The sequence below is a fragment of the Sunxiuqinia indica genome (assembly GCF_009847015.1).
GTDB lineage: Bacteria > Bacteroidota > Bacteroidia > Bacteroidales > Prolixibacteraceae > Sunxiuqinia > Sunxiuqinia indica.
In genome coordinates this window covers 57,672-115,342 of the sequence record NZ_WVEM01000005.1, presented here as the reverse complement: position 1 = coordinate 115,342, position 57,671 = coordinate 57,672, and the positions used below count along the sequence as shown (strand labels likewise).

General features: G+C 41.8%; 47 protein-coding genes, 3 tRNA genes and 1 other RNA gene (1 of these 51 only partly in view). 21 read left to right on the top strand and 30 right to left on the bottom strand.

All coding sequences use genetic code 11. From position 1 onward, the window contains the following. Nucleotides 1-169 precede the first annotated feature (169 nt). Entirely contained in the window at nt 170-2,341 is a 2,172-nt protein-coding gene (locus GR929_RS09180; RefSeq protein ID WP_159519009.1) for a response regulator, read from the bottom strand. A 41-nt stretch (nt 2,342-2,382) separates the two neighbouring features. Continuing rightward, nucleotides 2,383-2,778 (bottom strand): PAS domain S-box protein, encoded by a 396-nt coding sequence (locus tag GR929_RS09175; protein ID WP_201300952.1) that lies wholly within the window; start codon nt 2,776-2,778, stop codon nt 2,383-2,385. A 325-nt stretch (nt 2,779-3,103) separates the two neighbouring features. Here GR929_RS09175 and GR929_RS09170 point away from each other — a divergent pair, with 325 nt between their 5' ends. Continuing rightward, nucleotides 3,104-3,775: an OmpA family protein gene (locus GR929_RS09170; protein ID WP_159519005.1), complete on the top strand. Its 672-nt coding sequence runs from the start codon at nt 3,104-3,106 to the stop codon at nt 3,773-3,775. A gap of 83 nt (nt 3,776-3,858) precedes the next feature. After that, the gene (locus tag GR929_RS09165) at nt 3,859-4,491 is read left to right on the top strand and encodes a porin family protein (protein ID WP_159519003.1); all 633 of its coding nucleotides are present in this window, start codon (nt 3,859-3,861) and stop codon (nt 4,489-4,491) included. Nucleotides 4,492-4,931: 440 nt separating this feature from the next. Here the strand turns inward: GR929_RS09165 and tnpA are convergent, their stop codons facing one another. After that, nucleotides 4,932-5,366 carry an IS200/IS605 family transposase gene (gene tnpA, locus GR929_RS09160; RefSeq protein ID WP_159519001.1) on the bottom strand — a complete coding sequence of 145 codons (435 nt, stop codon included), beginning with the start codon at nt 5,364-5,366 and terminating at the stop codon, nt 4,932-4,934. Between the two features lie 451 nt (nt 5,367-5,817). On the opposite strand from tnpA, the gene GR929_RS09155 reads away from it, so the two are divergent. The 4 genes from GR929_RS09155 (at nt 5,818) to GR929_RS09140 (ending at nt 10,454) form a co-directional block, all read left to right on the top strand. After that, on the top strand, nt 5,818-6,684 hold the full coding sequence (locus GR929_RS09155; protein ID WP_235934227.1) for an MlaE family ABC transporter permease: 867 nt from the start codon (nt 5,818-5,820) through the stop codon (nt 6,682-6,684). Then, on the top strand, nt 6,681-7,466 hold the full coding sequence (locus tag GR929_RS09150) for an ABC transporter ATP-binding protein (protein WP_159518999.1): 786 nt from the start codon (nt 6,681-6,683) through the stop codon (nt 7,464-7,466). The genes GR929_RS09155 and GR929_RS09150 overlap by 4 nt, the downstream gene beginning before the upstream one ends. Before the next feature lie 18 nt (nt 7,467-7,484). After that, the gene (locus tag GR929_RS09145; RefSeq protein ID WP_159518997.1) at nt 7,485-8,420 is read left to right on the top strand and encodes an MlaD family protein; all 936 of its coding nucleotides are present in this window, start codon (nt 7,485-7,487) and stop codon (nt 8,418-8,420) included. 192 nt (nt 8,421-8,612) lie between these two features. Continuing rightward, on the top strand, nt 8,613-10,454 hold the full coding sequence (locus tag GR929_RS09140; RefSeq protein ID WP_159518995.1) for a BamA/TamA family outer membrane protein: 1,842 nt from the start codon (nt 8,613-8,615) through the stop codon (nt 10,452-10,454). Nucleotides 10,455-10,744: 290 nt separating this feature from the next. On the opposite strand, the gene GR929_RS09135 is transcribed toward GR929_RS09140, so the two are convergent. The 17 genes from GR929_RS09135 to GR929_RS09055 form a co-directional block, all read right to left on the bottom strand. Then, nucleotides 10,745-11,545, bottom strand: coding sequence for a M48 family metallopeptidase (locus GR929_RS09135; RefSeq protein ID WP_159518993.1), 801 nt, complete (start codon nt 11,543-11,545; stop codon nt 10,745-10,747). Between the two features lie 101 nt (nt 11,546-11,646). Beyond that, nucleotides 11,647-12,204 (bottom strand): helix-turn-helix domain-containing protein, encoded by a 558-nt coding sequence (locus GR929_RS09130; protein ID WP_159518991.1) that lies wholly within the window; start codon nt 12,202-12,204, stop codon nt 11,647-11,649. Between the two features lie 113 nt (nt 12,205-12,317). Next, the gene (locus GR929_RS09125) at nt 12,318-12,863 is read right to left on the bottom strand and encodes a hypothetical protein (protein ID WP_159518989.1); all 546 of its coding nucleotides are present in this window, start codon (nt 12,861-12,863) and stop codon (nt 12,318-12,320) included. Nucleotides 12,864-12,867: 4 nt separating this feature from the next. Further along, nucleotides 12,868-15,771 (bottom strand): chemotaxis protein CheB, encoded by a 2,904-nt coding sequence (locus GR929_RS09120; protein WP_159518987.1) that lies wholly within the window; start codon nt 15,769-15,771, stop codon nt 12,868-12,870. Between the two features lie 192 nt (nt 15,772-15,963). Then, entirely contained in the window at nt 15,964-17,064 is a 1,101-nt protein-coding gene (locus GR929_RS09115) for an AI-2E family transporter (protein WP_201300951.1), read from the bottom strand. Beyond that, on the bottom strand, nt 17,061-17,459 hold the full coding sequence (locus GR929_RS09110; protein ID WP_159518985.1) for a hypothetical protein: 399 nt from the start codon (nt 17,457-17,459) through the stop codon (nt 17,061-17,063). Before GR929_RS09110 ends, GR929_RS09115 begins: the two co-directional genes overlap by 4 nt. Before the next feature lie 5 nt (nt 17,460-17,464). After that, nucleotides 17,465-17,809, bottom strand: a complete 345-nt coding sequence (locus GR929_RS09105; protein WP_201300950.1) for a phage holin family protein — start codon at nt 17,807-17,809, stop codon at nt 17,465-17,467. Nucleotides 17,810-17,938: 129 nt separating this feature from the next. Beyond that, nucleotides 17,939-18,211 carry a YtxH domain-containing protein gene (locus GR929_RS09100; protein WP_201300949.1) on the bottom strand — a complete coding sequence of 91 codons (273 nt, stop codon included), beginning with the start codon at nt 18,209-18,211 and terminating at the stop codon, nt 17,939-17,941. Nucleotides 18,212-18,298: 87 nt separating this feature from the next. Further along, nucleotides 18,299-18,727 carry a hypothetical protein gene (locus tag GR929_RS09095; RefSeq protein WP_159518983.1) on the bottom strand — a complete coding sequence of 143 codons (429 nt, stop codon included), beginning with the start codon at nt 18,725-18,727 and terminating at the stop codon, nt 18,299-18,301. 261 nt (nt 18,728-18,988) lie between these two features. Continuing rightward, nucleotides 18,989-19,177 carry a CsbD family protein gene (locus tag GR929_RS09090; protein WP_201300948.1) on the bottom strand — a complete coding sequence of 63 codons (189 nt, stop codon included), beginning with the start codon at nt 19,175-19,177 and terminating at the stop codon, nt 18,989-18,991. A gap of 299 nt (nt 19,178-19,476) precedes the next feature. Continuing rightward, nucleotides 19,477-19,662 carry a Thivi_2564 family membrane protein gene (locus GR929_RS22145; RefSeq protein ID WP_394366233.1) on the bottom strand — a complete coding sequence of 62 codons (186 nt, stop codon included), beginning with the start codon at nt 19,660-19,662 and terminating at the stop codon, nt 19,477-19,479. 61 nt (nt 19,663-19,723) lie between these two features. Further along, nucleotides 19,724-19,933: a hypothetical protein gene (locus GR929_RS09080; protein ID WP_159518977.1), complete on the bottom strand. Its 210-nt coding sequence runs from the start codon at nt 19,931-19,933 to the stop codon at nt 19,724-19,726. A 1-nt stretch (nt 19,934) separates the two neighbouring features. Further along, the gene (locus tag GR929_RS09075) at nt 19,935-20,090 is read right to left on the bottom strand and encodes a lmo0937 family membrane protein (protein ID WP_159518975.1); all 156 of its coding nucleotides are present in this window, start codon (nt 20,088-20,090) and stop codon (nt 19,935-19,937) included. A gap of 48 nt (nt 20,091-20,138) precedes the next feature. Further along, nucleotides 20,139-20,492, bottom strand: coding sequence for a hypothetical protein (locus GR929_RS09070; protein ID WP_159518973.1), 354 nt, complete (start codon nt 20,490-20,492; stop codon nt 20,139-20,141). A gap of 283 nt (nt 20,493-20,775) precedes the next feature. Further along, the gene (locus GR929_RS09065; protein ID WP_159518971.1) at nt 20,776-21,207 is read right to left on the bottom strand and encodes a response regulator; all 432 of its coding nucleotides are present in this window, start codon (nt 21,205-21,207) and stop codon (nt 20,776-20,778) included. Then, a complete protein-coding gene (locus tag GR929_RS09060) occupies nt 21,204-23,213 on the bottom strand; it encodes a PAS domain-containing hybrid sensor histidine kinase/response regulator (protein WP_159518969.1) in 2,010 nt (669 codons plus the stop codon). The genes GR929_RS09065 and GR929_RS09060 overlap by 4 nt, the downstream gene beginning before the upstream one ends. 5 nt (nt 23,214-23,218) lie before the next feature. Further along, a complete protein-coding gene (locus GR929_RS09055) occupies nt 23,219-23,812 on the bottom strand; it encodes a helix-turn-helix domain-containing protein (RefSeq protein WP_235934223.1) in 594 nt (197 codons plus the stop codon). Nucleotides 23,813-24,087: 275 nt separating this feature from the next. On the opposite strand from GR929_RS09055, the gene GR929_RS09050 reads away from it, so the two are divergent. The 8 genes from GR929_RS09050 (at nt 24,088) to GR929_RS09015 (ending at nt 38,745) form a co-directional block, all read left to right on the top strand. Beyond that, nucleotides 24,088-26,676 (top strand): alpha-L-arabinofuranosidase C-terminal domain-containing protein, encoded by a 2,589-nt coding sequence (locus GR929_RS09050; protein WP_159518967.1) that lies wholly within the window; start codon nt 24,088-24,090, stop codon nt 26,674-26,676. 11 nt (nt 26,677-26,687) lie between these two features. Continuing rightward, a complete protein-coding gene (locus tag GR929_RS09045; RefSeq protein ID WP_159518965.1) occupies nt 26,688-28,856 on the top strand; it encodes a family 43 glycosylhydrolase in 2,169 nt (722 codons plus the stop codon). 155 nt (nt 28,857-29,011) lie between these two features. Next, on the top strand, nt 29,012-29,596 hold the full coding sequence (locus GR929_RS09040) for an RNA polymerase sigma-70 factor (protein ID WP_159518963.1): 585 nt from the start codon (nt 29,012-29,014) through the stop codon (nt 29,594-29,596). 75 nt (nt 29,597-29,671) lie between these two features. After that, nucleotides 29,672-30,706 (top strand): FecR family protein, encoded by a 1,035-nt coding sequence (locus tag GR929_RS09035; protein ID WP_159518961.1) that lies wholly within the window; start codon nt 29,672-29,674, stop codon nt 30,704-30,706. Between the two features lie 148 nt (nt 30,707-30,854). Further along, complete coding sequence (locus GR929_RS09030; RefSeq protein WP_159518959.1) at nt 30,855-34,094, top strand: SusC/RagA family TonB-linked outer membrane protein; 3,240 nt, start codon at nt 30,855-30,857, stop codon at nt 34,092-34,094. A gap of 13 nt (nt 34,095-34,107) precedes the next feature. Then, on the top strand, nt 34,108-35,745 hold the full coding sequence (locus GR929_RS09025; RefSeq protein ID WP_159518957.1) for a RagB/SusD family nutrient uptake outer membrane protein: 1,638 nt from the start codon (nt 34,108-34,110) through the stop codon (nt 35,743-35,745). Nucleotides 35,746-35,814: 69 nt separating this feature from the next. Next, complete coding sequence (locus GR929_RS09020; RefSeq protein WP_159518956.1) at nt 35,815-36,372, top strand: DUF6144 family protein; 558 nt, start codon at nt 35,815-35,817, stop codon at nt 36,370-36,372. A 15-nt stretch (nt 36,373-36,387) separates the two neighbouring features. Next, nucleotides 36,388-38,745 (top strand): glycoside hydrolase family 127 protein, encoded by a 2,358-nt coding sequence (locus tag GR929_RS09015; RefSeq protein ID WP_201300947.1) that lies wholly within the window; start codon nt 36,388-36,390, stop codon nt 38,743-38,745. Nucleotides 38,746-38,948: 203 nt separating this feature from the next. Here GR929_RS09015 and GR929_RS09010 read toward each other — a convergent pair whose 3' ends face one another. Together GR929_RS09010 and GR929_RS09005 are read right to left on the bottom strand one after the other, a co-directional pair. Then, the gene (locus GR929_RS09010) at nt 38,949-39,359 is read right to left on the bottom strand and encodes a response regulator (protein ID WP_159518954.1); all 411 of its coding nucleotides are present in this window, start codon (nt 39,357-39,359) and stop codon (nt 38,949-38,951) included. Between the two features lie 88 nt (nt 39,360-39,447). Next, nucleotides 39,448-40,461, bottom strand: a complete 1,014-nt coding sequence (locus tag GR929_RS09005; protein ID WP_159518952.1) for a GntR family transcriptional regulator — start codon at nt 40,459-40,461, stop codon at nt 39,448-39,450. Nucleotides 40,462-40,629: 168 nt separating this feature from the next. Here GR929_RS09005 and omp85 point away from each other — a divergent pair, with 168 nt between their 5' ends. Next, nucleotides 40,630-41,964: an Omp85 family outer membrane protein gene (omp85, locus tag GR929_RS09000; RefSeq protein WP_159518950.1), complete on the top strand. Its 1,335-nt coding sequence runs from the start codon at nt 40,630-40,632 to the stop codon at nt 41,962-41,964. 182 nt (nt 41,965-42,146) lie between these two features. On the opposite strand, the gene GR929_RS08995 is transcribed toward omp85, so the two are convergent. Next, a complete protein-coding gene (locus GR929_RS08995; protein WP_159518948.1) occupies nt 42,147-43,415 on the bottom strand; it encodes a DUF819 family protein in 1,269 nt (422 codons plus the stop codon). Between the two features lie 48 nt (nt 43,416-43,463). Further along, the gene (gene nhaC / locus GR929_RS08990; RefSeq protein WP_159518946.1) at nt 43,464-44,927 is read right to left on the bottom strand and encodes a Na+/H+ antiporter NhaC; all 1,464 of its coding nucleotides are present in this window, start codon (nt 44,925-44,927) and stop codon (nt 43,464-43,466) included. A gap of 181 nt (nt 44,928-45,108) precedes the next feature. Here nhaC and GR929_RS08985 point away from each other — a divergent pair, with 181 nt between their 5' ends. After that, nucleotides 45,109-50,463, top strand: a complete 5,355-nt coding sequence (locus GR929_RS08985) for a hypothetical protein (protein ID WP_159518945.1) — start codon at nt 45,109-45,111, stop codon at nt 50,461-50,463. A 32-nt stretch (nt 50,464-50,495) separates the two neighbouring features. On the opposite strand, the gene trxA is transcribed toward GR929_RS08985, so the two are convergent. From trxA to ffs, 5 genes are all read right to left on the bottom strand, one after another. Then, nucleotides 50,496-50,816 (bottom strand): thioredoxin, encoded by a 321-nt coding sequence (gene trxA / locus GR929_RS08980; protein ID WP_159518943.1) that lies wholly within the window; start codon nt 50,814-50,816, stop codon nt 50,496-50,498. A gap of 298 nt (nt 50,817-51,114) precedes the next feature. Then, a tRNA-Gly gene (locus GR929_RS08975) sits at nt 51,115-51,187 on the bottom strand. A gap of 65 nt (nt 51,188-51,252) precedes the next feature. Continuing rightward, nucleotides 51,253-51,335: transfer RNA gene (locus tag GR929_RS08970), tRNA-Tyr, on the bottom strand. 27 nt (nt 51,336-51,362) lie between these two features. Next, a tRNA-Thr gene (locus GR929_RS08965) sits at nt 51,363-51,436 on the bottom strand. Nucleotides 51,437-51,438: 2 nt separating this feature from the next. Further along, nucleotides 51,439-51,538: signal recognition particle sRNA small type (ffs, locus tag GR929_RS08960), an RNA gene on the bottom strand. Between the two features lie 200 nt (nt 51,539-51,738). Here ffs and GR929_RS08955 point away from each other — a divergent pair. The 4 genes from GR929_RS08955 (at nt 51,739) to GR929_RS08940 (ending at nt 56,225) form a co-directional block, all read left to right on the top strand. Beyond that, nucleotides 51,739-52,290, top strand: a complete 552-nt coding sequence (locus GR929_RS08955) for a DUF4199 domain-containing protein (protein WP_159518941.1) — start codon at nt 51,739-51,741, stop codon at nt 52,288-52,290. Nucleotides 52,291-52,304: 14 nt separating this feature from the next. Further along, the gene (locus GR929_RS08950) at nt 52,305-53,258 is read left to right on the top strand and encodes a glycosyltransferase family 2 protein (RefSeq protein WP_159518939.1); all 954 of its coding nucleotides are present in this window, start codon (nt 52,305-52,307) and stop codon (nt 53,256-53,258) included. Nucleotides 53,259-53,345: 87 nt separating this feature from the next. Next, nucleotides 53,346-54,683: an MFS transporter gene (locus tag GR929_RS08945; RefSeq protein ID WP_159518937.1), complete on the top strand. Its 1,338-nt coding sequence runs from the start codon at nt 53,346-53,348 to the stop codon at nt 54,681-54,683. A gap of 60 nt (nt 54,684-54,743) precedes the next feature. Next, entirely contained in the window at nt 54,744-56,225 is a 1,482-nt protein-coding gene (locus tag GR929_RS08940; protein WP_159518935.1) for a DUF1080 domain-containing protein, read from the top strand. Nucleotides 56,226-56,238: 13 nt separating this feature from the next. On the opposite strand, the gene GR929_RS08935 is transcribed toward GR929_RS08940, so the two are convergent. Next, complete coding sequence (locus tag GR929_RS08935; RefSeq protein ID WP_159518933.1) at nt 56,239-56,949, bottom strand: cytidylate kinase-like family protein; 711 nt, start codon at nt 56,947-56,949, stop codon at nt 56,239-56,241. A 179-nt stretch (nt 56,950-57,128) separates the two neighbouring features. Between GR929_RS08935 and GR929_RS08930 the strand changes: the two genes are divergently transcribed. Beyond that, nucleotides 57,129-57,671 carry the beginning of an aminopeptidase P family protein gene (locus GR929_RS08930; protein ID WP_159518931.1) on the top strand. 855 nt of this gene lie beyond the right edge of the window, so only the first 543 of its 1,398 coding nucleotides appear in the window; its start codon is at nt 57,129-57,131; its stop codon lies beyond the right edge, outside the window.

Here is a 57,671-nt window from a genome sequence, read left to right as displayed (position 1 = left end):
TACTCAGATTAATTATTTTCCGGCTCGACCGCTTTGTTTGTTTTCCGCCAGAACCTACTGGAATAACCTTTCAGTCGTTTTTTGTCTTTCCAAAACACATACTTTCCGCATGCCCTGATTTCGTCAACCCCGGCTGTAGCCAACTGAATTGGGAAGATATTTAGTAGGCTTATTTCAGCCCTGAATTACTCGATTTGTTGTTTTTTTTCTGAAACTGGCGGTCGATCATCTTACTCAAAGCCGTCTGATTTAATGGTTTTGAAACATAGTCGTTGCATCCGGCCGTAATCGCTTTTTCTTTGTCGCCATACAGGGCATGGGCTGTTTGCGCAATAATGATCACGTTTTGATTGAATTGACGGATTTGTCGGGTGGCTTCGTAACCGTCCATTTCAGGCATGCTGATGTCCATCAGAATAAGATCAATATCCGAATTTTGGCGGCAGGTTTCAACCGCTTCGTAACCTGTGGCAGCTTTGAGGAATTCGCCCGTAAAATTTTTAACCATCTTGCTTAGCAGCAGGCCCGAAATTTCGTCATCTTCGACGATCAGGATTTTGAGGGTTCTTTCCGGTATTTTTAACGCGTAGCCATTCAGGATTGGAGCCGCTTTCTCTTCCAGTTTCTTGACCGGGTGAAAAGGGACACTGAAACAGATTGTCGTTCCGTTTTCTTTTGTCGTATTTTTAGTGTTGCTTTCGATCCAAATTTTCCCTCCTAGCATTTCAATATAGGCTTTTGAAATGGCCAGACCCAAGCCAGCTCCTTCGTGCAAGCGAGTCAACGCTTCGCTTCCTTGTCGGAACCGATCAAACACGACTTTTCTCTCCTTTTCAGGAATTCCGGAACCGGTATCGGTAACAAAAAATTCCAGCTCATTTTCGATCCTTTGGTAACCAAACTCAATGGAACCTTTTGCTGTAAACTTGATGGCATTTTTCACCAGGTTGGTCAATACAGCATACACTTTTTCCCGGTCGGTTTTCACATTGGCATCATCATCGCTCAGTCCGGTTGTGAATGAAAGATGCAGTTTCTTTTTTTCAGCTTCCAGCTTGAAAAACCGGTAAATATATTCGAGCTGCGTGTTGACATTCGTTTCCGAAATTGAAAGCTCAATTTGTTCCGATTCTATTTTTGAAATGCTGATAATGTCGTTGATAATATTAAGCATGCGGACGCCGCTTTCTTCAACGATCCCAATGTATCGCTCGTGTTTTTCTTTGGATAGCTTGCTCGCTTTAAGCAATTCGGTAAAACCCAGAATGCCATTCATGGGTGTCCTGATTTCGTGGCTCATGTTGGCCAAAAAAGCCGTTTTTAGCCGGTCGCCTTCCTCCGCCTTTTCTTTGGCTTTTATCAATTCGTTTTCGACTCGCTTGCGCAAGGTAATCTCAATCATGGATATTAAGCATTTTCCCGTTGCCTCACTGACAATACCATCGACCCGCACATATTTAGGTGCACTGTCAGCAATTGTCAGCATCAATTCGCAGGTTTCTTTTGTTCTGCTTTGAAAGACTTTCTCAATGAAATCATTAAAGACCGCTCTGGTCTCGGGCGAAACAAAAAAGCCAAGCTGACTTTTTATCAATTGTGATCGCTCTTTACCTAGTAAAAGCGCGGCCGTATAATTCAGTTCCGCAATTTCACCTTTGGTTGTGAGTGTAAGAAAGCCAGAGGGGGCAAAATCATACATTTCGGTGAACTTTTTTTCAGCTTTTTCTGCTGTTTCTTTTGAATGACAAAGTTCCTGGTTTTGCATTTCCAGTTCAATCTGATGCACTTCAAGCTCGTGAATGAGCTTTAGATTATCGACTCCGGCATGTTGCACCTCCGATTTATGCTGCTTTTTTTGCAGCAACTTTTCGGCCTTCTGACGATACGTGTCAGAACTGCTTGTTGTTGCGGCAACATCCTGTCCTATTGCTTTCTCTTTCCCTATTTTTTGAAGATGGTTAATGATCAATCTGATCAAGTCATCCTTTTTTGCTGGTTTCAGAATATAGTCATCACATCCGGCTTCAAGCGCCTTTTTGCGCTCACTGGCCTTTGTTTGGGTGGTTTGTGCAATAATAATCACGTTTTGATTGAACGCTCTTATTTGTTGGCAAATGTCGAAACAGTTTTTTCCGGGTAGGTTAATGTCCATCAGAATCAAACTCAATGCAGGGTTTCGGCGGCAAATTTCAATGGCCTCAAACCCGTTTCCTGTCTTGAAAACCTCGCCTACTGGTTCTTTCACTGCAAGAGCGATTAGTATTCCCGATAACTCGTCGTTGCTGGCGATGAGAATTTTGTGGTTCCTGAGCTGATCCTTCGCTATGCTTTTTCTGCTCATATTCGTTTTTTTTTGATTTTGGTGATGGTTTTTGCTCCGCCTTATTGATTGGCTTTCTCTTGGGGGTAGCTTTCGGCTTTCCTGCGCCTGGAAATATCTCTGACAATGCATTGAATTACCTTATAATCATCTACTAAATAGACATTGCTAATGAACTCGACATTGATTTGGCGTCCATGGTTTGTTTCAAGAGGCAAATCTTCGTAGCGTAAGTATTCCTTTTCCTGTAATTCTCTGAATCGTTCTTTATTTTCATAGATATCGCGAAAGGCTCCAATTTCCCACAAGAATTTCTCCTCCAGATCCTCCTTCGAGTAACCCAGCAAATCAATTAAAAACAGATTGACATCGACAATTCTTCCGGTTTCAGCATCAAGGATCAAAATTCCATCCTGTGCTGATTCAAAGAGTCGGCGATAATGAACTTCAGATGCCATTAATGCTTCTTTTGAAACGTGTTTGACTTTCTTTCCCGCTTGATCAGGGAGACCGTAATTTGATGATGCGTGCCACATATTTTTTTCAGAGTAAAAAATTTGATAACTGGGTAGGGAAATAAGTAACAAAGGTCGACCTTCTGTCGGTATTTGTTGTTACATCATTCCGGTAAAAGATTACATGATTTACAGATATTCAGACGTTTATTGTTCGAAATGTGTGAATCATGTAAATCAAATCTAAAGTTATGTAACTTTCCCAGACTCGGTCAACCCTATCTTTGTCCATATAAAACTGAAACATTAAGAATTAAATTCATTTACTATGAAAAAGTTACGAATAAGTGTGGTACTCGTGTTAAGTGCAGCTTTCTTGTTTTCTGGTTGCGCATCGCTAAACAAGACTCAAAAAGGTGGAGCTGTTGGAGCTGTTGCTGGTGGCGCAATGGGTGCAATTATAGGTAGAGCATCTGGAAATACGGGTCTTGGAGCAATTATAGGAGCCACTGTTGGGGGTGCGACCGGAGCTGTAATTGGCAATAAAATGGACAAGCAGGCTGAGGAAATTGAACAAACTGTACCCGATGCAAAAGTAGAACGCGTAGGAGAGGGGATCATTGTTGAATTTAGCAGCAATGTTCTGTTTGGATTTGACAGTTCAACCCTTTCGGCTGATGCCAAAACAAACCTGGATAAGTTGGTAAAAGTGCTGAATGTTTATCCGGATACGAACATCGAAGTTCAGGGACATACTGACAGCAAAGGTAGCGAAGCATACAACCGCAATCTTTCGGAAGAACGTGCCGGCAAAGTGTCTGCTTATCTGACCAGCGAGGGAATCGCTTACGACCGCTTAAGTATTAAAGGATTGGGCGAAACGGCTCCGAAATATGACAACAACACCGACGATGGTCGTTCACAAAACCGTAGGGTTGAGTTTTTGATTACAGCCAACGAAAAGATGAAGGCGGAAGCGGAAGAAGAAGCAGGGAGCTAGTGGAAGTTGACAGTTGACAGTCGCAGTTGACAGTAAAAAAAGGAACAATTCATTTACGAAAATCACAATTTTAAACAATAAAGATGAAAAACAGACTACTATTAATTGTATTACTTCTTGCGGTTTCAGCACCATTTGCTATTGCTCAGGAAAGATCCAATGTATCCTTTGGAATATTGGGCGGCATAAATTTTCAGAATTTGAACGGAGAACTACCCAATGGTGACAAACTTGAAAACGACATGTTATTGGGTTACCACGTTGGCGTTAATGTTCAAATCCCGATTGCCCCGGAGTTTTATTTTCAGCCCGGATTGATGTATTCGATAAAAGGTGCCAAAAACACGTATACAGCTTTAGGCAGCGAATTCACCGACGAAATTAAGATCAACTATCTTGAAGTGCCACTGAACCTGGTTTACAAAGCTCCCCTGGGTAGCGGATTCTTTATGCTTGGATTTGGGCCATACGTGGCTTATGGGATCAGCGGTAAACAAGTTTTTGAAGGTAATTCCTTAACGCTGGAGCGAGGTGTCGATTATAAAGATTTTGATGCAGGGGCGAACATTTTTGCCGGATATGAAACGGCCGGTGGATTATTTCTGCAGTTAGACACCCAGTTCGGGATGCTGAATATTATTCCCGACGATTCTTCAGATGATCAATCAACAGCAAAAAATACAGGCTTTGGTCTGTCATTAGGATATAGGTTTTAGGTTTGGGTTTTTTAGTGAAGGTTAGTGCTAGGAAGGCCGTTCCCCAAAGAGGGGACGGTCTTTCTTTTTTTGTTTATGCTGTTGATGGATCAGAGATCAAGATAAGTTCCGGAATTGCTTTCATTGTTTTGGGCTAAAGCCCGGTTGTTTCAAGTTGTCTTGTGTCCCCCGGATAAATCCGGGGGTTAGGGATGCTGTTCCTGACTTACGGCCGGATACGCTCCGGAGTTGCTGTTATTGTTTTGGGCTAAAGCCCGGTTGTTCTATGTTATCTAGTGTTCCCCGGATAAATCCGGGGGTTAGTGATTCGGCTTACTATCCCGGATCATTCCGGGTTTAGTGGTGCTGTTTACTGTCTTAGGTCGTCTAACTGCAAGTGCAGCACCATTCAGTAACCCTGCCCTTCAGGGCAGGGCCGTTACGACGACGCAAGATGGGCTTTAGCCCAAACTCTTTGTGAATCCATACTTCTCCATAAACTCATTACATTCCTCCTCCCATGACCGCTTGTGATGGTGTTCTTCCTGGTTTTTGATGTACAATCTTACCTTCTCAATTTGCGATTCGCTCACACTGACTGCATAAAAATCATCAGCCCAATGAAACTTTCCTTGAACTACGTTATTCTTATTGATCCAAAAAGAAGATTCCCCTTTGACTAACTGCATGACAGCAGAGATGCTTTGGTCACCATTCAAAGATATTAAACAATGCATGTGCTCGGCGCCTCCATTGATATGGTCGATGAAGATATTCTTTTCAATAGCGTTTGTTTTGATGTGGTTAATTATTTCCCACTTGTTGTTTTTAGTGAAGTAGGGAAATCTTTGCTTGGTGGCAAATACGGCATGGATCCAGATCTTTACAAATGACATAACGGTGATGTTTTTAGGCTAAAGCCCGGTTATTGTTTCTATGTTATCCAGTGTCCCCCTGATAAATCCGGGGGTTAGTGATGCTGTTCTTGACTTACGGCCGGATACGCTCTGGAGTTGCTGTTATTGTTGTGGGCTAAAGCCCGGTTGTTCTATGTTATCCTGCGACCCCCGGATAAATCCGAGGGTTAGAGATCGTTGTCCTTCTAACTGCGAGGACAGCACCATTCAGTAACCCTGCCCTTCAGGGCAGGGCCATTACTTCAATGAAACGAATGATCAATTTCGGGTTCCCTGTCTCCGATGTCGAATTATATCAATCACTTAACAGTCAGCTGTTTCTTTTCTGCTGATGTGTGAATCATGTAACTCTTTTATAAAATTATGTAACACAATCTTGGGCTGATAAGCGTAGGTTTGTGCCAACTGATAAGCAAATTTAAATATTGATATGGGAAAGTTTACTCCTATTATTCAAGTCATTCCGAGAGTCCTTCCGAAGGTCCGCGATGTGACGAAGCATTCTATGACCAGGCTCAGCGAAAAGACGCTGGAACAAACGGGGATATTCAGCCGCTTTTTAATGGATGTTGCTGACGTGTCCCTATTTATAGGCCGTCTGGTCCGCGAAATGTTCTCGGGCCATTTCGAATGGCGTGAATTTTTTCAGCAATGCTTTCAAATCGGGTCAAAATCCTTGGCACTTATTTCGATCACGGGAGCCATCATGGGTTTGGTACTGACCATCCAGTCGCGACCGGTATTGGTCGATTTTGGGGCGGTGTCCATGCTTCCGGGAATGGTTGCCGTTTCGCTGATTAGGGAAATGGGCCCGGTGATTACCGCACTGATTTGTGCCGGTAAGGTGGGCTCGGGAATGGGCGCCGAGCTGGGATCGATGAAAGTGACCGAGCAGATTGAAGCCATGGAAGTTTCGTCGACCAACCCGATGCGGTTTTTAGTCGTTACGCGGTTTCTGGCAGCCACCTTAATGATCCCTTTGCTGGTTTTGTATGCCGATTTGATGGGCATCCTCGGAAGCTGGGCCGGTGCGAATATTAAAGGTGATGTGACGTTTTCCTTGTTTTTTTCCCAGGCGTTTAGCTCCATAGCCTTTATCGATTTTTTACCTGCCGTCGTAAAAACATTTTTCTTTGGTGCGGTGATCGGATTAGTCGGGACCTACAAAGGATACAATGCAGGGCGTGGAACCGAAAGTGTGGGCAAAGCCGCCAATTCGGCTGTCGTACTGGCTTCGCTTCTGGTGATCGTTACCGATATGATTGCAGTACAAATTACCGATATGTTAATGTCATGAGTACCATTCAAGCAGAAAAAATTGCAGATCCCTGGCCAATAATCAACAGAAGCAATGAGCCGGTTATTGAGATCATGAACCTGAAAAAATCATTCGACATGGAGCCGGTATTGGTTGACGTTTCGATCAATCTTTACAATGGCGAAAACCTGGTCATCCTGGGCAAATCAGGTTCAGGAAAATCGGTGTTGATCAAATGTATTGTTCGCTTGCTAAATCCCGATGGGGGTACAATCCATGTGTTTGGCGAAGAAGTCGGTCAACTGGGCAACGCAGGATTGAGTGAGTTACGGAAGAAAATTGGCTTTCTTTTTCAGAGTGGCGCTTTGTATGATTCAATGACCGTCAGGCAAAACCTGGAGTTCCCCTTAAGGAGAATAAAAAAGGGACTGACAGAAAAGGAAATCTCCGAGAAAGTAATAGAGGTGCTGGAGAATGTGGGTTTGGCCGATGCGTTGAATAAAATGCCATCGCAGCTTTCAGGCGGCATGCGAAAAAGGATTAGCCTGGCACGCACGGTGGTTGTTGATCCTATGATCATGCTGTATGATGAACCCACAACAGGGCTTGATCCGGTCACATCTGATGAAATAAGCGAGCTGATTAACGATGTTCAGCAAAAATATAAAACGTCGTCCATCATTATTACCCACGATATTGAATGTGCGCGTGCCACGGCCGACCGGATCATCATGCTGAAAGATGGAGAAGTATATACCGAAGGGACGATTGAAGATTTCGAAAAATCAACCGACCCGCTAATCAAATCATTTTTTAAGTAATTCTAAAATCACAGCATCATGGATAATCATTCATCAAATTTTAAAGTTCGTTTAGGCCTTTTTGTCGCCGGCGGACTGGCGTTATTTGTTCTTGCCATTTTTATCATCGGCAAACAAAAGAACCTGTTCAATCCGGTTTTTAAACTGACGACCACTTTTTACAATGTCAGCGGGCTGCAGGTTGGGAACAACATCCGCTTTTCGGGGATCAATGTGGGCACGGTTGACAACATCAGCATCATAAACGATTCAACGGTACAGGTTGGCATGTTGGTGAGGCAGGGAATAAAACAGTTTATTAAGTCGGACTGTATTGTGGCCATCGGTTCCGAAGGTTTGATTGGCGACCGTTTGTTGATTATCACCCAAGGGAGCACGGGTTCTCCCTTGGTGGAAAACGACCAGCAACTTGCATCGGTTGAACCGGTTGAAACAGATGCCATCATTTCCAGTTTGCAGATAACATCCGGACATGTGGAAATTGTTACCAAACAACTTGCCGAGATTGCGATTAAAATAAACAGTGGCCGCGGCACGCTTGGCCGGCTAATACACGACACAATTATTGCAAATAATATTAACCATACCATCGTGAATTTTCAGAATAGCTCGAAAGAAATGGATGGAATGATCACGGACGCAAGAAGCGATGTATCTGCCATTATGGAGAGTTTCCAGGAAACAGCGGACAATGCCGAAGCTTCGACGCAGCAACTCGAAGATATTATGGTGAAAGTAAATACCGGGCAGGGAACCTTGGGCCGGTTGATCAATGATACGGTCACTTCAAATAATATCGATCAGACTATTCTAAACCTTAAAAACAGTTCCAAAGGCTTGGATGAAAACATGGAGGCACTCAAACACAATATCCTGTTCAGGGGATATTTTAAAAGGAAAGCAAAAAGAGAGGAACAGAAGCGCATTGAAGAGTTGAGCCCGGAAACTCCATAAAATGGGATATGAATCCGAACGTTTCCTTTACAATGATTGAAAAGTCATTGAATGGTCATTTGGTAGTCATTAAGTTTCATCGAAACAAAACATGAGAACAGAATGACCAGGAATGACAAAAACTGAACGCTGGGAAAGACCAGATTGATAAGTTGTCGGACAACCATAACTAAAAAAAATGGCGGTATTCCTATGTGGCTCAGAACTATCTTCATACTTCTCCTTGTTCTGGTTGCGACCAGCAGCGCTGCATTTGCCTGGCAAACTCCTGAAAAACAAGATTCGACCCGTCTTTACGAAAATATTGAAGCCTACTCGGAAGGCGGCAACTTTACTCGCTTTATGTACCGGCTATTTTTCAAACCAGTTGTGCCCGATCCTGTAAACAACAAGGGCGAAAAACCAATTTATGCGAGGCAGGTTCAGAAGCCGTACCGAGTTTTTGAAGGAAAAATTATCCGGAACATCACAGTCCGGGCACTCGATCCGTTTGGTACTTCCATTGGCGACACCATCGATGCTTCGCTCAATTGGTTCTCGAAAACCGGGAACAAACTACATGTAAAATCTCATTCCATCACGATCAAAAATCTGCTATTGATCCATCGCAATCAGGTTTTTGATTCTCTGCTGGTGAAAGAATCAGAACGATTGGTGCGCAGCAGAAATTACATTCGTGATGTTGCCTTTTTTGTTGAATCTGCTTCGCCGGGCTCTGATTCAGTCGACATTTATATTCGCACTTTGGATATTTGGAGCATTACTCCAAGCTTCTCAACGTCAGGTTCGCGCACGACCATTGGTTTTACTGATGAAAATGTTATCGGGCTGGGGCACGAATTTCAAAATGAGATTGCCCGAAACTACGCTGAAGCCGATTATTCGTACCACACCCGTTACTCTATTCCGAACATCAAAAACACCTATGTTAGCGCAACCCTGGACTACGACGTTGACGGCGATCGTTATTTTAACAAGAGCCTGACGATTGAACGCCCGTTTTTTTCGCCTTTTGCCAGGTGGGCCGGTGGCGTTCATTTTATGCAAAAATTCACCAATGATTCAATCCCCACAGGCGATGCCCTTTACAGGGAAAACCGGTTTAAGTTTAACGCCCAGGATTATTGGGTGGGAGCTGCCATTCAATTAAATAGAGGCAATCCAGCCTATCGCCGGGGAACAAATTTTATTTCGACCATCCGCTTTTTGCGCGTTCGTTATCTCGACAAACCTGGAAAAACAGTTGATCCGCAGGGATTTCATTCAGATGAAAATTTCTTTTTAGGAAGTATTGGCGTGTCTGCTCGAAGGTATGTTCAGGACAAATACATTTTCAAACATGGGATTACGGAAGATGTTCCGGTTGGAAAGGTGTACAACCTGACCGGAGGTTACCAGGAAAAAAATGCGATTGGCCGGTTTTATTTGGGCGGACGGGTTTCCTTAGGCGATTATTTTCGGTGGGGGTTTTTGAGTTCCAATATCGAATTAGGCACGTTTATTCGCGGGTCGCATGCCAACCAGGGCGTAGTTAAGATGGATGTTAATTATTTTACAGGACTGATCGAAATTGGGGGATGGAAATTCCGGCATTTTATAAAACCCCATCTTACCGTTGGAATAAACCGGTTGTTGTCGGACAGTTTGACGCTCAATGAGGAATTTGGATTGAGCGGGTTTCGCAGTCGTGATCTGACAGGTGCCAGCCGGCTTTTATTGACGATCCAGACACAGTCGTATGCCCCGTGGGATTTTATTGGATTCACGTTTGGCCCTTTTCTCAACTACTCCATAGGAATGCTTGGCGACGAACGGATGAATTTTAAAAACAGCCCGGTTTATTCGCAGTTGGGTGTGGGTGTCTTAATCAAGAATGAGCATCTGGTTATGAATTCTTTTCAAATCTCCATTTCATTTTATCCGAAAATTCCCGGGGTCGGGCAAAATGTGTTGAAGACCAACTCATTTTCGACAGGTGATTTTGGCTTTCAGGATTTTGAAATTGGGAAACCGGCACCCGTCCTGTTTCGATAAGGCGGCATAGAAAAAAAGCCGGCTCAAATTGAATTGAGCGTGCAAAGACATATTCAATGTTCTTAACAAGACTTTTTTCAATTAATTGCAGACTTGTATCGCAAACCATGATTGCTTTGAATACCGTTGGTGTTGATTTCTGATTAGTTCTACTTTGACACTTTCGAAAAATCCGGCTGTTTTTACCCTGCACCCTAAAGGGAACAGCCAGATTTTTCTCCTGACACCCTTTAGGGTTGGGGTAAATCAGGAGAAAAATCGAACGCAAACCTTAATCTGTTAAAGTAGAATTATTTGCTTGCAGCATAGTATTTCAACGCCTCCGGCATAAACTGATTTAGCTTTCTCATTCGAGTATTGTCCGACGGGTGCGTACTTAAAAATTCAGGCTGCTTTGCTCCGCCTGCTGCCGACATGCGTTGCCAAAAGGGAATCGCTTCGCGGGGATCGTACCCGGCCATGGCGGCAAATATCAATCCATATTGATCGGCTTCGGTTTCCTGCTGACGTGACCAGGGCAACATGGCTCCAAGCTGGGTGCCAATGCCGTACGACATCATAAACAGATCACTGGTCTGCTGTGGCTTTTGCGACAGAGCGACTTCCAAAGCGGCTCCTCCCAATTGCTGGACCATTGCCCGGCTCATCCGTTCGCTGCCATGCTTGGCAATGGCGTGTGCAATTTCGTGCCCCATAACGATGGCAAGCGCTGTTTCGTTTTGGGTAACCGGCAGCAGACCGGTGTAAACAACCACTTTCCCTCCGGGCATACACCAGGCGTTCACGTCGTCACTGGCCACGGTGTTGAATTCCCATTGGTATCCTTCCAGTACTGATCCTTGTCCCTTACCGTTATAATACTGCGTAACAGCGTTGGCAATACGTGCACCAACACGGTCAACCATTGCGGCACTGCTGTTTTTAGGATTTAAGGTATTATTCTCTGCCAAAAAAGTCGTGTACTGGTTTGTGGCCATCAGTTGTAGTTCCGATTCCGGAACCAGGCTTAACTGGTTGCGCCCTGTTACCAGGTTCATTGCGCATCCTCCTAAAAGGGAGGCGATTAGTAGGGCAAATAAAATGTTTTTCATGATTCGAACTATTAGGTGGTCGCTTATCCACTTATTTTATCCGAAGGTAGAACCATTGATATGATTAACTCTTACACAACTTTTGAAAAGAGTTACAACATTCACATATTTTCGAGGGGATTGCGTTTAATTTTGAGTTGCTTGTATTGCGATGGGGTTAGGCCGGTCAATTTTTTAAATTGATTGGACAGGTGGGCTACACTGCTGTAGTGCATGATGTAGGCGATTTCGGAGACATTAAGCTCGTCGTAAACCAACAATTCTTTTACGCGCTCCACTTTGTGGGTGAGCAAAAAATGTTCGATCGTGATCCCTTGGTGTTCTTTGAAAAGGTTGGAGAGGTAGGTATAATCGTAATTTAGTTTTTCGCTTAAGTGATCCGACAAATTGACTTTGATTTGTTCTTCGGAATAATGCACCAACTCAATAATGATATTTTTTATGCGCTCAATCAGGATTCCCTTCTTGTCGCCGATTATTGCAAGTCCCGATTCTTGCAGGCTATTGTTTAGCTGGGCCAGCTCTTCGGTCGTGAGTTTTTCCATAATCTCAACTTCACCCAGGTCTACCAGAATGAAATGGAGTCCAAGCTTATTAAGCTCCGACTTCACAATCATCTTACAGCGATTACTGACCATGTTTCTGATGTGAAGTTTCATGCTGCTTGTCCTTTAGGTAAGCTAATTTTAGTTGATTCGAAAATCGAGTGTTGTCTAAATATACTTATTTAAAGGCATTAAATAAGTACGAAAGACCATCTTTCGTTAAATGATCAGGTTTTGAAAGCTGAGATATCGATTGCCGACAACAGACATTGCCGGTCATCGTCGGTAACAATCCCTTCCATGTAAACCTGGCATAATGGTTTACTGTCGTACCCGAGTGTCACTTTGCACGATTCTTTGGCATGGCTGCTAAAGACTTTCTTGAAAAAATCGTTGAACACGCTCCGCGAACCTTCAGAAACATACAATTTGAAGTTGCTGTTTATTAGCTTAAAACGTTTGTCTCCGAGCAGGGCGGCCCCTGTGAAATTTAGTTCGCAAATGCTGCCACTGCTATCGAGTGTAAAATAGCCCATCGGGGCCAGGTCGTACAACATGGTGTATTTTTTCAGGGCCGTTTCAGCGGTGTGGGAAGCCTGGCGCAATTCTTCATTTTGCATTTCCAGTTCAATCTGGTGCACCTGTAGCTCGTGCACAAGCCTGGAAGCGTCAATGTCTTCAAACCTGGCTTTTTTTTGTTTCGCCTTCAATTGTTCTTCGGCTTTTTGGCGCAGTGCCCGTGGATCGGTTAAATCTGGCTCTTCGTTCTGCATGGCTCTATTCTTTAGTCGTTATGATCATTCCTGTTGGTTCTTTTTGTTTATTGAGTATTCGGTTGACGGACCATTCAATCGTTGGTTTATTGTCTCCGGCGGCTAAAACTTGCATTTTCAATTTGCCATCTTTTGAGCTGCCGAGTATGTTGGTCAGCTCTTTCTCAATGTGTTCCTGTTCCGGCAGCGGAATGAACAGCCGGATGAAATTTTGATCGGTCACTTCGGTTTTTACCTTTCCAAAAAACAGTTCCGCTTTAGGGTTGAACTCGACAATTTTAAACTCAGTTGTAAGTTTAATGATAACATCTGATACGGAATCGAGCAGTAAACGGTTCAGTTTTTCAGCTTCAAGCAAACGAACTTCCATTTGGTTAAGGTCGGAGATATTGATGAAGGTGATGACCAGTCCGTCAATCCGGTCGTCGTATGTGCGGTAGGGCATAATGCGAATGGAAAACCACCGTCCGTCTTTTGTCGAAATTTGTTTCTGTATAAAAACGAGTGTGCGTAGAACTTCGCGCGCGTCATCAGCCAGATCAGGGTAATTAAGAACCGAGACCTGGTCGGTAAATGGTCGGCCAATGTCGCTTTTTATAAGCTTGAAAATTTTGGTCGTCTGATTGGTGAAGCGGCGTATATTCAGCTCTTTATCCAGAAACAGGGTTGCAATATCGGTACTGTTGAGCAGGTTTTTCATGTCGTTGTTCACCCTTGAATAATCATCAACTTTCGACTGCAATTCAGCGTTGACCGTTTGCAGTTCTTCGTTCAGGCTTTGCATTTCTTCCTTCGAAGTCGTCAGTTCCTCGTTGGTTGATTGCAGCTCTTCGTTTGTCGATTGCAATTCTTCATTGGTTGATTTCAGTTCTTCCTGCGACGTCTGCATTTCTTCGAGCGTGCCCTGTGCCGACTCGCGCGCGTGTTGCAACTCTTTTTCCAATTCCGATTGTTTGCGACTGGCAATAGTCTTTCGGCCAGCTTTTGGCTCACTGCTGTATATTTCGTGTACGTCAGTAAATACCACCATCACCATTCCCCGCAACGACTCAGGTTTTTCAATCCACTGAATGGTCACATCCAAGGTTTGTGAACTGCCATTGGTTTCAACCTTGATGTGGTGCATAATTTCTTTCCCTTTGGATGCGAGTACTTTACGGAAGGCAAGCGGGAATTCGTTGCGTAAACCCTCACGCAGCATCGCAAAAATGTTCAGGTTGGCTTTACCGACTGCGGGTTCGAGGTATTTTCCGGTGTGTCCGCTGATGTAGACAATGTCGCCATTTTCGTTCACCAAAACAGCAGGAGGCGAAAACTGTTGCAACAACAGCTGTTCGGCCGGAGTTTGAATATTTGAAGGTAGTTTGCTTGGCATTTGGGGTTCAGTTTTGCTCATATTCGCTCGTGAAAATGAGGAAGGAAAATCAACTAGTTCGGGCGTTAAGGTGATATTGGAGCGTTTGTATATTTTCAGTTTTGAATCAACGGTCGTAAAAAGCGGACTTTGTGTTCCAAGCGATTCGGAGCTGCCAAGCAGCATCAGGCCATCCGGACTCAGGCTGTAATAGAATAAACCAAGTAGTTTTTTTTGCAACTCATTATCGAGGTAGATCAGCAGATTGCGACACGTTAAAAAGTCTATTTTGGTAAAAGGCGGGTGCATGATAATGTTATGTTGCGCAAATACAATCATCTCCCGAATTTCAGTCTTGACCAGGTAGCTGTCTTCTGTTTTGACAAAAAACCGGTTCAAGCGTGTTTGAGAAACATCGGTCGCAATATTAGCGGGGAACAGGCCTTTTCGAGCTGTTTCGATGGCGCTTTCATCCAGGTCGGTCGCAAATATTTGCAAGGTAATACCACTATGTTTCTTGGCTTTTTCCAGCACTTCCCTGAAGACGATGGCCAGCGAATAGGCCTCCTCGCCGGTTGAGCATCCGGGAACCCAAGCCCTTAAAATTGATCCGTCTTTGGTGTTGGCAATAATCTCCGGAATGATGGATTCCTTCAACTTTTTCCATACATGGCTGTCACGAAAGAAGTTGGTAACGCCGATCAGCAATTCCTTGAAAAGAATATCTATTTCAACGGGATTTTCCTGCAAAAAGTGAACATAGGAATTGATGCGGTCGATTTTATGAATGCCCATGCGCCTTTCAATGCGGCGATACAGGGTGTTTTTTTTGTAAAGCGAAAAATCGTTTCCGGTCTGGCTGCGCAGCAGGATAATCACTCGATCGAGTGCGCTTTTGTCTTTATTCTCATTGTCTGAGTCAGGACTCAGGATTGGGATGTGCTTGATAAGATCCATGAGCTTTGCGGGCAACTCTTCGGCAGGGGCAACGATATCGACCATCACCGAATCGATCGCATTACGGGGCATACTGTCAAATTTGGCCGTAGCAGGATCTTGAGCCATGACGATTCCGTTGTGCTCCTTGATGGCATGGAGCCCGACACTTCCATCAGATCCCATTCCCGACAGAATGATACCGACACTTCGGTCTTTTTGGTCGAGCGCAAGCGAACGAAAAAAGAAATCAACGGGTAGCCGAAGTCCTCGTGCTTCCATAGGTTCAAACAGGTAAAGCACACCTTTTAAAATCGACATGCTCGTGTTTGGAGGGATAACATAGGCGCAGTTTTGCTTAACAGTGGTTTGGTCTTTTACCTGATGAACCGGTATTTTGGAAACCCGTTGCAGCAATTCGGGCAACATGCCTTTTTGGGTAGGATCCAGATGCTGAATAAAGATATAGGCCATTCCGCTGTTCTCGGGAACCTTGGCCAGAAATTGTTCAAAGGCCTCCAGCCCTCCGGCCGAGGCGCCAATACCAACGATTGGAAATAAGTTGGATTCCAAATCTGTGGTTTTCTTCTTGCTTGTTTTGGTTGACTTTTCTTTCACCTGTGTTGCGGTTGTTTACTTTGAAAATTTACATAAATGTACGATAAATTCCCATGATCTTTAATTTTCGCTGGCCACCATGTAAATCGGCTTGCCAGGATTGTTCGTCGCAAGCTCTCCCTGCTCCTCGATTCAAAACCCGTAGCAGACTGGGACAATTCAGTTTACGCTATTTCTCCCAATCTGGCGACTTTATTTTTTCTTGAAAATTGGTTTTATCTTCAAGAAGGAAGGCATGGTGTCGCCCAGTAAGAATCCCCAGGGTTTTAAGGGTTCAATATGGTCGAAAATAAGCTTGACAATAGCAAGTAGCGGGATGGACAAAAACATGCCCGGTATTCCCCACAAGGCGTTTCCGGCAAAGACCACAATGATTGAAAACAGCGCATTGATCTTTACTTTCGAGGAAACGATGATCGGGACAATGTAGTTGTTGTCGATCAGCTGGATAATGTAATACAACACCAACACATAAATCGCGTACATGTCAGAAGTCTCAGTGGCCAGTGCGACAATCATTGGCAAAGCGACAGCAACCAGCCCTCCAACGTATGGGATGACGTTCAGCAATGCACCAATAATGCCCAGCAAAATGGGATATTCAATGCCCAGTGCCAGTAACGCAACCGAATTCATGACCGCAATAATTACCGCTTCAATAATGAGCCCGACAAGATAGCGCTGAACAACCGATTTGGTTTTGGAAATAATGGTACTTACCTGCGCCTGATCGCTTTTGCCAAATACCTGGTGAAGAAAATCGACCAACAACGAATGGTAAAATAAGATGATGAAGACATAAACAGGCACCAAAAGCAATACCATAATCGTGCTACCAATGGTTACAATTGTATCGCCAATGGCCGCTTTTCCGAGATTGAGCATTTCATCCTTACCCTGTTCAATGTAGGCATTAATTTCTCCCGGGCTTATGTCGGCATAAACCGATAAGGCCGAGATTGCCTCGTTGATGATGTCGCTAAACCGGTCGACCATGATTGGCCAGGACTGACTAAACTTGTTGGCCTGCAAGATGATGAGTCCCCCGATAGCGGCAATAACCAGAAAGGTCAGAAATATTGTAATGATGATAGCAATTACGCGTTTGATGCCCATCCGTGTAAAAAAGTTGATGACCGGATGGAGTACAATCGCAATAATGACAGCAAAAACCAAAGGCACAATAATACTGCGCCCAATGTACAGCATGCTAATCAGCACATACAGCCCAATTAAAATGAGCGATGCTTTGGCGTAAAACGGAAGCTTTAGTATTTTGTCATTATCGGTCACGGTTTTTCAGGATTTGCTTCTTTTTTTCGGAGAAAGTGTTGGTAAATAAACTGCCCGATTGATTTTATCGTGCCCGAGTGTTGTGCTACGACGTTGGTTACACCAAGCTGAAGAATCACGCCCAAAAGCCTCCTCATCTTATTACCTGATCCGGCAACAATAATCATTTTCGAAAGGTATCCGGAAACCAGCCCGATGGTCGTTCCCAAAATACTATTGCCCAGCGAGGGCGATGAAGTAACTTCGGACAATGCTCCTTTAATCAGGTTAACCGGTTTAAAACTTTCGTAGGTAATCAGCAGTTGCGCCCTAAGTTGCCGGCCTTTGGCTGCATGCTCCGCCTCCAGGCTGTGAATGGCATTCTTAAGCGCTTCTGTTGTAGTGATCGGGTTCATAGGATTTATTTTAGCACTTGTTTAATCAGCGAATTGCCAACTGTTCGTTTTATCCATTTCCGCATAAAGAAATAGACCACAATTGCCATCATCCCAAAAAAGCCGGCTACTACAAAAAAGCCGTAATAGATTTCGCCCAACATGTGGCCAATCCAAAGGGCTAAGCCAAAATTCAGAAAAATCGCAAAGAGTGAAACAATGACCAGGACAACCCCATTGGACAGCAATGATGATGTCACATGTGACATTTGATCCAGGGCTTTTAGCTTGGCCAATTCAATGCTTGTTTTTCCGTAGTCAGTCACTCTTTCGATGAGCGATTCTATGGAGTTTATATTTTCTTCCATCATTTTTTGGACAGTATTTATTCAAATTAAAAAATGGGCCCGCATCCTGAAATCGATAAAATAGAAGGAATCCAGTTTTATTGTTCTCAGTTACGGGCTCAAGTTTTGTTGTCGGCGTAATTTTGTCTCTGTTTAAACAGATGCCGCTTCTTTCTTCGCAGGATTCGAATTGTGCATTTTTTGCTCTGCATATTCCGAAACACTTTCCTTGGTCTTTTCAAATCGTTCCGAAAGATCGTCCAGCAATTCGTTGATTTTTTCTTTTACCTCGTCGGTTAAAGCTCCGCTTTGTCTTCCTATTTTTTTGCGGGTAACTTTGCCTTTATGCGGTGCGAATAAAACTCCGGCCAACGCTCCGGCGGCTGCGCCAGCCAAAACGCTAAATAATACATTTCCTGATTTCATAATTCTAATTGTTTAATGATGTAATAATTCTAATTTTCCTATTTGTGATATCTTTTGATTCGAATTAATGCTGGAATTGGCTCGTTGTCAAAACAAAATATGGGAACCTGGATACTGAACGTCCACTTCATCTTCTGTTGTAATAAATATTTGGATTGGAGTAAATGACGTTATCGTTTTGAAAGATGCCAGTAGATTCCTGGGCATGAACTTTGAAGAACTATCAAGCTGCCCAATGTTTTTTGTTTCTTCACGGTCAGTAACCATCCAAATGACATAAGAAAGTTTCGAAGAGTCCAGCCGTTTGACTTCTGCCAAATTTGTTACCTTCATCTTAATGACGTAGTTATGATTGTTATCTTTGGTAATCTTGGCAAAACCACGTGCCGCCGGAACAACTGATGAAGCTAAAAATTTGTATTTCTTGGCCTGCGATTCAATCGAAAACAGTAACATGATCACGAAAACTCCCAGACATATTTTTCGTGTCGCGGAATTAATTTTTAATGTTTTCATTTTGCTTTTTATTAATATAAAGAATCATTAGTGTCCGGTTAAAATTTCAAGTGATGGGCTAAAGCCCGCGTCATATCTGGCATTCACTAAGCCCGGGATTAATCCCGGGCTTAGTCATCACACCAGAGCGTCCGGGCTTTAGTCTATGACTCTATTTTGTTGAATATCAGTTGTTTCATTTTTATTCGTTTCTCGCATCACCCAAGTTTTTATTTTCCCAGACAACAGTGATAAAGAATATTCAGATTGGTTATTTGCTATTCAGAGAAGTTTGGAAATAATTTTCTCCAATTCTTCTTTTGTTTTGCCAAGCTTCAGTTGAAGCCGGGCAATCACTTTTTCTTTTTTACCCTCCAAAGGTACCTGGTCGCTGTTTGTTAACGATTCAAATTTTAGCCTGAGCATGTCTTTGCTCTTTTCCCAGCTACCTTCAGTTTTTATGTCTGTCATATTTTTACATTCAAATGGTACACGATCCATATTGTAAAGGTGGGGTTCTTGCAGCTGACAAGCGTTACACATTTATGTAAAAAAGTTACACAATTCACAGACTCAGTACTGGGGCATTGTTTCGGCTGCACATTACGTAAATCAGCATGCAAAAGCCAGCTCCCGTTTTTCGAAGCTGGCTTTTATATGTTGCTCAGAGCGTTTGTTTCATTCTCACCTGTTTCAAGAACAGGAAATCCGGCACCAATGATTCTTTTAAGATTATTGAATCTTAGTTTTTGCCTTGGAAATGGGTGATTTTAAATCTGGACGTTGGTCAGGTAAGCGAGCACTCCAAATGCTTTGAGAAGCCAAACTACCAAGGCAATCACAACGACAATATTGAAGATTTGTTTGATCTTGCTATCCATTGGAATGAACGAATTGATGATCCACAAAAGAACACCCACAACAAGGATTACAATTAGAATAGATAATAAAGGCATATGGATTATTTTTTTTAGAAATTAGTAGATTGATATTAAATGATTTTGGAGCTGTTTTTAGCTATTTCTTTTTATCAACAGCAACCACAACAATGCCGCCAACAATTAGCACTAAGCCAACTACCGGCGACCATTGGACCGGATGGCTCTTTTCGGCGTTGATTTGAATCGGGCCCAGATCAACAACATTCTCTTTCGTTACATAATTGAATCCGGTATAGACCATCATCAATATTCCGAGCACGATAAGTACAATTCCTAAGTTCTTCATATTAAAGTATCCTTCGTCCCTGAATCACTCTAAAGATTACAGCAATGAGGGCGATAACGAGCAAAATATGTATGATTCCTCCAGTATTGTAGCCAACAAATCCGACCAGCCATAAAATGACTAATACAACGGCAACGATATAAAGCAGATTTCCCATGATGATTTATTTTTAAATTTGTATGGTAATTCAGTTTGTGCCAAGTGCTTATAGCAATAGGATAAGCAACAGGATAACGATAATAATTCCTCCGGCTGAAAGGTAAATTCCACCATTTCGGCTATCGGCAACAGTCGCTTCGCCATTGGCTTTCATTTCCGATCGTATGCCTCGAACTTCTTTTCGAAGCTCCCGCTTTTCGGAAGCAGTTAGTGTTGATACATCCATGACTTTTATTTCCATTAACCGATCGATCCGGGCATTGGCTTCTGCTGACGCAACGGTTACCTCAGTGGCAGCCTCAGTAGGAACCGTGATGGGTTCTGTATCAGCTCTCAATTCGTTTGGTGAAAATAATAGTACCAGAAATGCGGTCATTAAGACCAGTGTTACTTTTTTCATTTGGATAAAATTAGTTTGTGAAGGTATTTTCACTTTTCAAAGGTCAGCACATCCAAGCCCAAAAGCATTACACAATTTTGGAAAAGAATTACATCATTCACACATTGCAGCTTGTTGATGCTAATAAGAAACCCCTTGTATTACAGAGGTTTTTGATAGATTGAAACGAACATGAACTTTATTAATCAAAAATTCACAAACAAGGATGATTAAAAAAGTTTATGTGAGAGCAGAGCGGTTCCATCCGTTCTCAAATTTTAAACGGATGAAAAGTTGAAATTGATCACATGCGATCCATGTACCAGTTTAATTGCCTTTCGAGTTTTTTGGTTTCCAAAGTGGTTGAGATGATTTTTTTCAGCCGCAGGAAGGCAGTTTCGCTTTTAACAACATAGTCAGTTGCCTTGTGGTGCATGCAGTTGATGGCTACATCGATTTTATCCTGAGAAGACAACATGATCACAGGAATCTCCGGGTCGAAAGCTTTGATTTCATCCAGTGTGTCAATCCCGTTGATGGCGTCGGGATCCACCCCATCCAGATGATAGTCTAAAATGATCACATCAGGATGGTGCGATAAACTTTCAAGGCAAAGCTCACCGGTAGCGAAGGTTTCGATATCAAAATTGGCTTGCTCCATGAATTCTATTTGCAACAGTTTCAGGAACACGGCGTCGTCATCGACCAGGAAGAGTTTTATTTTATTTTTGTTCATGATGCGGTGTTTTTTATCCGGTTTAACTCTACTCTTAATTCATTACAGGCTTGCGTGCAAACGGTTTCGAGTTGCCCTACCAGCTCCGATATTTCTCCCGTCTGTTGCTGTGTGCTGGCATATTCCTGAACCCTTTTTGCCAGGTTTTCTGATTCGACTCCCATGCCCATGATTGAAAAAGAAGGGATCATTTTATGAGCGGAAGCGTACAGCAGGTTCCAGTCTTTGTCGATCAAGCCTTTTTTCATGTTTGAAATTAAGGATGGTGTTTGTTCCAGATAGACCGAAATCATTTCCATCATTAGTTTCGGATTCGATTTGGTTCGGCCATTTAAGTATTCTAAATTAATACAGCTGTTTACGATAATTTCATCAATAATTTTGGCTTGTGATTCGCTAAGGTTTTTGGGAGCTGTTTTTTTAACGAATGCAACTATTTTGCTGTACAATAAGCGTTCGTCCACTGGCTTGGCAATGTAGTCATCCATTCCAACGGCTTTACATTTGGCCAGATCAACAGTAGTCACATCGGCCGTTAAGGCGATGATCGGGATTTGCAATTTCATCGTGTTGCGGATGTAATCAGTTGCATCAAACCCATTCATTTCGGGCATCTGCAAATCCATTAAAATAAGGTCGTAGGATTTAGCCCGAAGCTTTTCAATGGCAATTTTTCCGTTCTCGGCAATATCGAGTTTAAAACCGAAATCATCGAGTACGGTTCGCATCAGAAGTTGGTTGAGAACGATGTCTTCAACAACAAGAATGTTTATATTTTCAAGTTCGCTGTCCAACTCAAAGACCCCTGAATCAAATTCAGCATCTTCAGAGGTTTTCAGGAAATCTAGCGTAAAGCTAAATGTTGACCCCTGGTTAGCCGTGCTTTCTACGGTCACCGTTCCTCCTTGTGATTCAACCAATTGTTTAACGATAGCCAAGCCCAGGCCGGTTCCTCCATAAATGCGCGAAGTTCCGCTTGTCGCCTGCTGAAAGTTCTCAAATATTTTTTCCAATTTTTCTTCGGCTATCCCTATTCCGGTATCGGTAACTGAAAACTGGATGGTTGTTGTTTTCTCGTCTTCGCTTCGTAAACTTACGTCAACCGTGATTTTCCCCTTGTTTGTAAATTTAACGGCATTGCCCACCAGGTTTGAAATAATCTGGTGCAGGCGGACCGAGTCGCCAACCAAAATTTCAGGAATATTTTGGTCGTACTCCATGACCAGGTTGAGATTTTTTTCGTGAATTTTTGTTTCAAACAAATGAAGCATGGCCGAAACAGAAGCCGCTATTTTAAAGGGGGTTTGTTCGAAAGTCATTTTTCCGGCATCTACTTTTGCCAGATCCAGAATGTCGTTGATCAACACAATCAATGCATCACCACTCAGCTTAATGGCTGCCAGGTATTCCTTTTGTTTGGCAGTCATTTCGGTCTTGAGTAATACTTTGGTGAAGCCGATAATCGCATTCATGGGGGTGCGGATTTCATGGCTCATATTCGACAAAAACTGCTGTTTGGCTTTCACCGCGTTTTCGGCAATCCGTGTGGCATGTTCTGCTTTTAATTTGGCATCTTCGGCAATATCAACGGCCAGCTCGGCAAATACAATGGCTTCGGTTAGCTCATTTTCAGCCCGTTTTTGCTCGGTCACATCGCGGGCAACAATTACCGCACCCAGCACATTTCCCTGGTCGTCTTTGTAGACCGAACCGTTATACAAAACATCGGTCAATTTGCCATTGGCATGACGAAGCGTTAATGGAGAATCGGTAACCGATTCTTTTGCAAATACTTCCTGATAAACCTGATGGGCTTTTAGAGGCTCCGTGAAATAATCAAGAAATCCGGTTCCTTTCAGCTCATCTCGCGATACTCCGGTCGTATTAACCAGGGCCTCGTTCATGTCAGTAATTTTTCCCTTGGGGCTGATCACAACCAAGGGCGCGCGATTGGCTTCGATCAAGCTGCCGGCGTATTGTGACTGGTGTGACCTCGTTTGTTCCATTTTTGTTAGTTATTAGTGCCATCGTTATTCAATAAAATTCCGATGTGTTCAATCGGACTGCGTCTTTGCCCCTTCAGTTTTTTAAAGTGCGAAGGAGTAAGGCCCGTCATTTTCTTAAATTGATTGGATAAATGGGCCACACTGCTGTAATTCATCTTCCATGCAATCTCTGTAATGTTCAGCTCGCCGTAAATAATCAATTCTTTAATTCGCTCAATTTTATGTGCGATAATAAATTGCTCAATGGTCGTTCCTTGTATGGCTGAAAATAAGTTGGAGAGATAGGTGTAATCGTGGTTTAATTTTTCACTTAGGAAGTTGGAAAAGTTAGTTTTGATTACGTGATCTGAATGATGAACCATTTCGATGACAGTATTTTTAATTTTTTCAATCAAAACAGCTCGTTTACTGTCCATTAGCTCAAATCCCGAATTGAGCAAAGCAATTTTCACCTGCTCGCGCTGTTCTTCGGAGATGTTCTCCATAATTTCAACCTCACCTAAATCGACCATAATGAAATGTAGTCCAAGCCTTTTGAGGTCTTCCTTTACCGCCATTTTGCAGCGGTTGCTTACCATGTATTTGATATAGAGTTTCAAATTATTTTTTTGAGAAATCTGTGTAAAGGTCACAATATATTCAGGATAAGGGTTACATAACTTCCTGAAAAAGTTACACAATTCACACATTGAGGAGATGATATTGCATAGGAAGTTTGTGTTTGCCGGAAACCCTAGAGAATTTGTCTGCTCTTAAACTAATTTTTTCATTTCCCGGCATGAGCCGGAAAAAGGAGTGTATTGCAATTCTAAAATTAAAAAAGTAGTTTTGACTTTTAACTGGGCGTTTAATTACTAAACAGCAACTAACGAAAATGAAACTACTACTTTCCATCTTTATTTTAGGTTTGTTTTCAGTGTTTTCATCACAGGCAAATGAGCCAGATTCTGCCTATGTTTTCTCTTATTCAACGCAAAAAAATAATGGCAAAAATGGTTTGCATTATGCCTGGAGTGTTGATCGGGAAAGATGGCATTCGATTGGGCCGGAATTCTGTTTTTTATTTTCTGATTTTGGAACATGGGGATCACAAAAGCGGATGTTAACTCCTTTTTTGTTTCACGATAATGAGGGTGAATGGCATGCGATCTGGAGTTTGAATGAAAAAACGAGACAATTTGCCCACGCGCAAACCGATGATTTATATACCTGGTCGCCGCAATCTTATCCGTATGTACTGGAAACGGGAAATGTTATGCTTCCAGAGGTTACTTTCCTGTCGACGGAAAATGTTTATCAAATTACGTGGTTAAGTGATTGGCATGAGGAACAGAAAATCTATAAAACAACCACAACTGATTTTAAAAGCTACTCGCAAACGGTTGAAGGAGATGAAACAGACCGGGTTGGTGTACGCGAAAAAGTGCTGATTGATGGTGAAAAACAATTCGGTGTTGTGTCAAAGGTTTCGTGGTCGGTTGTTGACGGATTGATTCGTTTTTATGAGCTGACGAAATACCATGAGATACAGCGCTCAGAACGATTAACGGATGATACTGATCGCTATTCTGATTTAAAACCATTAAATGCTAAAATAACTGCGATGCCAGAGAAAAGCAAGGCAATTAGCGACCTGCTGATTGGTGTGTTTTTTGAAGATATTAACTATGCAGCTGATGGCGGTTTGTATGCCGAGTTAGTGCAAAACAGAGGCTTCGAGTACAATCCTTCAGATACCAAATTCCGCGATAAAACCTGGAATAGTAAAAAAGCCTGGAGCTTTACAGGTGACGAAGATAATTTCTTTATTGATACCTTGGTTCCGGTTCATCCCAATCAAAAGCATTACGCCGTTGTAATTACTGGCGAGAAAAGCGAATCATTGCAAAATGAAGGCTTTGATGGAATTCCACTGAAAGCTGGAGCCAAATATGATTTCTCCGTATTTGCACGCACATTGGAGGGACCAAAAGGAAAATTGGAAGTTCGGCTAGTGGATGAAGAGGGTAATGTTTATGCTGAAGGTCAATCAACAGCGGTGAAGTCGGACTGGACAAAGTTGACCTTGACGCTTACCGCCAAGGAGACAACTGACAAGGCAATATTAGCGCTAACACCCCAATTTAAAGGGAAAATAGCATTGGATATGATATCCCTTTTTCCGCGAAAAACTTTCAAAGAAAGAAAGAATGGATTGCGAGCCGATTTGGCTCAAACCATTGCTGATCTGCATCCTCGTTTCGTTCGATTTCCCGGAGGTTGTGTAGCACATGGCGACGGGTTGCATAACATTTACCGATGGAAAAATACGATAGGTCCTTTGGAGGCGCGCAAACCCGATCGTAATATTTGGAATTACCATCAATCGATGGGGCTAGGGTATTTTGAGTATTTTCAGTTTTGTGAAGATGTTGGTGCTGAACCACTTCCTGTGATTGCCGCCGGTGTTCCTTGTCAAAATTCGTCAACAGGTGGGCATGGGCAGCAAGGAGGAATTCCGATGTGCGACATGGATCAGTACGTGCAGGATATTCTCGATCTGATTGAATGGGCGAATGGCGACAAAAACTCAATCTGGGGAAAACTGCGGGCGGAGGCCGGGCATCCGAACCCCTTCAATCTCAAATATATTGGAATTGGCAACGAAGATTTGATCACGGATATTTTCAAAGAGCGTTTTGAAATGATTTATAAGGCGATCAAAGCAAAACATCCTGAGATTACTGTGATTGGCACCGTTGGTCCCTTTTCTGAAGGAACAGACTATCGCGTGGGCTGGGAACTAGCTTCGAAGCTGGAAGTGCCAATGGTCGACGAACATTACTACCAACCTCCGGGGTGGTATTTGAATAACCAGGATTACTATGACCGGTATGATCGCTCGGAGCCAAAGGTGTATTTGGGCGAATATGCGACCCATATTCCGGGTCGAAAGCTGAATATGGAAACAGCCTTGTGCGATGCGCTTCATTTAATTAATGTTGAACGGAATGCTGATGTGGTGAGCATGACTTCGTACGCTCCCTTGCTGGCTAAAAAAGGGAATACTCAGTGGAATCCGGACTTAATTTATTTCGATAATACCAACATTTATCTGACCCCTGATTACTATGTCCAGAAGCTTTTCGGACAAAACTCAGGCGATGAGTATATTCCGTCTATGGTTAGTTTGTCGGATAACAGTGAAGATGTGCAAAAGCGTGTTGCCTCGTCGTTGGTTTACGATAGCAAATCTGGTGATTATATTCTGAAATTAACTAACCTTTTGCCAGTCTCTGTTCATACAGAAGTTGATTTGTCAAAAATTCCGATTGCTTTCGGAGATGCGCAATTAACAGTTCTTTCGGGTGAGGTAGATGATGAAAAGGCCAAACCAGAAGCGAGCACCATTCAAATTGACAAAGAACTTACTTACACATTGCCGGCATACTCTTTTTCAGTTTTACGTATGAAATCAAATTAATTACTACTACGATGACTAAATTCAATTTACTCAAAACTTTTTTTCTTTGGGGGGTGGCATTGCCAGCTCTAACAGCACTCGTGTCATGTCAATCCAAGTCCTCTGATGATAAACTATCAGGCTACTTGTTTACTTATTTTACGGGAAATGGGCCTGGTGAAGAAGCGATCCGATTTGCCGTGAGTATGGATGGCTATCATTACAAAGCACTGAATGACAATGAACCAGTTTTAGATTCCAAAGAAATCAGTACTTCAGGAGGCGTCCGTGATCCGCATATTCTGCGTGGTGCCGATGGCAAAACGTTCTACATGGTAGCGACTGATTTATATGTCCCTGAAATGGGATGGAAAAATTATGCAATGGTCCTCATGAAGTCAACTGATTTAATTCATTGGGAGTCATCAAAAGTGAATATTCCGGAATCGTTCCCTGATGAATTTGGAGATGTTTGGCGGGTGTGGGCTCCACAAACCATTTATGATGAGCAGACCGGAAAGTACATGATTTACTTTTCGATGAAGCAAGGAGATGATCCGGATAAAATTTATTATGCTTATGCTAATGAGGATTTTACGGAGCTGGAAGCTGCTCCCGAACAATTGTTTTATAGCCCGACCAACAATGCCTGTATTGATGGAGATATTATTTCCCACGGTGGGAAATATCATCTGTTTATGAAATCTGAAGATGGAAAACCGGGTATCAAGCTTGCTATTTCCAGTCAGCTGACTGAAGGTTATGAGCAAAATAGCAGTGAGCGCGTTGATGAAGAAACTGATCCGGTGGAAGGAAGTGGTATTTTCAAACTCAATAATTCTGACGAATGGATATTGATGTATGACCTGTATACAAAAGGCGGATATCAATTTACAAAAAGTTCAGACTTGAAACACTTTGAGGTAATTGATGAAGAAATATCGATGAATTTTCATCCGCGCCACGGTACGGTAATGCCGATTACCGGAAAGGAGTTAAAGCGTTTGATCAATCAATGGGGCGAACCGGAAGACTTTTTAGTTGAGGTACAGTCGAAGGAGGTGAAAAAGAAAAATGTTGTGCTCGACGTGGACGAAAAATCAATTCAACTACCGGTAAAAAATGGTGTCGATTTAACAAGCTTTGATCCTCAATTTAAAAGCTGGACAGGAGTCTCATACACGCCTGAAGGAGCTCAGGATTTTTCAACTGGACCAGTAGCTTATAAATTTACAATCGAAGGGCAAGGCGAAGTTGTTTATCAGGTTGAAGCCGTTGAACACCACAATCCGGTGTTGGAAGGGTATTATGCAGATCCTGATATCTTATATGCAGAAAAAACAGGAAAGTACTACATTTATCCAACAACTGATGGATTTAACAATTGGGGCGGATATTATTTCAAGGTTTTTTCATCGGATAATTTGATCGACTGGACGGACGAAGGCACGATTCTCAATCTGAAAAAAGATGTGACTTGGGCTAATCGCAATGCCTGGGCTCCCTGTATTATTGAGAAGAAAATAGATGGCGAGTACAAGTATTTTTTCTATTTCACAGCGGCCCAAAAAATTGGTGTCGCGGTGGCCGATAATCCTATAGGCCCTTTTGTTGATAGTGGAGCAGCATTGATCGATTTTAAAACCTTAGGGGTGGATCGAGGCCAGGAAATTGATCCGGATGTATTCACCGATCCTGAATCGGGTAAAAGTTACCTGTATTGGGGAAATGGCTATATGGCAGCTGCTGAGTTGAATGATGATATGGTGTCGATCAACAAAAGTACCCTGAAACAGATGAATATTGACAACACATATCGTGAAGGAACCTACGTGATTTACCGAGATGGCGTTTACTATTTCATGTGGTCGGAAGACGATACGCGCAGTCCGAATTATAAAGTGCGTTACGCTACTTCTGACTCGCCATTGGGAACGTTAACCATTCCTGAAAACAACATCGTTATTCAGCGGGATGAGGAGCAGAATATTTTTGCTACCGGACACAATTCCGCCATTCAGGTGCCGGGAAAGGATGAGTGGTACCTGGTTTACCATCGGTTTACCTACCCGAAAGGAGTTGAAATGGGACGTTCAGGTGGTTTCCATCGCGAAGTATGCATCGACAAATTAGCGTTTGGCCCGGCAGGCGAACTATTAGAGGTCGATCCAACTTTGAAAGGGATTGATCCGGTAGAATAAGTTCAGATACAAGAAGGGTGTAGCAATTATCAAAAATCATTACATCCTTCTTGTTCAAGCCAATTAATTTGTTTTTTTTACACATGAACGTAAAAAGGTGGTGGCTTGGGGTGCATTCACGGTTTTCCTATATTTGAAATTAAATTGACCTAACGTTGACAGACCATGATCCAAATATTAATTCTGCTACACTTAAAGAACTAAAAGGAGGTTCTTCCAGGGCGTTTAAAGCCATTTTTGATGCCTACGGAAAAAAGATACACCGTTTTTCGCTGGCCTATTTAAAAAATGAGCAGGAAGCTGAGGAAATCGTACAGGAAGTGTTTCTCAAAATCTGGAAAGTTAGAGGCGATTTACAACCCGATCGGTCGTTTGATTCATTCATTTTTACAATGGCTAAAAATGCCATTTTGAACACCATCCGCAAAGCAAAAAATGAGCAGCTTTATGTCAGTTATGCAAAACTACATCCGGGTCGGGATATTCTACTTGACGACGAGCTCGATTTTGCGGAATTGGAGCGTGCCTATAAAAAGGCCATTGAAGAATTGAGTCCGCAACGAAAGAAGATTTTTATACTGAGCCGCGAGAGAATTCTGACAAATGCTGAAATTTCCAATCAACTGGGTATCTCTATTAAGACAGTTGAAAACCAGATGACTACGTCTATCGCCCAAATCCGAAAGAGTCTGATGTCTATGGGTTTTTCGGGGCTAATATTTTTCGATCTTTTTCATTAAAATGAAGAAAATGAGTTTTTGAATAGGGGTTGCCGTAGAGGAGTGTGTATACCTATATGAAAAAGGAAAAATCATATGGGATCAAAATATACAATAGAGCCTACACAACTGCTTGAAAAACTTAAATCAAGTGAGCTTACGACTCAGGAGAAGGAAAATCTCAGAGCATACATCAGATCTACCTTCCGAGACAAAGAGCTGGATCATCTAATGACAAGGCACTGGGATCAACAAAATGGGACTGTTGAGGAACATGATTTATACTTTCATCTGCTGCGGGATAAGATCTGGCGAATTGCAAAAACTAAACAAGAGAGTCACCTTGAGAAAGATTTCAGGAAGCCCAATTGGTCTTCATATCTTATTCGCATTGCTGCGATACTATTTATTCCGCTATTAATTGGATCAGCTTTTTTATACTACCGTTTACATCAGCACAGTCAAACAGAAGGATTAGTCATGCAGGAGGTATTTGCAACGCCTGGATCACGGGTAAACTTTACACTTCCCGATCAAACACAAGTTTGGCTAAATTCAGGCAGTTCTATCAAGTACCCGGTAAATTTCACAACTCAAAACACCCGGGAGGTAATACTTAGTGGTCAAGGATATTTTGAAGTAGCTCATCATGCTGATCAACCTTTTATTGTAAGAACATCAGAACTGAATATCCGGGTTTTGGGCACTTCCTTCGATGTGTCGAATTATGCCGACGAAAAAACGATGAGTTCCACCCTGGAAGAAGGAAGCATTGCTCTGCTAAATGCCAACGGCGAAGAAATATCCAAACTGAAACCCGGCCAAAAAATGACGCTGGATCGGAGATCAAGAAAAATGCTTGTTGAAGAAGTGGAGACTTACTTAACGACTTCATGGAAAGATGGTAAACTAATTTTTAAAGAGGCGCCACTTGAAGAAACTGTGGTGAAACTCGAACGATGGTTTAATTGTAAGATCAGTGTATCACCGGACTTGTTAAATTCCGGCATACTATACACGGCTACAATACAAAACGAAACGATTGAAGAGGTTTTAAAAATGATTGAGATATCTACATCAGTAAAAACAAAAATTGAAAATAGAGAAGTAACAATATGGTCTGAAAACTAACGAAAAGGACAGTGTTCGTACCACTGCCCTTTTTTGAATTAATCAAAAAGAATAATTAATCCGTTGAAAAATCAAATTTATGAAAAAAACGTGGTTCTTACCAAGTTGCGGGTATTTATATCCCGGAGCTGGAAAAATCTTTAGAATTATGAGATTGACAGTATTTTTAATTGTACTACTATCACTGCAGACAATTGCTAAAAGTAATTTTGCACAAACCCAGAAAGTAGAACTAAAGATCGAAAACGCAACGATTTCAGAGGTGCTTGATCGGTTAGAAGATGAAACGAATTATTTCTTTTTCTACAACAACAAGACCGTTTCGTTGGACAAAAAGGTGTCCTTAGATGTAGAAAACAAATCTATCGAAGAAGTACTTAACTTGTTGTTTAAAGGTTCTGAGGTGACCTACACAATCAATAACAGACAAATCATTCTTTCGGGCAAAGGTGGTTCTTTTTCTCAGCTTATGCAGCAACCTTCCAATGTCTCAGGAAAAGTAACTGATGCTTCCGGTATGCCGCTGCCAGGGGTAACGATTGTCATTAAAGGCACAACTATTGGAGCGATTACTGACATGGACGGGAACTATGAGCTGGGTAATCTTTCCGAAAATGCAGTACTTGTATTTTCATTTGTGGGAATGAGAGCGCAGGAAGTTCCGGTTGACCGGGCAATCATCAATGTAACATTGGACGAAGAAACCATCGGTTTGGAAGAAGTCGTTGCAGTTGGTTATGGTACCATGAAAAAAGCTGACGTGACTAGCTCTGTTGGAACGGTTAAGTCGGAGGATTTCAATGTAGGTAGCGTTCAGGATGCAGGTCAATTGATTCAGGGAAAAGTAGCTGGTTTGTCATTGAATACAACAAGTGGAGACCCAACTGCTGGTACATCGATTCGTTTAAGAGGTAACACAACCCTTTTCGGAACTAGTACCAATCCGCTTATTCTGGTCGATGGAGTGCCGAGCGACTTAGGTACCGTTGCTCCAGAAGACATTGAATCGATTGACGTATTGAAAGACGGTTCCGCTGCTGCAATTTACGGAACAAGAGGTACCAATGGGGTTATTTTGATCACAACCAGAAGAGCTTCGGCCGACCCTCAGGCACACGTTGAGTACACGGGATATGTAAGCACTCAAGCTATTGCCAATAAATTGGATATGTTAACAGCTGAAGATTATCGCCAACAAGTAGCTGATGGAATTCGTCCGCAATCGGATGAGCTGGGAGCTAGCACCGATTGGTTGGACGAGATAACACGAACCCCAGTTAATTATATTCATAACCTGACATTCAGAGGCGGTAACGCAAAAACTAATTATTTGGCAACGATTAACTACCGTGATACTGAAGGAATTTTTCTGGAGTCTTATAGCGAACGCCTGACTGCTCGTGCTGATATCAACCATTCCATGTTCGAAGATATGTTGAATTTCAATCTTGGAATTTTGACAAAAGCGGAGAAAATGAATAGTTATAATGCTGAGAGAGGTTTCAATGGCTATACCTATCGTCAGGCTTTAATTTATAATCCGACATCACCAATAAAAAATGAGAACGGAGATTGGGTAGAACAACCTGGTGCTTTCAACTACGATAATCCTTTATCACGAATTGAAGAGTCGGATGGTGAAACGAGCACAAACCTAACCCGTGTTACAGGAACTGTAACTTTGAAGCCAGTCAAAGGGTTGACATTGAAAAGTTTGGTGTCTTTTTCAAAATGGAACCAAACCATTGGATATTACGAAACTAAAAATCACATTTCTACCGTTAGGAGTGGTGTTAATGGATTTGCTTCGAACAATGCAAATGAAAATACCGAAAAATTGATTGACCTGACTTCAGAATATAAGAAAAACATCGGTGACCATAATTTTACATTTTTGGCTGGCTATAGCTGGCAAGATTTTGTTGGACGTGATTTTTATGTCAATAACAACGATTTCCCAACTGATTTATTCGGCTACAACAATATTGGTTTAGGAACCGGTATCAAGAATGGAAGCACATCTTGGGGAGTTGGAAGTGGAAAAACAAAAACAAACCTGATCGGTTTCTTTGGTCGTTTCAACTATAACTATAAAAACCGCTACTTATTAATGGCGAGTGTACGTCATGAGGCGGCCAGCCAGTTATATGGGACAAATAGCCCTTGGGGAACATTTCCTGCCGTATCGGTTGGATGGCGATTAACGGAAGAGCCTTTTTTGAAAAATGTCGGTTTGCTGAATGACTTAAAATTACGTGCCGGGTATGGTGTAACAGGAACACAGCCAAGCAATCTGTTCCTTGGCGTTGGTACATTGTCTTACGGAAGTGCGTTTTATACTGATGGCAAATGGATTCAAACGCTTACTCCCGGACGTAATCCAAACCCATACCTCAAATGGGAAGAGAAAAAAGAAACCAACATCGGGCTTGATTTCGCCATGTTGGGCAATCGCCTCTCTGGTAGCATCGATGTTTACAGCCGCAAAATAGACGGGTTGCTCTACGATTACGCTGTTCCAACACCCCCAAACCTGGTTAACACCACCCGCGCTAATGTAGGCGTAATGGAGAACCAAGGTCTGGAGGTTTTGATCAATGCGATACCGGTAACTAACAAGGACTTTGAGTGGAGTACCAATGTTACTTTTTCAACGAACAGTAATAAGCTAATCTCACTTTCCAATGAATTGTACCAGGCAACAAGCGACTACTTTATTCCAGACTACTTTGCTACAGGAGAACCAATACAGACTTATACACACAAGGTCGATATTGGAGAAGAAATTGGCAACTTTTTTGGGTTCAAAGTCATCGATGTGGACGACGAAGGGAAATGGATCTATGAAGATGCCGAAGGGAATGCAGTTCCGTACGCTGAGTTTGATCATTCTTTTGAGAATAAACATGTGTTAGGGAATGGTATTCCAAAATTCATAGGAAGTTGGAACAATACCTTGCGATATAAAAACCTGGACTTCTCTGTTACCATGCGTGGTGCGTTTGATTTCCAGATCCTCAATTTCGAAAGAATGTATCTCGAAAACACCAAAACCGTACAATATAATCGATTGCAGTCAGCCTATGACCCCGTGTTTGGAAAAGCTGTGCTGAGTGATGAAATGGATCTGGAATTCAATTCATATTACATCGAAGATGGTGATTATTGGAAAATAGACAATATTACTCTGGGCTATACATTCAAGAGCTTCAACCAATACATCCGGCAAGCTCGAATCTACGCATCGACCTTAAATACTTTTGTTTTTACAAACTATAAAGGCATCGATCCTGAAGTGTATTCAGGTGGATTAATGCCTGGCAACGATGGGCGGGATAAATACCCGACCACCCGAACATTTACTTTAGGCGTTAACTTAACTTTCTAAATTTTAATCGACTATGAATACTTATAAATATAAACATGCATTGAGCATCCTGCTGATTTCATTGATAACTTTTTTCTCTGGTTGTACCGAGTTGTACGACACAAGTTATAATGAAATATTGGTGGAGCAGTTTGAGCCCACCGAAGAAGATATTCCTGCGATTATTGGTAATGCCTATGGCTCTTGGAGAAATCTCTTGTTATTATGGAATGGCTATTGGAGAGCCAATGAGGTAGGAGCCGATCAGATTGTTATTCCCGCACGCCCCAATGGATGGGTTGATGGTGGTATCTACCGACGGATTCATGAACATAACTGGACTGTAGATGAAGACGTCGTTTATCAATCATGGGATCGCACGTACTATGGAATTTCAACTTGTAATCGACTAATTTATCAGATTGAAACTGGTTTCGTTCCAATTTCGGATCCAGATATCTACGAAGCAACCATTGCCGAATTAAGAGCACTGAGAGCAAGCTATTATTACGTCTTGTGCGACTTGTATGGCAATGTGCCTATTGTAACCGATTTTGATGTGGAAGAGGGGTACTTGCCAGAGCAAAACACTCGGCAGCAAGTATTTGATTTTATTGTTACAGAGATTAATGAAAGCTTACCTTACTTGAGTGAAGAAAGAAGCCAGGCAACTTATGGTCGCTTCAACAGGTGGGCTGCTCTTACCTTGCTCGCAAAAATGTATCTGAATGCTGAGGTTTATACGGGAACAGCTAAATGGGATGCATGTAAAGAAACTTGTGAGCTGATTATCAATTCGGGGGTTGGCTATGTGTTGGAGCCCAACCAGAAAAATGTTTTTGTCACAGAAAATCAAAACTCTGCTGAGATTATTTTCGGTTTAGCAATTGATGATCAATATACAACGGAGTGGAATCAGTTTGATATTCATATGCAAACCTGCCAACCTTCGATGCAGGCTAAATACAATCTGACGGGAACTCCATGGGGAGGAATGTGTGCCATTCCTCAATTTATTGATACATTCGATCCGGAGGACAGTCGGTTAACCAACAACTTTATGATGGGACAACAGTATGCTGCCAGCGGCGAAGAACTATTGGTTACTATGGGGAATTTGGTTGGCGAGCCATTGGCGTTAGTAAACGAAATTCCAGATATCAGCTACTCCGAAGAAATTCATGGCTACCGCTTCGAAAAGTTCGAAATCGCTATGGGATCGTCTAACATTTTGAATAATGATTTCCCTTTGTTTCGATATGCTGATGTGTTAATGATGAAAGCTGAATGCCTGTTACGAACCGATGATGCAGATGGAGCTGCTACTATTGTTACACAGGTGCGCGAAAGAGCTTTCCCCAATTCGCCGGAAAAGGCAACCGTAACAGGAGCTGAATTGATGGAAGGAAGCGTATACGATTATGGGTTGAGAACAGAGAGTGCTGAGACGCATGAAGGGGGTGATGATATCGAGTATGGACGCTTCTTGGATGAATTAGCCTGGGAGTTTAATCAGGAAGGTCGGCGTCGTCAGGATATGATTCGTTTTGGCGCGTATACGACAAAATCGTTTTTCTCACATGCTCCAAACGGAGACTATCGATCACTCTATCCGATTCCGAGAGGAAGAATTGAAACGAATACTAACCTCCAACAGAATTCAGGTTATTAGTTAGGTGTTTAAATCGGAGGGTTTTATTCTTGTTATCTATGAGTAAAATCCTCTTTTTTTAAGATGTGAATGAGTCATAAACGTCGCGATTTTATAAAGAAAAGTTGCCTGTTGGGGGGATGCCTATGTGGCTTTACCTCGCTGGTTAACGGAGCCGTAAACCTTTCGGATGATATGGCAGATGTTGCCCCCAATCAGGTGCTGATGCAGGAGTGGGTTTCCACTCTGTTGAAAAGCATTGATGAAAACGAAGAACAAGACGTTGCTCAAAAAATAGTAAAGCAATGTGCAATTAGCCATTTTGAGCATTTGAAAATGGATGAGTTTTTGAAACCATATATTGGAAAATTGGAAAAGTTCAATGCGTTTATCGAAAATAAATGGGGTTGGAAAATTGATTATCAGAAAGAAGTTGGCATCTTGATTGCAGACGAAAACAAAAATTATTGTGTTTGTCCGATGGTGAATAAAGAAAAAGGAATAAAATCGTCAATTTTGTGTTATTGCTCCGAAGGGTTTGCGGAGTTAATGTTTTCAAAAGTAGCAGACATGCAGGTGCAGGCAACCGTAATTTCTTCCATCCATCGCGGACAAGATCGGTGTCAATATGAGATTAAACTAAACTAAACTGAGAAGTATATCATGAATATGAGATCACTATTATTACTAATTTATTTTTTTCCATTGGCGCTGTTTGCGCAAAATACTCAAGTTCAGACCTTTCATTTGTCTGATGTTCAGTTATTGGACAGCCCTTTTAAGCGGGCCATGTACACTGATATGCAGTACATGTTGGAAATGGATGTTGATCGATTGCTAGCCCCCTACTTACGCGAGGCAAGATTAGATCCAAAAGCTGAAAGCTATACGAATTGGGAAAACACAGGGCTTGACGGACACATTGGAGGTCACTATCTGTCGGCTTTAGCAATGATGTATGCAGCTGCGGGTGATGAGCGAATGAAAGAACGAATGGACTACATGATCAGCGAGCTGAAGCACGCACAGGATCAGCATGACGACGGTTATTTGGGGGGAGTGCCCGGTGGACGAGCCATGTGGGAGGAAATTGCTGATGGCCATATAAATGCCGGTTCATTCAGCTTAAATAAGAAGTGGGTACCACTTTACAATATTCATAAAATATACACGGGCTTGCGCGATGCCTATTGGTACGGCGATAGTGAAGTAGCAAAGGAAATGTTGATCAAGCTCACCGACTGGGCTATTCAATTGGTGTCAGGTTTAAGTGAAGAGGAGATTCAAGATATGCTCCGTAGTGAGCATGGTGGATTGAACGAGGTTTTTGCGGATGTAGCTGTAATTACGGGTGAGGAGAAGTACCTGGAATTGGCTCGTCAGTTTTCGCACGACTCTGTCCTGGACCCATTAATGGAACATGAAGATCACCTGACTGGCATGCATGCCAATACCCAGATTCCTAAGGTGATCGGTTACAAGCGGATTGCTGATGTAGAAGGAAACGAAGAATGGGCAGAAGCTGCACGTTTCTTCTGGGAAACAGTAGTTAAAAACCGGTCGGTGTCGATTGGCGGCAACAGCGTGCGGGAGCATTTCAACCCGGTCGATGATTTTTCGACCATGATTACCAGTGAGCAGGGACCGGAAACTTGCAATACATACAATATGTTGAAATTAACCAAGCTGTTGTTCTTGTCTGATCCAAAAGGAGAATACATGGACTATTACGAGCGGGCTTTGTATAATCATATTTTATCTACTCAGAATCCTGATCATGGAGGCTTTGTCTATTTCACCCCCATGCGGCCGGGGCATTACCGGGTGTATTCGCAACCTGAAACGAGTTTCTGGTGCTGTGTCGGATCTGGCTTGGAAAACCATACCAAGTACGGCGAAATGATTTATGCTCACAGCGGTGATGACTTGTATGTCAATTTGTTTATTCCTTCAAAATTAACTTGGGAAGAAAAACAAGTGGAGGTCGTTCAACAAACCGATTTCCCTGATCAGGAAACAACTCAACTGACGGTTAATCCAAAAGAAAAGCAGGCGTTTGCTTTAAATATTCGCTATCCGTCGTGGGTAAAAAAAGGAGAATTGAGTTTTACGGTAAATGGGAAAGCGATTAATTATTCGGGGCAACCGGGAGAATACGTAACGATTAGCAGGAATTGGGAAAAAGGCGATGTAGTCGAAGTAAAAATGCCCATGCATACTCATTTGGAACAATTGCCTGATGGCGAGAACTTCTACACGATTTTGCACGGACCGATTGTGTTGGCCGCCAAAACAGATACAACCGATATGCAAGGCCTGTATGCCAATGATAGCCGGGGAGGACATATCGCTCACGGCGAGAAATATCCGTTGCAGGATATGCCGGTGATCATTAGCGAATCGGATGCAGTCGTTGGTGAAATTCATCCTGTTGCTGGAGAGGCTTTAACTTTTACTATTGATAATCTGGAACCGAAAAAGTATGCCGATCTGAAATTAATTCCTTTTTTCCGCCTGCATGAATCCCGCTATGTGATCTACTGGCAGGTTGAAACAGCAGAGAAGTATGAAAATCAGCAGCAAGAGTTAGCTGCAGAAGAAGCTGCCAGGCAGGAGCTGGCTGACAATACAATTGATATGGTTTTCCCGGGAGAACAGCAGCCCGAATCGGATCATTTTATTGAGAGTGAAGATTCGCAGATTGGCGTGAACCAGGGACGTCATTGGCGCGACGCCAAAGGATGGTTTAGTTACCAATTGAAAGACGAGAAGAAGCAAGCCAGAAAATTACGTGTCATGTATTTTGGGCTGGATAGCAATCGTCATTTTACTATTGTCGTGAATGGTGAGCTGATTGCTGAAGTTCATCTTGATGGAAGCAAAGGCTTTGAGTTTTTTACAGAAGACTATGCCATCCCGGCTGAAATCGCTGGGCAATCCGATGGTAAGTTGAGAGTTAAGTTTGAAGCAAAGGAAGGCTCAAGCGTTGGTGGTGTGTATGAAGTGCGCTTGATAAAGTGACAAATCTGCAATTTCAGGCTTGTCTTTTTCAATAAACCTTATGCTTGAAATAACCATGGGGCGAACAAAATGAAAGCCTGGTTGCTGAAAGATTAAAGATGAGCCAAGAGATGCTTCACACATAATAAAAGCCTGATGAGAACAATTATGTTGCATTCCATCAGGCTTTTTATTTCATTATAAATCGCTTATCCTAATTCGTACTAGGAACTTGATTGAGTCACATTTTTCAGCGGACATCTTTCCGGAGCGTATTTGGCTATAATGTCAATTAGAACCTGTCTTCGGATTGGTTTTGAAATATAGTCGTCACAACCTTCTTCAAAAGCTTTCCTTTTGTCCGACTCCATGGCATAGGCTGTTTGCGCTATGATTGGCAGGTTGGGGCGAAACTTTTTAATTTCATTCGTTGCTGTGTAGCCGTCCATTACCGGCATTCGGATATCCATGAGTACTTGATCGAAATGCGGATTTTCCTGGCACATTTTCACAGCACTCAAGCCATCTTTGGCTCGATACAGTTTAATGTTGAATTCGCTGAGAGATTCGACAAGATACAAGAAATTAAACTCCTCGTCTTCGGCAACCAATATGTGAATTAGATTTTCGGACATACTTATGCTTTCTGTTGTTAATATTAAAGCGCTTTGAATATACTGGATTCAATTGTTATAGCCAATTTTTGGACAAAAATAGTTCGAATTAGAGGGAATTTCTACGAATGAAATCGAAAGGACTTTTGATTCGACGGAAATTCTGGCTGAGAATCATTTCAGCAGCGAGCTGTCCAATTTGGTTGTGATTGGTTGAAATGGTTGAGATGCCGTCATTCAGTAACTCTTTTACCGGACTTTCGTTGTAAGAGAGAATGCCAATATCTTTTCCGGCAATCCAATTCTTGAGTTTGATAAATTTTAAAAGCTCAAACAAATCATTGTCCGAAATCAGAATATAAGCTTCGTTTTGCTTAATGTCTTTATGTTCCAGCGAGTCAAAAATTTCGCAATTAAAATGATGAATTTGACTGAAGATAGTAAATCCCCGACTAATGAATTGCGAATAATATTCATTCTTCGGGAAAACAAGATTCAGCTTTTTGTATTTCTTTAATAGATCAATTGCTTCACCCAAAGCATTCAAAATATCTTTGTCGTACTCCTGATAAACTACCGGATAGTTTTTTAATTCATCCAGATTTTTGTCAATAATTAAAACTTTTTCCTTCGGAATTGTTTTGATGACCTGGCTAACATTAGCCTGTTCATTTCTGAAATGTGGTAGGATAACAAAGTAGTCGTAATTGGTGAGGTTATTGTTGATAATGTTTTCAAACTCTGCAATATCATAGTTGTATATGAACACATCCACACTGCCTTTAGCTCCAACTGTATTTACAAATGACGAATATAAACTCCTTTTGTAGTTGCTCAGTTTGTTGAAAATCAGGGCAATCTTAAGTTTTCGGCTTACTGTTGTTTTATTCACGTAGTACCCTTTGCCTCTGACGGCTAACAAAACTCCCTTTTTTTTAAGATGAACGTAAGCTTTTTCTACCGTATCTCGGGAAAGCAGCAATTCTTCGCTTGTTTCGTTGATGGATGGAATCCGTTGACCATGTTTGAATATTCCGGCTTCAATATCTGAAATGATAAGCTCTTCCACCTGTTTGTATTTTGGAACTTCAGAATCAGAATCTATCCTGGAAAATTGAGTCATTGTTTTTAGATTGCAAGAGTTAAGTTGTGCACGATCAAAGTGTAAAAATAAGAAATCCATCATTCAACCGAAGTATGTCTTCAAATAATTTATCGAAGCCGATTTCACGAATAGTAGGTTTAAGCTAAAAAAGAGGTATTTTCGTTCAATACGAACAATTAGACTGAAATGAAATCATATCAAATCCTGTTTCTGCTTCTTTTAATTCGCGTATCGGTTTTCTCTCAGAGCGGAAAAAATGAACAAACAATAAAAAGCGGATGGAACTTTGGAGCATTGCCGGCAATTACTTTCGATAACGATTTGGGCTTTCAGTACGGTGCTTTTGTTAATTTATTCGATTATGGCGATGGCAGCCGTTACCCAAACTACGGACATTCTCTTTATCTCGAGGTATCGCGCTACACAAAAGGCAGCGGCGTGTATCGGTTTTATTACGATTCTGATCAATTAATACAGGGAGTTCAGACGTCAATGGACCTGAGTTATTTAACCGATCAGGCTTATGACTTTTATGGATTTAACGGCTACGATGCCGTCTTCAATAAAAATTGGATTGATGAAGATGCTGCTGATTACAGAACACGGATGTTTTATAAATACGACCGTAATTTATTTCGTTGGAAAATTGACTTGCAGGGAAAAATAACCAACGAGCGGGTTCGTTGGATTGCCGGTTTTAATTTCCTGAATTTTAAGATTGACAAGGTCAACCTGGAAAAATTAAATGAAGGGAAAAGTGGTTCTGATGTTTTGCCTGATGTGCCCGGCTTGTATGAACACTATATTGATTGGGGCATTATAAAAGAGGAGGAAGCTGATGGCGGTTTTGTGCCAACTTTTAAAGGTGGTTTGGTTTGGGATACCCGCGATAATAAGCCCAATCCGATGAAAGGCATTTGGGCTGAAGCCGTATTGTTGATATCGCCAAATATTTTGGGAGCTGAAAGTTCTTTTTCGAAATTGAGTTTGACCCATCGTCAGTATTTTACAATTATTCCGGACGATTTATCCCTGGCTTATCGGATAGCATGGCAAACAACCTTATCGGGCGATGTGCCTTTTTATTATCAGTCGCAGGTAATCACTTCTGTTATGAAAGGAGCTACATCCGAAGGGCTGGGCGGCTCAAAAACGCTTCGGGGAATACGAAGAAACCGAGTGGTTGGTGATGGCTTCCTTCTCGGAAATGTTGAATTACGTTGGAAGTTTGCCCGTTTTCAACTTCTAAATAATAATTTCTACCTCGGACTAAACGGTTTTTTCGATTTTGGCCAGGTAACCGACAAGATTGAATTTGTCAATCCTCTTTCTCCCGAGATGTCATCGATTCGATATGGTGATTATTTTAAAGATCATGCAGAACAGATGCATATTTCCTATGGCGCAGGTTTGCGAATTGCCATGAATCAGAACTTTATCATTGCACTGGATTATGGAATAGCAGCCGATGAACGGGATGGCGATTCCGGATTCTACATGGGACTGAATTATCTCTTTTAATAATAATATGAAGGTCTGCACATTTACCAATAGAGGCCTTCATGCTGTCAAGTGTTGTCATTCCTTATTGGTTCGATGACAATTTAAAGACTGCCTTACTGACCATTAAATGACTTAAGACGACCTTCGGTAAACTCATGGATATTCAATTTCGTAGTTGTATTGACCTAGTTATTAAAACATTAAAACCCACTCAGAAAGTAAGCGATGGCAACACCAATATAATTTCCAAAGGCGTAGCCCAAAATACCAACCGTCAGGCCGGAAATAATAATCTCTTTGTTTTTTAAAGCTCCGGCAACAACCGGGACAAATGGGGGAGAATAGGTGAGGGCAGTGATGGTAATTATCGTTGTATCGGAGTCTATTTTAAAGATCCACGACAAGAAAACATGGATAATCATAGATCCGAAAACAGCTATTGCAACAAATAGGAAGAGATGCAAGAAATCGATCTGAAACATACTGCTCAGATCGCCCATACTTGCTACTACCAGAGAAAACACAATAATAAAGTACATTCCAAGCTGAAAGGTGTTTTTAAGATGGTTGACAATTTTTATGGAGCTGAAAATAAGTCCCAGCGTTGTGATGGATAAAATGACAGTCACCATTTGAGCTGATTTTGGCACGAGCAAACTGAGCCCGCCTGATATCGCGAATATTACAATTGATAGACCCAATGCTTTTAGCAAATGGATTACTCCATTTTTAGTCAGCATTTCGGTATAGTTATCCATACTCTCATCTTTAATATCAATTTCTTGACTACGTTCTTTTGGTGAATATTTGAAACGCGGAAGAAACAAGTTGAATACCTGTTGGGCTACGGTCATTAAAAAGGTCAGACAGATGGCTCCAAGCATCATGTCGTAGGTATGAGTCAGAATGAATACGTTGGGACTAACATCAACTGCGGTGCTGATGGCTGCAAGGTTTGGCGTGCCTCCAGTGTAAATTCCAACCAACATACCCGAGACTTTCCATGCTTCAGCTATGTCACTTTTAAATAGGAAGAAACCAGCGAAAATTACAATTAGCAACGATACCATGGCTAAAATAAGCGAGAGTAAAGCGCCTCTGGCTTGTTTTAACCACTGCCTGATATCAAGCGAAAACAGCAGCAGTGGGATCGCGAGCGGAATGACAATGGTGATGATGATATCTTGAATGCTGGCAACATGGTTCGCAAGAAGGTCTTTGGGAGAAATTAATCCCTGAGCTAATAATTCGCTTGTTTGTTCCTGTGGAAGATTGGTTTTTCCTGCCAGAATTGTTTTAAAGGCAACTGATGCTCTGGGTAAAATACCAATATTACCAGTAATTAAACCGATGATGTAGGCCAGAACTACTGCTCCAATCTTATTCAATAATTTTGAAATTTGCGTCAGATACAGCAGAAGAATTGGTAGACCAAAATAAAAAACAATCAATACAATCCCTGGAATCATAACGTAGCCGGATTAGTTAGTACGCGATCAAATATAGAAAATGTTTCGTCATTTGATTTTTGTCGATGGTTCAGGCTTGCCAGAAGTCTTATCAAATCGTCGGATTTTAATATTGAGATAAGCCATCAGAATACTCATAAACGGGCTGATAATATTGAAAAAACAATAAGGGAGATAATCAAAAGTGGCGACACCCAGTACCCTTGCTTGTGTTGCTCCTCCGGTGTTCCAAGGGATAAGAACTGACGTGACCGTTCCGGCATCTTCAAGCGTTCGGCTAAGTACTTCGGGTTTCAAGCCTTTATCTTCAAAAGCTTTGCGGTACATTCGCCCGGGCACAACAATCGAAATATATTGGTCTGATGCTGTTGCATTGAAAAACAAACAGGTTCCGGCAGTTGATGCCACTAAAGATCCGGTCGATCTGGCCATCTTCATAATTGGGCGGGTAATTCGTGAAAGGAGTCCGCCGGCTTCCATAATTCCTCCAAACACCATGGCCGAAAGAATTAGCCAAATCGTGTCCAGCATTCCGCGCATCCCGGTAGTGTGCATCAACCGGTTCACACTGTTATTCGAAGTTGAAATGGATACTTCTCCAAACATCGATTGCATAAAGCTGATATACGAAGCTTTGGTGTATTCAATTCCTTGTCCGGCTATTTCCTGAATAATTACAGGTTGAAAAACCACAGCTGCCATTCCGCCTAACAAGGTTCCAATCATTAACGATGGGATGGGAGGAACTTTTAGAATGATGATAACGAAAAGAATAACTGGCACTACAAATAACCAGGGCGTTGTGTTGAAAGATTCTCCAATGACTGATTTTACTTGCTCAACATCAGAAACCGTTTCGCTAAAATTGTAATTAAACCCAATAACTAAAAACAAAATCAGTGTAATGAGCATGCTTGGAACAGTGGTCCACAACATGTACCGGATGTGGGTAAATAAGTCGGTTCCAGCCATGGCCGGTGCAAGATTTGTCGTGTCACTCAGGGGCGAAATTTTATCACCAAAGTAAGCTCCCGAGATGATCGCTCCAGCAACAACCGGATTGCTAATTCCAATGGCATTGCCAATTCCCAGTAAAGCCACTCCAATTGTTGCAATCGTTGACCATGAGCTCCCGGTTGAAACGGAAACTAATCCACTGACGACGACCGCTGTAAATAAAAAAAGTTTTGGGTTAATAAGATCTAGCCCGTAGTAGATCATTGTGGGTACAATTCCGCTAGCCATCCAGGTTCCTGCCAGCGAACCAATAAGCAGAAGTATGAGCATAGCCGGCATGGCGGACCCAATCGTTTTTACAACTTGCTTGCTTGTCGATTCCCATTTTTGTCCGTTTCGCCTGACAATTATACCTGCAACAGTTGCAGCCAGCAACAAAGCTATTTGGTTCGATCCGGCAAGTGTATCTTCAAAAATGAATACATTAAGGGTGAGTAGTATGATCAAACAAATAATAGGAAGCAAAGCTTCGGCCAGGTTGGGAGTATTTTTCATAAAACAATATTGGGAGGCATTAATTAGTTATAAATAACGGAATAAAAGATAAAATTGTGAAATTTGGGGGTAACATTTAGACCTCTTTGAGGGATATATACTAATATTGGAGGATTATTTCCAGATTTGTTACAAAAGTCACATCTTTGAAAGGGGTGAATCAACGTTAAGAAATAGGTGTGTGACTCAGGAATTAAAAGCTATGCGGATCAAATTGAATAAACTTTTCAGTTATACTTTTATACTATTAACAACAATTGTGTTCTCGCAGGAGGCATTTGCAAAATCAGATGACTTTTTTGTTGTTACCGGCCGTTTAAGTACCGATGATGGTAATAATGAAGAAATTCAGGTTCAGATAACTAAAAACGGTGTCGAACAACAGCTTTTTACGCCACCCAAAAGTGGCCGTTTTCGATTCGAATTTGAATACAATAACCAATTTGATGTGACCTTTTATAAAGATGGCTATTATAAAAAGACGATTGTTGTTTCAACGCATGTTCCGCAAGAGGTTTTAGAGGAGAACAGCGATTTTCCTCCTTTTCAGATTGAGGTTTCACTGGTAAAGGAAATTCCTGGTGTCGATAAAAGTTTTACCAATAAGGCAGCCGGGCGGGTGTTTTACAATGCCAATATCGATAATTTTGATTCTGAAGTGTTTTTCTCCGATATTCAGTTGGAAGAGCAGGCTGAAACGGCTCGTTCACAAGAGCAGGAGCTTACCGAAGAGCAACGTGCTGCACTAGCTCAACGTGAAGCTGATTATAAACAATCGATAGCCGAAGCTGACGCTTTAATGCAAGCTCGAAAATATGAGGAGTCGCTCGCAAAATACCAGAATGCTAAAGGCTTATTTCCTGAACGGCCATATCCACGTGATCGGATTGCCGAGCTACAGGATTTAGTAAACGCACTGAAAATTGCAGAACAACGCCGCCGCGAGGCTGACAAGGAATATTATGCCAAAATAGAGCAGGCTGACAACTTGATGACGCAAGAAGCTTATGAGCGTGCGAAGGCGGCCTACGATGAAGCTTTGATCTTGAAGCCGGAAGACTCCTATTCGCTGGGGCAAATAGCGAAAGCGAATGAGATGATCAAGCAACGCGAAATTGATTTGCAGTACAATCAGGCTATTTTCGATGCTGAAAACTTTTTTAATACGGGCGAGTTTGATCGGGCAAAAGAATCTTACCAACTAGCTCTTCAGCTCAAACCAGACGAATCCGCTTACATTAATGCCCAAATACAAAAGGTTGATAATGAAGTTGCACGCTTGGCTGAATTAGCACGAAAAGAGCAGCAATATAACAGCTATATGGAAGACGGAGAGAAGGCTTTGCGTCGCGAAAGATACAACGACGCTTTGATTGCTTTCCGGCAGGCATTAAATAATAAACCAGACGATTCACTGGCGACAGAGCGTATCGGAGAGGTTGAGAATATCATGCTGCAAATTGAGACTAAAGCACGCTATGACGAACAAATCCTGAATGCTGATCAGGCTTTACGCGACAAAAATTTAGCGCTTGCAAAATCACTTTATACCGAAGCTTTATCTCTTATCCCTGATCAGGATTATCCAAAAGAGAGAATTAGTGAGATCGACCAGCAGTTGGCCTTACAGGAAAAGTTTAAGCAGCTTGTCAATCAGGGCGACCAGTTTTTAGCTGCACAAAATTACGAGCAAGCTAAGCAGGTTTTCGAACAGGCGCTGCAGATCCAGGAAGATTCATCGGTCAGGGAAAGACTAGGGGAGGTTGAAAGCCAGCTTGCGCGTATTGCCTTGGATAACAAGTATGCTGATTTGTTGAAACGCGCTGATGCGGCCAAAGCAAACGAAGAATATGAACTTGCAAAAACGCTTTATAACGAAGCTTTGGCTTTAAAAGATGAAGCATATCCGACTCAGCAAATTCAGCAAATTAACAACGAGTTGGCTCGTATTGAAGCTGAAAGGCAATTGGAACAACAGTTTAATGAGACACTAGCCAACGCGGAATCCGCTTTTGCAAGAGAAGATTATCTTTCAGCGTTGGACGTTTTTAAAGTAGCTTTAGCCTTGAAAACTGATAACCAGTTGGTTAAGGATCGCATTAGTCAAACAGAAGAAATGATCCTCCAGGTACAGAAAAAGCAGCAGTATGATGATGTAATGGCTGAGGCTGCACAGGCTTTTGACAGAAATGAATTGGAGCAAGCAAAAGCTTTGTATCAACAGGCATTGGAGATTCTTCCCAATGAAACGCTACCTCAGACTCAACTATCGATAATTGATCAACGGATAAAAGAAGAGCAAGAAAGACTGGCTGCACTTGAACGGGAAAGACAGCGAAATTATGAAACAGCCGTTCAACGAGGGGATAGTTTGTTGGACCTTGACGACTATGAGCCAGCCAAAGCCGCTTATCAAAGTGCGTTGTCAATCAAACCTGAAGAGAGCTATCCGAAAGAAAAGATTGCAGCGATCGAAGGTCTTGTTGCCCAGTTGGAACGGTTAACTGCGGCGTATAATAAGGCCATCGAAGAGGCGAATCGATTAGCAGAGCGGGAAAATTACGAGCTGGCGAAAGAAAAGTATCAAGAAGCACAACAGTACCTTCCAAATGAAGAATATCCGAAACGTCAGATTGCGCAAATTGATGAAATTTTGGCGCAAATTGCCGCGGAAAAGAAAAGGGAAGCCGATTTTCAGGCAGCTGTTCAGGCAGGAGATTCTCTGTTCGTTCTTGAAGAATATGAGTCTTCCAAAGCAAAATTTCAAGCTGCTTTAACAATTAAATCCGGAGACAATTATCCGAAGCAAAAGATAACTGAAATAGATCAAATTTTAGCTGAACTGGAGCGACAGCGGATCGCGGCAGAAGTTACTCGCAAGGCATATGAAGAAGCTGTTCAGCGAGCTGATCAGAAACTGGCACAGAGGGAATATTCGGCTGCTAAATTCGACTATGAAGAAGCCCTGAGCTTATTGCCTGAAGAAACTTATCCGAAAGAGCAGATTGCTGAGATTGCCAGACTCGTGGCTCAGGAAAAGGAGCAGGCATACCAGAAGGCGATTGCCTCAGGCGACCAGCTGTTTCAAAGTGAAACATACAGCGAATCAAAAAGCGCTTATAACGATGCATTGAAAGTTAAGCCTGAAGATTCGTATGCTTTAGCTCAAATTGAAAAGATTACAGGCCTATTGGAGCAACTGGCTCAAGATCGCTTGCAGCGCCTGAAGATGGAAAAGGAGTATAACGAAAAGCTCAAGGATGCTGAGTTGTTGTTTAATAATTCTCAGTTTGTTGAGGCCAAAGGAAAGTATGAACAAGCAAGTACTATTAAGCCCGACGAAGAATATCCGGTAGCTCAAATCGCAAAAATTGACAGCTTACTGGCCGATCTTCAAAAACGAAAAGAAATTGATCAGGAATATACCCAGTTAGTTCGTCAGGCACAAAATGCGTTTAATAGCGACTTACTTCAAGATGCCTTGTCGTTATATGAAAAAGCGGCTTCACTTAAGCCGGAAGAAGTATTGCCGAAAAAACGAATTCCCGAAATTAAAACAATTATTGCTCAGCGAGAGGAATTAGCGCGTTTGAATGCCGAGGAAGAAGCACAACGTCAGGCAATTTTAAAAGCTCAACAAGAAAAGTATGATGCCGCGCTGGCCAATGCTCAAACTGCATTTGACGATCAGGAGTATTTAAAAGCCAGGGATTTTTATGTTGAAGCACTTAATATTTTTGCCGACGAACAATTTCCGAAAGACCGGATTGAACAGATTAACCTTTTGATTGAGCAACAAAAACAGGCACAATTAGAACAAGAACAGCAGGCAATCCAGGATTCGATAAAGAGGATGCAGGAGTTAGCTTATGAGCGCGCCTTTGCTGATGCCGAGCAATTTGAACAAGAAGAAAAATTTGAATCCGCAGTAAGTAGTTTTGTTAAAGCGAAAGAGATTCTACCCTCCAAAGCACCAATTGTAAATGCCAGGATTGATCAGGTGCAGGAGAAAATGCGACAAAAGCAGGCGTTGGAAGCAAATTATGCTGCGGCCATAAAAGAAGCTGATAAGCTGTTCGATCAGGAAGAATGGAGCGGTGCTCAGGTGAGGTATGAAGAAGCATTGACCTACAAGCCGGAGGAAGCTTATCCGAAAGAGCGTATACAGTTTATTAACGATAAGTTGGGCGATATTGAAAATCGTTATGCCGAAGCAATTCGGGAAGCGGACCAATTATTTGGTTCAGAAAGTTGGGTCGAAGCCAAAACAAAGTACAACAGAGCGTTGGCTTTAAAACCGCAAGAGCAATATCCGATTGATCAAATTAAAGAGATTGACTCTCGATTAGCTCAAATCCAATTGGCTGAACAAGAGGCTAAACAAAAAGAACAGGCTTATCTGAACGCAATTGCAAAAGCGGAAGAAGCATTTGTGGACGATCAGCTGACCATGGCAATAGCAGGTTTTGAGAATGCCAAAATCATTAAGCCGGAAGAAACCTATCCGGATAAACGAATTGCTGAAGTCAATGCGCTGTTAGCAAAAAGAGCCCAACAAGCTGAAACGGCAAAGCAACTTCAGGAAATTGATCAACGCTACCAAAATGCGATTGATATAGCTGACAGGGAGTTTAGATCGAAAAACTATGAGGAGGCGAAAGTTAGTTACCAAGGTGCACTGGATATCAAACCAAACGAGAAGTACCCGACAGAACAACTTGTCTTAATTGAGAAACTGCTTGCCGAACGGGAGGCTTTAGCGGCGATTCCTCAAGTGCAGCCCGAAGAAAAAGCCGTTGTTGAAAGTGCTCCGGTTGTGGCGTCAAGTCCCGGTGATCAATATGATTCATTTATTTCATCGGCTGACGAGAGTTATAATCAAGATGATTACAAAATAGCCCAATATTTTTATCAGAAAGCATTGACCGAGCGACCAGATGAATCCTACCCGAAGGAACGACTGTCTGAAATTTCAGATAAAATCAATCAGTCGATGAATAAAAATGAGCTGGCAGATTACGATAATGCCATTCAGAAAGCAGATGAAGCGTTTGCCGGAAAACAATATAATATTGCTAAGTTTTATTATTACAAGGCACTGGGCGTAAAATCATGGGAACAATATCCAAAAGATCAGATTCAAGAGATTCAGCGTTTGACCAATTCGCTGCTATCGCAAATAGAAGAAAAGAAATACCAAGACCTGATTGCCAAAGCGGATGAAGCATTTATCATGAAGCATTATGCTGTTTCCAGAGGGTATTACAACCAATCACTTTCCGTTAAACCAGAGGAGCAATATCCTAAAATTCGTTTAAATGAAATTTCAGACTTGGTAAAACAGGAGTTAGCGGATGCTGATAATGAAGAATATCAGCAGTTGATTGCAGATGGAGATCAGGCAATGACATCCGGCAATTACAGCGTAGCTCGTTTTTATTATCAAAAGGCATTAGGTTTAAAACCCAACGAGAATTATCCGAAAGACCAACTGAAAGCAATTAAAGAAAATTTAAGTAGCAGTGACGCGAATTAAGAGGAATGCGTTGTGAGAAAAGCTCAATGCATTTATGGTGATGCAACACGCTTATTAACGTGTTGCTCGAGAATTGAAGTTAACTCAGACTGACTAATTATTCCATCGCTGACCCATTTCACATTTCCTTTCTTAAACAGGATAATCGTTGGGATTTGCTTAACCCGGTAATCTGAAGCGATAAAAGGATTTTGATCTACATTTACCTTGATAATTCGAACGCTTTCTTTGAAGTTATTTTTCACCTGTTTTAAAATGGGGGGGATTTGCTTGCAAGGTTCGCACCAGTCAGCGTGAAAATTAACTAGCACCGGACGATCAGATTCAATTATTCGTTTAAAATGCTTACTCATTACTTACTCCTCATTTCCTTAAAGTCACTTTAATATCTTTTCCCATTTCAATCTTCTATTTTTTGCTAGAAGTCAATTATTTATCCACGCTTTGGTAAGTTTTTTTACAACTTGTCAAAAAGCAGCTCTTTTAATAAAGATTAAGTTTGGTGATTTTCGGATTGACTAAATGTCGATTTATTTAGTGTAACAGTAGCCGAATTGTTTGGTTGTGAAACTTCGATAGAAAAAAAAGATGCCCGATAGATTCTCTCAAAAATGAAAAGAGGTTGTCAACTAAATGACAACCTCTTTAATGAGCGGGAGACGAGATTCAAACTCGCGACCCTTAGCTTGGAAGGCTAATGCTCTATCAGCTGAGCTACTCCCGCAATTCGTTTTGAGTACACCGTTTTGAGTTGTAAAACCCTGAAACAATAAACTTAAAACTGTTTTGTGGGGAGAGCAGGATTCGAACCTACGAAGACATAAGTCAGCAGAGTTACAGTCTGCCCCAGTTGGCCGCTTTGGTATCTCCCCATCACTATTTTCAAGAACTTTTTGTTGAGCCGAATCTCAGATTCGAACTGAGGACCCCGAGATTACAAATCACGTGCTCTGGCCAACTGAGCTAATTCGGCAAAGTGGGTAAGCTACCTGTGTCGCACCGCTACAACCGCCTACCCTTGCTGCCTTCCGACCCTGGGGGGATTCAGCAGGAGCTGGTCGCACAGGACTTACCCGGCGACAAAAGTAGAAAAAAATGTATTTCCCACAAACGAAATTGACACTCTGAAGGATTTTTTTTTACTCGGTTTTTCTAACCGATTATTGATCAGGTGCATTCTTCAAAAAAAAATCTGCAAACAAAACTACATCATTGTCGTCTGTACTTCTGAAAAATCCAATATATTTGTCAATCACTAATCGAGTAGCTTTTATTATGGAACAAAAATCAACTTTCTGGAAGTCGGCAATGACCTATGGTATTTACCTGTCTGTTGCACTCATTTTGTACAGTGTCGTGTTATACGTTATGGGACAATCCACTAATGGAACATTGGCGCTTATTTCCTATGTTATTATGGGTGGAGGTATTTATTGGTGTCAGGCAAATTACCGGGATAAAGAGCTAGATGGTTACATCAATTACAACAAAGCATTGGGGTTTGGAGTGGCGATTATGCTTTTTGCTGGTATTTTGAATTCTGTTTTTTCTTTGGTTTTGATGAAACTCGATCCAAGTATTTTGGAGCAAGCGCGTATTACTCAGGAAGAGGCCATGCTCCAGCAAGGGATGTCAGATGAACAGATTGAAATGGCCGGTGAAATAATATCTAAATTTCAAAACCCGGCGATCATGATGATCTCAGGCTTGCTTGGTTTCGCACTCATTGGATTTATTATATCTTTGATCACTTCTATTTTTATTAAGAGAAATGAAGATGAAAACGCTTTTGATGAAGCGATGGAAGATGTAAAATCGGAAGACTAATTGACAAGCAAACCATGAATATTTCTGTTGTAATTCCATTATTTAACGAAGAGGAGTCTTTGCCTGAATTGGCAGGTTGGATAAAAAAAGTAATGGATTCGAACCAATTTACCTACGAGATTATTTTGGTTGATGATGGAAGTACTGATCGTTCCTGGCAGGTAATCGAAGAGTTAAACGCAGCAAATCCCCACGTCAAAGGGATCAAGTTTCAGCGGAATTATGGGAAGTCTGCGGCTTTGTATTCTGGTTTTGAATTAACAAAAGGCGATGTGGTGATTACTATGGATGCTGACCTACAAGACAGCCCGGAGGAAATACCGGAAATGTACCGTATGATTACCGAGGATAAATTTGATTTGGTTTCGGGTTGGAAAAAGAAACGATACGATCCGATTCTCTCAAAAAATATACCCAGTAAATTTTATAATTGGATTGCTCGAAGGGCAACAGGAATAAAAATTCACGATTTTAATTGTGGATTGAAAGCTTATCGCAGACAGGTAATCAAATCGATTGAAGTGTACGGAGAAATGCACCGTTATATTCCAATACTGGCTAAGTGGGCCGGATTTAAGATGATTGGTGAAAAAGTTGTGCAGCATCAGGAACGCAAATATGGAGTGACGAAATTTGGTATTGAACGTTTTATCCGCGGACCACTCGATTTGCTTTCTGTTATTTTTATTTCTCGGTTCAGTAAAAAGCCGATGCATCTTTTCGGTGTGCTGGGCTCCTTGGTTTTCTTAGTCGGTTTTATTGCGACGTTGGTTGTAGGAGTGAATAAATTAATAGCCTTGTCACATCATGTTCCTGCACCAAAAGTCACCGATACACCTTACTTTTTCCTGGCATTAACCGCTATGATTATTGGAACACAACTTTTTCTGGCAGGATTTATCGGAGAATTAGTTTCCCGAAATTCGGCTGAACGAAACAAATACCTTGTTGAAAAAGTCTTGAATTGATTGCCCACCTGTTTAAGAAATTGTGAATAGTGTTCACATTATATTCATTTCCCGAACGACCAGCCATATTACCAATAGCTTTGCAGCATGAATAAAATGCGGCATAACAATTTCCCTTTTGACCCTGCGAAATCGCCGGTGTTTTATGGATGGTTCATTATACTGTGGGGAACGCTGGGGGTTATCATGAGTATTCCTGGTCAAACGATGGGCGTCTCTACGTTTACCGACCATTTGATTGACGCTTTAAATCTTAGCCGAAACCAGTTAAGTACGGCTTATCTTTTAGGTACCATCAGCAGTTCGTTCATGCTAACAAAGGCTGGGAAATGGTACGATAAAATAGGAGCTCGGTGGCTTGGCGGCATTATTACAATTACTTTAGGATGCGTGTTGATTTATTTGAGTCAGGTCGATCGGATTGCATTTAGCCTGGGGCGCATTTTTCAGATTGGAGATCTCCAGTTCTACCTGAGTTTTTTCATCATTATGCTTGGGTTCTTTTTATTGCGATTTTCAGGTCAGGGAGTTTTAACCATGCTTTCCCGAAATATGATGATGAAATGGTTTGATCGGAAGCGTGGTTTGGTCAATGGCATCAGCAGTGTCTTTGTTTCGGTGGGGTTTGCCATTTCTCCGTTGGTGTTCGACTATTTTATTGAAACTTACAGTTGGCGTTGGGCATGGATTTTTTTAGCATTAATTGCAGGTTTCGGGTTTAGTTTGGTCGTGCTCATCTTTTTTAGGGATAATCCTGAAGATTGTGGTTTGGAACCGGATGGTGAAAGTGTTGAGCAAGCTGAACGGCGAAGCAAGATAAAGCATAAAGCAGTAAAACAATTTACCTTGAAGGAAGCACAGCGTTCATTTCCTTTTTGGGTTTTAGTAATTGCACTTTCCATGCAAGCTTTATATATCACCGGTTTTACATTCAATATCGTATCCATATTCGAATCGGCCTCAATGGACAAAACGATTGCTTTAGCCGTTTTTGTGCCTACGTCGGTTATTTCTGTTTTTATTTCACTAGCCGGCGGATGGTTAAGCGATCATATTAAGATGAAATATTTGTTATTGGTCTTTTTAGTTGGTCAGATGATTTCAATGGTTAGCCTGGCTCTGCTATCTCCAGGCGTTCCATATGTATTTCTGATTATTGGAAATGGTATTGTTGGTGGACTTTTTAGTGTCTTGAGCTCTGTGGTTTGGCCGCGGTTTTATGGTCGTCAACATTTGGGTGCAATTAGTGGGTTTGCCATGAGTGCGCTTGTTTTTTTTAGCGCTCTTGGGCCATTGATGTTCAGTTTTTCCTTTACTCGCTTGGGTGGGTATTCATGGGCTGCATATATCTGTTTGTTCATTGTCGTGGTCAACTTTTTTGCAGCATTGAAAGCCGATAATCCACAGGAAAAACTCTCCGCTTAAATATCAGGGTTCAGTTAGGAGTTTGTATCTTTGACCGAACAACCAACAAAACCTTATTCAATGAATAATTATTCCCGATTATTTATCGTGCTTTTTCTGTCTATCCTTTTTAATTCATGTCAAACTGAGAGCAAAAGCGATTGGATTACCTTATTCAACGGACAAAATCTGGATGGGTGGATCGCCCATGAAAATCAGGAGTCTTTTAAGGTTGTCGATGGCGAATTGGTTTGCCATGGAAAACGCTCTCATCTTTACTATCGCGGAGGTGAAAATCATGGAATTTTTAGAAATTTCGAACTTAAATTGAACGTGAAAACACAGCCTCATTCCAATTCAGGCGTATTTTTTCATACTAAAGAACAAGAAAAAAGTTGGCCGCTTAAAGGGTATGAAGTTCAAGTGAACAACAGTTATATTGGTTCGGAACAAAGCCCGGAGCTACGGAAAACCGGAAGCTTGTACAACTTTAGAAATGTATACTACCAATCAGCCAAGGATAATGAGTGGTTTGATCTAAGAATCAAGGTGGTTGAAAATCATGTTGAAATATTCGTGGATGGGCAGCAAGTCGTTAATTATATTCAGCCTGATGATCCATACCGCGTAAAAAATGACAGCTATAAAGTAATTGATCGTGGACAAATTGCATTGCAGGCACATGATCCGAATAGTACCGTATCTTTTAAAAATATCAAACTGAAAGAACTTCCTGATAGTGAGAAGCTAAAATCCTCGGTTGATAAGGAATGGGATACTCAGGTAACGAAGCTTCATATGGCAAATTTTCCGCTTGTCGATTTTCATGTGCACTTAAAAGGAGGATTGACTGTTGAGCAGGCTGTTGAAAACTCGATGAAACTGGGAATCAACTATGGGATAGCTCCAAACTGTGGGTTGAAGTTCCCGGTTACCGATGACGAATCGTTGTATGCTTACATGGACACCGTGAAAGGGAAACCGATATTCAGAGGAATGCAGGCTGAAGGTCGCGAGTGGGTGACCTTATTTTCGGCTGAGGCGATTGCCGAGTTTGATTATGTGTTTACCGATGCGATGACATGGACAGATAAAAAGGGCAGACGAATGAGATTGTGGGTTCCTGAGGAGGTTTTTATTGATGATGAGCAAGATTTTATGGAGCAACTAGTCGGTAAAATTGAGGCCATTGTTTCGAAGGAACCCATTGATATTTATGTCAATCCTACTTATCTGCCTGAAAAAATAGCTGCTAAATATAATGAGCTTTGGACCGACGAGCGCATTGACCGAATTGTGAAAGTTCTTGTTGAAAACAATGTTGCTCTTGAAATAAACAGCCGACTAAAATTACCTTCAGAAAAAGTATTACAAAAAGCCAAAGATGCCGGGGTGAAGTTTTCATTCGGAACCAATAATGTTACTCCTAATTTTGGAAGGTTGGAGTATAGTCTCGAAATGATAGAGAAATTGGGCTTGACGTATAAAGATATGTTTTTGCCAAAACCAGATGGGGCTAAACCTGTTCAGACCAAGGGCTTGCCAACTGAAATTACCGGTTGAAATTATTGAGGAGTCAATGGAATGGAGTATTTCCCATCATTCCTTTAAGCTCGACTGATCTTTTAATCAGCTCAACAACGTTGCTTGGGGTAAAAGCCGATACATTGATGGTTAAATCGTAATTTTCTACCGGGTGATTTTTGTTCAGGTAGTGTTTTCGATAAGTTTCTCGTTTCATTTCTGTCTCAGCTATCTGTTTATTTGCTTCGTCTTGTGAGATCGCTCTTTTCGCAGCAATTTTATCAACTCTCCATTTCAAAGGAGCCTCCAGCCGAATATGCAACGACTGTTCAATGTCGCGTGTAATAAACTCTCCACCCCGTCCAAGAATAACGCAGCATCCATCAACCGCAAAGCTTTTAATTACCTCTTTTACAGTTTTCAGGATAACGCGATTGCTTTTGTACATTTTTGTATTGAAAGCTTCCAGAACTTCATCGAAGGTATTGTGCTCTTTTGTGGTAAATAAGCGGTCGACTTTATTCAGGGAAAGCTTCAGTTCCTGTGCGCTTTTTTGAAGAATTTCTTTGCTGATTACCTGCCATTCTTTGCAAAGGCCGAGGTCATCCATTGACTTGGCAAGCATTTGCGCGATGTGCAGGCCACCACAGCCAGCCTGCCTCGAAATTGTAATTACCGGTCCGGCATTAGTCGTGAGTTTGGCTTTTGGGTTTGATGCTTCTTCAAAGCGCTTGTTCATGTAACTAAGTAGCGAATTTTCCATTATTGATCGATTTTACCGAGTTATTTTCTTTTACGTTTTGGATTTGCTTTCAGTTATATGTTTATGAGTATTAAATAATTCAGTTGCTTGTTTGTAATTTATGCGTTTAAGGTGTAAAATATCATGAGAATAGATCGTTTAAGTTTATATCTTCACATTTCAACCAAAAACTTGTAATCATGTTTAATCGCGAGGTTTATATAGAAAGAAGGAAGCAGCTGAAAACAAAGGTCAAAGATGGGATTATCTTGTTGTTAGGAAATAACGAAGCTTCCATGAATTATCCTGACAACACCTATCATTTTCGCCAGGATAGTAATTTTATATATTTCTTCGGCTTAGATTTTCCGGGACTAGTAGGATTAATCGATGTAGAATCAGGAGATGAAATGCTGTTTGGAGATGATTATACAATGGATGATATTATTTGGATGGGACCGCAGGATAGCATGCAAGAGAAGGCTGTGCACGTAGGTGTAAAAAAGGCCATGCCTTATAAGAAACTATTCGATAGCGTTCAGGAAGCTATTTCCAGAGGACGAAAAATTCATTTTACACCTCCTTACCGGGGCGATAATAAATTATTATTGCACGAATTAACCAGAGTTTCAATTGGCGATTTACAAGAAAAGGCATCGTTGGAACTGATTAAAGCGATTGTTGATTTACGCTCGGTAAAAGATGAGCTTGAAATTGAAGAGCTTAAAAAAGCTGCTGCTGGC

Bases quoted from the DNA above. Each gene is read 5' to 3' on its own strand.
- GR929_RS09180 (WP_159519009.1), bottom strand. From the start codon at position 2,341: ATGAGCAGAAAAAGCATAGCGAAGGATCAGCTCAGGAACCACAAAATT.
- GR929_RS09175 (WP_201300952.1), bottom strand. From the start codon at position 2,778: ATGGCATCTGAAGTTCATTATCGCCGACTCTTTGAATCAGCACAGGAT.
- GR929_RS09170 (WP_159519005.1), top strand. From the start codon at position 3,104: ATGAAAAAGTTACGAATAAGTGTGGTACTCGTGTTAAGTGCAGCTTTC.
- GR929_RS09165 (WP_159519003.1), top strand. From the start codon at position 3,859: ATGAAAAACAGACTACTATTAATTGTATTACTTCTTGCGGTTTCAGCA.
- tnpA (WP_159519001.1), bottom strand. From the start codon at position 5,366: ATGTCATTTGTAAAGATCTGGATCCATGCCGTATTTGCCACCAAGCAA.
- GR929_RS09155 (WP_235934227.1), top strand. From the start codon at position 5,818: ATGGGAAAGTTTACTCCTATTATTCAAGTCATTCCGAGAGTCCTTCCG.
- GR929_RS09150 (WP_159518999.1), top strand. From the start codon at position 6,681: ATGAGTACCATTCAAGCAGAAAAAATTGCAGATCCCTGGCCAATAATC.
- GR929_RS09145 (WP_159518997.1), top strand. From the start codon at position 7,485: ATGGATAATCATTCATCAAATTTTAAAGTTCGTTTAGGCCTTTTTGTC.
- GR929_RS09140 (WP_159518995.1), top strand. From the start codon at position 8,613: ATGTGGCTCAGAACTATCTTCATACTTCTCCTTGTTCTGGTTGCGACC.
- GR929_RS09135 (WP_159518993.1), bottom strand. From the start codon at position 11,545: ATGAAAAACATTTTATTTGCCCTACTAATCGCCTCCCTTTTAGGAGGA.
- GR929_RS09130 (WP_159518991.1), bottom strand. From the start codon at position 12,204: ATGAAACTTCACATCAGAAACATGGTCAGTAATCGCTGTAAGATGATT.
- GR929_RS09125 (WP_159518989.1), bottom strand. From the start codon at position 12,863: ATGCAGAACGAAGAGCCAGATTTAACCGATCCACGGGCACTGCGCCAA.
- GR929_RS09110 (WP_159518985.1), bottom strand. From the start codon at position 17,459: ATGAACCCGATCACTACAACAGAAGCGCTTAAGAATGCCATTCACAGC.
- GR929_RS09105 (WP_201300950.1), bottom strand. From the start codon at position 17,809: ATGATGGAAGAAAATATAAACTCCATAGAATCGCTCATCGAAAGAGTG.
- GR929_RS09100 (WP_201300949.1), bottom strand. From the start codon at position 18,211: ATGAAATCAGGAAATGTATTATTTAGCGTTTTGGCTGGCGCAGCCGCC.
- GR929_RS09095 (WP_159518983.1), bottom strand. From the start codon at position 18,727: ATGAAAACATTAAAAATTAATTCCGCGACACGAAAAATATGTCTGGGA.
- GR929_RS09090 (WP_201300948.1), bottom strand. From the start codon at position 19,177: ATGACAGACATAAAAACTGAAGGTAGCTGGGAAAAGAGCAAAGACATG.
- GR929_RS22145 (WP_394366233.1), bottom strand. From the start codon at position 19,662: ATGCCTTTATTATCTATTCTAATTGTAATCCTTGTTGTGGGTGTTCTT.
- GR929_RS09080 (WP_159518977.1), bottom strand. From the start codon at position 19,933: ATGAAGAACTTAGGAATTGTACTTATCGTGCTCGGAATATTGATGATG.
- GR929_RS09075 (WP_159518975.1), bottom strand. From the start codon at position 20,090: ATGGGAAATCTGCTTTATATCGTTGCCGTTGTATTAGTCATTTTATGG.
- GR929_RS09070 (WP_159518973.1), bottom strand. From the start codon at position 20,492: ATGAAAAAAGTAACACTGGTCTTAATGACCGCATTTCTGGTACTATTA.
- GR929_RS09065 (WP_159518971.1), bottom strand. From the start codon at position 21,207: ATGAACAAAAATAAAATAAAACTCTTCCTGGTCGATGACGACGCCGTG.
- GR929_RS09060 (WP_159518969.1), bottom strand. From the start codon at position 23,213: ATGGAACAAACGAGGTCACACCAGTCACAATACGCCGGCAGCTTGATC.
- GR929_RS09050 (WP_159518967.1), top strand. From the start codon at position 24,088: ATGAAACTACTACTTTCCATCTTTATTTTAGGTTTGTTTTCAGTGTTT.
- GR929_RS09045 (WP_159518965.1), top strand. From the start codon at position 26,688: ATGACTAAATTCAATTTACTCAAAACTTTTTTTCTTTGGGGGGTGGCA.
- GR929_RS09035 (WP_159518961.1), top strand. From the start codon at position 29,672: ATGGGATCAAAATATACAATAGAGCCTACACAACTGCTTGAAAAACTT.
- GR929_RS09030 (WP_159518959.1), top strand. From the start codon at position 30,855: ATGAGATTGACAGTATTTTTAATTGTACTACTATCACTGCAGACAATT.
- GR929_RS09025 (WP_159518957.1), top strand. From the start codon at position 34,108: ATGAATACTTATAAATATAAACATGCATTGAGCATCCTGCTGATTTCA.
- GR929_RS09020 (WP_159518956.1), top strand. From the start codon at position 35,815: ATGAGTCATAAACGTCGCGATTTTATAAAGAAAAGTTGCCTGTTGGGG.
- GR929_RS09015 (WP_201300947.1), top strand. From the start codon at position 36,388: ATGAATATGAGATCACTATTATTACTAATTTATTTTTTTCCATTGGCG.
- GR929_RS09010 (WP_159518954.1), bottom strand. From the start codon at position 39,359: ATGTCCGAAAATCTAATTCACATATTGGTTGCCGAAGACGAGGAGTTT.
- GR929_RS09005 (WP_159518952.1), bottom strand. From the start codon at position 40,461: ATGACTCAATTTTCCAGGATAGATTCTGATTCTGAAGTTCCAAAATAC.
- omp85 (WP_159518950.1), top strand. From the start codon at position 40,630: ATGAAATCATATCAAATCCTGTTTCTGCTTCTTTTAATTCGCGTATCG.
- GR929_RS08995 (WP_159518948.1), bottom strand. From the start codon at position 43,415: ATGATTCCAGGGATTGTATTGATTGTTTTTTATTTTGGTCTACCAATT.
- nhaC (WP_159518946.1), bottom strand. From the start codon at position 44,927: ATGAAAAATACTCCCAACCTGGCCGAAGCTTTGCTTCCTATTATTTGT.
- trxA (WP_159518943.1), bottom strand. From the start codon at position 50,816: ATGAGTAAGCATTTTAAACGAATAATTGAATCTGATCGTCCGGTGCTA.
- GR929_RS08955 (WP_159518941.1), top strand. From the start codon at position 51,739: ATGGAACAAAAATCAACTTTCTGGAAGTCGGCAATGACCTATGGTATT.
- GR929_RS08950 (WP_159518939.1), top strand. From the start codon at position 52,305: ATGAATATTTCTGTTGTAATTCCATTATTTAACGAAGAGGAGTCTTTG.
- GR929_RS08945 (WP_159518937.1), top strand. From the start codon at position 53,346: ATGAATAAAATGCGGCATAACAATTTCCCTTTTGACCCTGCGAAATCG.
- GR929_RS08940 (WP_159518935.1), top strand. From the start codon at position 54,744: ATGAATAATTATTCCCGATTATTTATCGTGCTTTTTCTGTCTATCCTT.
- GR929_RS08935 (WP_159518933.1), bottom strand. From the start codon at position 56,949: ATGGAAAATTCGCTACTTAGTTACATGAACAAGCGCTTTGAAGAAGCA.